Source organism: Macrococcus lamae, assembly GCF_004359545.1.
GTDB lineage: Bacteria > Bacillota > Bacilli > Staphylococcales > Staphylococcaceae > Macrococcus > Macrococcus lamae.
In genome coordinates this window covers 1-57671 of the sequence record NZ_SCWB01000008.1, presented here as the reverse complement: position 1 = coordinate 57671, position 57671 = coordinate 1, and the positions used below count along the sequence as shown (strand labels likewise).

General features: G+C 41.2%; 53 protein-coding genes, 1 pseudogene and 1 riboswitch (1 of these 55 running past the window's edge). Of the genes and pseudogenes, 51 read left to right on the top strand and 3 right to left on the bottom strand.

Translation table 11 applies throughout. The features are described from left to right. The 6 genes from ERX29_RS05740 to infB form a co-directional block, all read left to right on the top strand. A protein-coding gene (locus tag ERX29_RS05740) for a PolC-type DNA polymerase III (RefSeq protein ID WP_279433911.1) crosses the window boundary here: on the top strand, positions 1-1408 show its end. 2897 nt of this gene lie to the left of the window's left edge; 1408 of the gene's 4305 nt are visible here — the last part of the coding sequence; the start codon falls outside the window, past its left edge; the stop codon is at positions 1406-1408. Positions 1409-1522: 114 nt separating this feature from the next. Further along, on the top strand, positions 1523-1990 hold the full coding sequence (rimP, locus tag ERX29_RS05735; protein ID WP_133443742.1) for a ribosome maturation factor RimP: 468 nt from the start codon (positions 1523-1525) through the stop codon (positions 1988-1990). A 16-nt stretch (positions 1991-2006) separates the two neighbouring features. Continuing rightward, positions 2007-3068, top strand: a complete 1062-nt coding sequence (nusA, locus tag ERX29_RS05730; RefSeq protein WP_133443741.1) for a transcription termination factor NusA — start codon at positions 2007-2009, stop codon at positions 3066-3068. Positions 3069-3079: 11 nt separating this feature from the next. Continuing rightward, on the top strand, positions 3080-3367 hold the full coding sequence (gene rnpM, locus ERX29_RS05725) for an RNase P modulator RnpM (RefSeq protein WP_133443740.1): 288 nt from the start codon (positions 3080-3082) through the stop codon (positions 3365-3367). Next, positions 3364-3693: a YlxQ family RNA-binding protein gene (locus ERX29_RS05720; protein WP_133443739.1), complete on the top strand. Its 330-nt coding sequence runs from the start codon at positions 3364-3366 to the stop codon at positions 3691-3693. The genes rnpM and ERX29_RS05720 overlap by 4 nt, the downstream gene beginning before the upstream one ends. After that, positions 3686-5959 (top strand): translation initiation factor IF-2, encoded by a 2274-nt coding sequence (gene infB, locus ERX29_RS05715; RefSeq protein WP_133443738.1) that lies wholly within the window; start codon positions 3686-3688, stop codon positions 5957-5959. Before ERX29_RS05720 ends, infB begins: the two co-directional genes overlap by 8 nt. 74 nt (positions 5960-6033) lie before the next feature. Here the strand turns inward: infB and ERX29_RS10975 are convergent, their stop codons facing one another. Then, on the bottom strand, positions 6034-6186 hold the full coding sequence (locus tag ERX29_RS10975; protein ID WP_165981085.1) for a hypothetical protein: 153 nt from the start codon (positions 6184-6186) through the stop codon (positions 6034-6036). Positions 6187-6332: 146 nt separating this feature from the next. Between ERX29_RS10975 and rbfA the strand changes: the two genes are divergently transcribed. From rbfA to ERX29_RS05620, 19 genes are all read left to right on the top strand, one after another. Continuing rightward, positions 6333-6674 carry a 30S ribosome-binding factor RbfA gene (gene rbfA, locus ERX29_RS05710; protein ID WP_133443737.1) on the top strand — a complete coding sequence of 114 codons (342 nt, stop codon included), beginning with the start codon at positions 6333-6335 and terminating at the stop codon, positions 6672-6674. Positions 6675-6720: 46 nt separating this feature from the next. Beyond that, positions 6721-7614, top strand: a complete 894-nt coding sequence (truB, locus tag ERX29_RS05705) for a tRNA pseudouridine(55) synthase TruB (RefSeq protein ID WP_133443736.1) — start codon at positions 6721-6723, stop codon at positions 7612-7614. Between the two features lie 141 nt (positions 7615-7755). After that, on the top strand, positions 7756-8061 hold the full coding sequence (locus tag ERX29_RS05700) for a DUF3243 domain-containing protein (RefSeq protein ID WP_133443735.1): 306 nt from the start codon (positions 7756-7758) through the stop codon (positions 8059-8061). A 105-nt stretch (positions 8062-8166) separates the two neighbouring features. Next, positions 8167-9120 carry a riboflavin biosynthesis protein RibF gene (gene ribF / locus ERX29_RS05695; protein ID WP_133443781.1) on the top strand — a complete coding sequence of 318 codons (954 nt, stop codon included), beginning with the start codon at positions 8167-8169 and terminating at the stop codon, positions 9118-9120. A 107-nt stretch (positions 9121-9227) separates the two neighbouring features. Further along, positions 9228-9497 (top strand): 30S ribosomal protein S15, encoded by a 270-nt coding sequence (rpsO, locus tag ERX29_RS05690; protein ID WP_133443734.1) that lies wholly within the window; start codon positions 9228-9230, stop codon positions 9495-9497. Between the two features lie 113 nt (positions 9498-9610). Then, positions 9611-11719, top strand: coding sequence for a polyribonucleotide nucleotidyltransferase (pnp, locus tag ERX29_RS05685; RefSeq protein ID WP_133443733.1), 2109 nt, complete (start codon positions 9611-9613; stop codon positions 11717-11719). 109 nt (positions 11720-11828) lie between these two features. Next, positions 11829-13013: a M16 family metallopeptidase gene (locus tag ERX29_RS05680; RefSeq protein WP_133443732.1), complete on the top strand. Its 1185-nt coding sequence runs from the start codon at positions 11829-11831 to the stop codon at positions 13011-13013. Positions 13014-13173: 160 nt separating this feature from the next. Next, positions 13174-14847 carry a ribonuclease J2 gene (gene rnjB, locus ERX29_RS05675; RefSeq protein ID WP_133443731.1) on the top strand — a complete coding sequence of 558 codons (1674 nt, stop codon included), beginning with the start codon at positions 13174-13176 and terminating at the stop codon, positions 14845-14847. Positions 14848-14912: 65 nt separating this feature from the next. Further along, on the top strand, positions 14913-17144 hold the full coding sequence (locus ERX29_RS05670) for a DNA translocase FtsK (RefSeq protein ID WP_424960627.1): 2232 nt from the start codon (positions 14913-14915) through the stop codon (positions 17142-17144). Positions 17145-17158: 14 nt separating this feature from the next. Next, a complete protein-coding gene (locus ERX29_RS05665) occupies positions 17159-17872 on the top strand; it encodes a GntR family transcriptional regulator (RefSeq protein WP_243719990.1) in 714 nt (237 codons plus the stop codon). A 4-nt stretch (positions 17873-17876) separates the two neighbouring features. Continuing rightward, positions 17877-19115 carry an EF-P 5-aminopentanol modification-associated protein YfmF gene (yfmF, locus tag ERX29_RS05660; protein WP_133443728.1) on the top strand — a complete coding sequence of 413 codons (1239 nt, stop codon included), beginning with the start codon at positions 17877-17879 and terminating at the stop codon, positions 19113-19115. Beyond that, positions 19112-20380 (top strand): EF-P 5-aminopentanol modification-associated protein YfmH, encoded by a 1269-nt coding sequence (gene yfmH / locus ERX29_RS05655; RefSeq protein WP_133443727.1) that lies wholly within the window; start codon positions 19112-19114, stop codon positions 20378-20380. Before yfmF ends, yfmH begins: the two co-directional genes overlap by 4 nt. After that, positions 20373-21074 (top strand): elongation factor P 5-aminopentanone reductase, encoded by a 702-nt coding sequence (gene ymfI / locus ERX29_RS05650; RefSeq protein ID WP_133443726.1) that lies wholly within the window; start codon positions 20373-20375, stop codon positions 21072-21074. Before yfmH ends, ymfI begins: the two co-directional genes overlap by 8 nt. Positions 21075-21082: 8 nt before the next feature. After that, positions 21083-21871, top strand: a complete 789-nt coding sequence (locus ERX29_RS05645) for a YmfK family protein (protein WP_133443725.1) — start codon at positions 21083-21085, stop codon at positions 21869-21871. 12 nt (positions 21872-21883) lie between these two features. Next, positions 21884-22747, top strand: coding sequence for a RodZ domain-containing protein (locus tag ERX29_RS05640; protein WP_133443724.1), 864 nt, complete (start codon positions 21884-21886; stop codon positions 22745-22747). A 19-nt stretch (positions 22748-22766) separates the two neighbouring features. Beyond that, positions 22767-23348, top strand: a complete 582-nt coding sequence (pgsA, locus tag ERX29_RS05635; protein WP_133443722.1) for a CDP-diacylglycerol--glycerol-3-phosphate 3-phosphatidyltransferase — start codon at positions 22767-22769, stop codon at positions 23346-23348. A gap of 296 nt (positions 23349-23644) precedes the next feature. Further along, on the top strand, positions 23645-24682 hold the full coding sequence (recA, locus tag ERX29_RS05630) for a recombinase RecA (RefSeq protein WP_424960626.1): 1038 nt from the start codon (positions 23645-23647) through the stop codon (positions 24680-24682). 176 nt (positions 24683-24858) lie between these two features. After that, the gene (rny, locus tag ERX29_RS05625; RefSeq protein ID WP_133443720.1) at positions 24859-26412 is read left to right on the top strand and encodes a ribonuclease Y; all 1554 of its coding nucleotides are present in this window, start codon (positions 24859-24861) and stop codon (positions 26410-26412) included. Positions 26413-26477: 65 nt separating this feature from the next. Then, the gene (locus tag ERX29_RS05620; protein ID WP_133443719.1) at positions 26478-26801 is read left to right on the top strand and encodes a hypothetical protein; all 324 of its coding nucleotides are present in this window, start codon (positions 26478-26480) and stop codon (positions 26799-26801) included. Positions 26802-26994: 193 nt separating this feature from the next. Here the strand turns inward: ERX29_RS05620 and ERX29_RS10970 are convergent, their stop codons facing one another. Beyond that, positions 26995-27165 (bottom strand): hypothetical protein, encoded by a 171-nt coding sequence (locus ERX29_RS10970; protein ID WP_165981084.1) that lies wholly within the window; start codon positions 27163-27165, stop codon positions 26995-26997. 84 nt (positions 27166-27249) lie between these two features. Here ERX29_RS10970 and ERX29_RS05615 point away from each other — a divergent pair, with 84 nt between their 5' ends. From ERX29_RS05615 to ERX29_RS05580, 8 genes are all read left to right on the top strand, one after another. Then, positions 27250-28047, top strand: coding sequence for a TIGR00282 family metallophosphoesterase (locus tag ERX29_RS05615; protein WP_133443718.1), 798 nt, complete (start codon positions 27250-27252; stop codon positions 28045-28047). Between the two features lie 91 nt (positions 28048-28138). Continuing rightward, complete coding sequence (locus ERX29_RS05610; RefSeq protein WP_133443717.1) at positions 28139-29881, top strand: 2-oxoacid:acceptor oxidoreductase subunit alpha; 1743 nt, start codon at positions 28139-28141, stop codon at positions 29879-29881. Then, on the top strand, positions 29882-30745 hold the full coding sequence (locus tag ERX29_RS05605; protein WP_133443716.1) for a 2-oxoacid:ferredoxin oxidoreductase subunit beta: 864 nt from the start codon (positions 29882-29884) through the stop codon (positions 30743-30745). 19 nt (positions 30746-30764) lie between these two features. Beyond that, positions 30765-30868, top strand: a riboswitch (TPP riboswitch). A 41-nt stretch (positions 30869-30909) separates the two neighbouring features. Continuing rightward, positions 30910-31911, top strand: coding sequence for an ABC transporter substrate-binding protein (locus tag ERX29_RS05600; RefSeq protein WP_243719989.1), 1002 nt, complete (start codon positions 30910-30912; stop codon positions 31909-31911). Positions 31912-31913: 2 nt separating this feature from the next. Beyond that, entirely contained in the window at positions 31914-32201 is a 288-nt protein-coding gene (locus ERX29_RS05595) for a thiamine-binding protein (RefSeq protein ID WP_133443715.1), read from the top strand. Then, positions 32198-32938, top strand: coding sequence for an ABC transporter permease (locus tag ERX29_RS05590; RefSeq protein ID WP_133443714.1), 741 nt, complete (start codon positions 32198-32200; stop codon positions 32936-32938). Before ERX29_RS05595 ends, ERX29_RS05590 begins: the two co-directional genes overlap by 4 nt. Continuing rightward, complete coding sequence (locus tag ERX29_RS05585; protein ID WP_243719988.1) at positions 32931-33641, top strand: ABC transporter ATP-binding protein; 711 nt, start codon at positions 32931-32933, stop codon at positions 33639-33641. The genes ERX29_RS05590 and ERX29_RS05585 overlap by 8 nt, the downstream gene beginning before the upstream one ends. A 61-nt stretch (positions 33642-33702) precedes the next feature. Continuing rightward, positions 33703-34611, top strand: a complete 909-nt coding sequence (locus ERX29_RS05580; protein ID WP_133443713.1) for a nuclease-related domain-containing protein — start codon at positions 33703-33705, stop codon at positions 34609-34611. A gap of 104 nt (positions 34612-34715) precedes the next feature. Here ERX29_RS05580 and ERX29_RS05575 read toward each other — a convergent pair whose 3' ends face one another. Next, positions 34716-35363 (bottom strand): VTT domain-containing protein, encoded by a 648-nt coding sequence (locus ERX29_RS05575; RefSeq protein WP_133443712.1) that lies wholly within the window; start codon positions 35361-35363, stop codon positions 34716-34718. Positions 35364-35508: 145 nt separating this feature from the next. On the opposite strand from ERX29_RS05575, the gene ERX29_RS05570 reads away from it, so the two are divergent. The 18 genes and pseudogenes from ERX29_RS05570 (at position 35509) to glnA (ending at position 57413) form a co-directional block, all read left to right on the top strand. Beyond that, entirely contained in the window at positions 35509-37227 is a 1719-nt protein-coding gene (locus ERX29_RS05570) for an ABC transporter ATP-binding protein (RefSeq protein WP_133443711.1), read from the top strand. Beyond that, positions 37220-39058 (top strand): ABC transporter ATP-binding protein, encoded by a 1839-nt coding sequence (locus ERX29_RS05565; protein ID WP_133443710.1) that lies wholly within the window; start codon positions 37220-37222, stop codon positions 39056-39058. Before ERX29_RS05570 ends, ERX29_RS05565 begins: the two co-directional genes overlap by 8 nt. Positions 39059-39133: 75 nt before the next feature. Beyond that, a complete protein-coding gene (gene miaB / locus ERX29_RS05560; protein ID WP_133443709.1) occupies positions 39134-40669 on the top strand; it encodes a tRNA (N6-isopentenyl adenosine(37)-C2)-methylthiotransferase MiaB in 1536 nt (511 codons plus the stop codon). Then, positions 40669-41094, top strand: a complete 426-nt coding sequence (locus ERX29_RS05555) for a YlbF/YmcA family competence regulator (RefSeq protein WP_133443708.1) — start codon at positions 40669-40671, stop codon at positions 41092-41094. The genes miaB and ERX29_RS05555 overlap by 1 nt, the downstream gene beginning before the upstream one ends. A gap of 51 nt (positions 41095-41145) precedes the next feature. Further along, entirely contained in the window at positions 41146-41637 is a 492-nt protein-coding gene (gene thiW / locus ERX29_RS05550) for an energy coupling factor transporter S component ThiW (protein ID WP_133443707.1), read from the top strand. 13 nt (positions 41638-41650) lie between these two features. Continuing rightward, positions 41651-44149, top strand: coding sequence for a DNA mismatch repair protein MutS (mutS, locus tag ERX29_RS05545; RefSeq protein WP_133443778.1), 2499 nt, complete (start codon positions 41651-41653; stop codon positions 44147-44149). A 9-nt stretch (positions 44150-44158) separates the two neighbouring features. After that, positions 44159-46030 (top strand): DNA mismatch repair endonuclease MutL, encoded by a 1872-nt coding sequence (gene mutL / locus ERX29_RS05540; protein ID WP_133443706.1) that lies wholly within the window; start codon positions 44159-44161, stop codon positions 46028-46030. Then, complete coding sequence (locus ERX29_RS05535) at positions 46030-46575, top strand: glycerol-3-phosphate responsive antiterminator (protein WP_133443705.1); 546 nt, start codon at positions 46030-46032, stop codon at positions 46573-46575. The genes mutL and ERX29_RS05535 overlap by 1 nt, the downstream gene beginning before the upstream one ends. Before the next feature lie 149 nt (positions 46576-46724). Further along, on the top strand, positions 46725-47543 hold the full coding sequence (locus tag ERX29_RS05530; RefSeq protein ID WP_133443704.1) for an MIP/aquaporin family protein: 819 nt from the start codon (positions 46725-46727) through the stop codon (positions 47541-47543). Positions 47544-47560: 17 nt separating this feature from the next. Further along, complete coding sequence (gene glpK / locus ERX29_RS05525; protein ID WP_133443703.1) at positions 47561-49066, top strand: glycerol kinase GlpK; 1506 nt, start codon at positions 47561-47563, stop codon at positions 49064-49066. A gap of 117 nt (positions 49067-49183) precedes the next feature. Further along, complete coding sequence (locus ERX29_RS05520) at positions 49184-50857, top strand: glycerol-3-phosphate dehydrogenase/oxidase (protein WP_133443702.1); 1674 nt, start codon at positions 49184-49186, stop codon at positions 50855-50857. A gap of 92 nt (positions 50858-50949) precedes the next feature. Continuing rightward, a complete protein-coding gene (locus ERX29_RS05515; protein WP_133443701.1) occupies positions 50950-51852 on the top strand; it encodes an alpha/beta fold hydrolase in 903 nt (300 codons plus the stop codon). Continuing rightward, positions 51845-52774 (top strand): tRNA (adenosine(37)-N6)-dimethylallyltransferase MiaA, encoded by a 930-nt coding sequence (gene miaA / locus ERX29_RS05510; RefSeq protein WP_133443700.1) that lies wholly within the window; start codon positions 51845-51847, stop codon positions 52772-52774. Before ERX29_RS05515 ends, miaA begins: the two co-directional genes overlap by 8 nt. Then, on the top strand, positions 52771-52968 hold the full coding sequence (gene hfq, locus ERX29_RS05505; protein ID WP_133443699.1) for an RNA chaperone Hfq: 198 nt from the start codon (positions 52771-52773) through the stop codon (positions 52966-52968). The genes miaA and hfq overlap by 4 nt, the downstream gene beginning before the upstream one ends. Positions 52969-53053: 85 nt before the next feature. Continuing rightward, positions 53054-54337 carry a GTPase HflX gene (gene hflX, locus ERX29_RS05500; protein WP_133443698.1) on the top strand — a complete coding sequence of 428 codons (1284 nt, stop codon included), beginning with the start codon at positions 53054-53056 and terminating at the stop codon, positions 54335-54337. Continuing rightward, positions 54330-55592 carry a methionine gamma-lyase family protein gene (locus tag ERX29_RS05495; protein WP_133443697.1) on the top strand — a complete coding sequence of 421 codons (1263 nt, stop codon included), beginning with the start codon at positions 54330-54332 and terminating at the stop codon, positions 55590-55592. Before hflX ends, ERX29_RS05495 begins: the two co-directional genes overlap by 8 nt. Positions 55593-55693: 101 nt before the next feature. Beyond that, positions 55694-55928 (top strand): annotated as a pseudogene (locus tag ERX29_RS11140) (MerR family transcriptional regulator); the annotation flags it as partial. A 147-nt stretch (positions 55929-56075) separates the two neighbouring features. Further along, positions 56076-57413 carry a type I glutamate--ammonia ligase gene (gene glnA, locus ERX29_RS05485; protein WP_133443695.1) on the top strand — a complete coding sequence of 446 codons (1338 nt, stop codon included), beginning with the start codon at positions 56076-56078 and terminating at the stop codon, positions 57411-57413. The last annotated feature ends 258 nt before the right edge of the window (positions 57414-57671 follow it).

The following is a 57671-nucleotide window of genomic DNA, read 5'->3' as shown; positions in this document are numbered from 1 at the left end:
CAGCGGCGAATATCAGCCGAAAGCTCATAACTATACGAAAGAGCTGTTCGGTGAGGATAAAGTATTTCGTGCAGGAACAATCGGTACAGTTGCAGAGAAAACTGCATTCGGTTATGTCAAAGGCTATTTAAACGATAACAGTATGCATAAGCGAGGAGCTGAAGTGGACCGTCTGGTCAAGGCCTGTACAGGTGTGAAGCGGACGACAGGTCAGCACCCGGGCGGTATTATCGTTGTACCGGAACATATGGATATTTATGATTTCACTCCGATTCAATATCCAGCAGATGACCAGAATTCAGTGTGGAAGACCACCCACTTTGACTTTCATTCTATCCATGATAATCTGCTGAAACTTGATATACTTGGTCACGATGATCCGACGATGATTCGCATGCTGCAGGACTTATCAGGAATTGACCCTAAAACTATTCCAGTTGACGATAAAGAAACAATGAAAATCTTCTCAAGTCCAGCGAGTCTCGGCGTTACAGAAGAAGATATTTTGTGTAAGACCGGCACATTCGGGGTGCCTGAATTCGGAACTGGTTTCGTGCGTCAGATGTTAGAAGATACGAAGCCGAGTACGTTCTCTGAACTTGTTCAGATTTCTGGATTGTCACACGGAACAGATGTCTGGCTCGGTAATGCTCAGGAGCTGATCCGTACGGGAACTTGTGACCTGTCCGGCGTTATCGGCTGTCGTGATGACATTATGGTTTACTTGATGTATGCAGGTCTTGAACCATCGCTTGCCTTTAAAATCATGGAATCAGTCCGTAAGGGTAAAGGGCTGACAGAAGAGTTTGAAGAAGCGATGCGTGAAAATAATGTGCCTGAATGGTATCTTGAATCGTGCAAGCGAATCAAATATATGTTCCCGAAAGCACATGCCGCCGCCTATGTTTTAATGGCAGTTCGTATCGCCTATTTTAAAGTACATCATCCGCTATTTTATTATGCAAGTTACTTTACAGTACGGGCGTCTGATTTCGATCTGCTGACGATGACTAAGGATAAGCATACGATTAAAGCGACAGTCAAAGATTACTACAGTAAGTTTCATGACCTCGCCAAGAAAGAGAAAGATGTGCTGACTGTACTTGAACTATCGAATGAAATGGCACAGCGCGGTTTCCGCATGCAGCCGGTTTCACTTGAGAAAAGTACCGCGTTTGACTTTATTATTGAAGGTGATACACTTATTCCACCATTTATCGCAGTACCGGGTCTTGGTGAGAACGTTGCCCGTAGAATTGTTGCAGCGAGAGAAGAAGGACCTTTTCTGTCGAAAGAAGAACTCAACAAAAAAGCCGGTGTTTCGCAGAAAATCATTGATTATCTGACAGAACTCGGTACTTTGAATGACATGCCTGATAAAGCACAACTGAGTATCTTTGATTTGTAGGTTTGTCGGTAGCAGAATAATATGTTATAATAATGTTGCTTAAAGAAAATACTCTAACGACGGAAAGAGTGGGATATCCCGCTCTTTTCTTCTTGTATCATGAAGGAGGACTATATGAGCAAAATCACTGAACGTGTAGAGGAACTGGTCAGCCCCATTGTTGCCGACCTTGGCTTTGAACTCGTTGATGTTGAGTATGTTAAAGAAGGACCGGATTTTTATCTGCGTATTGCGATCGATAAGCCGGAGGGAATTGATATTTCCGACTGTGCTGTCGCCAGTGAAAAGATCAGTGAAGTGATGGACAAGGAAGACCCTATTAAAGAAGCATACTTCATGGATGTGTCATCACCAGGTGCTGAACGCCCTCTGAAAAAGGAAAAGGATTACGCGGCAGCTGTTGGAAATCCGATATATGTTAAACTGTATGAAGAGATTGATGGGGATAAAGAATGGCTTGGCGAACTGCTCAGTTATGACGCGGAAACCATTAAAATGTCAGTGAAGATTAAGACGAGAACTAAAGAACTTGAACTGCCAAGAAAGAAAATCGCAAAGATCAGACGTGCAGTCATTTTCTAGTGATGGAGGAACTGAAGTGAAAAATAATGAGTTATTGAATGCAATTGATTTTCTTGAGAAAGAAAAGAGCATTCCAAGAGAAGTACTGATTGAAACAATTGAAGCAGCTTTAATCACTGCCTACAAAAAGAACTACAATTCTGCGAGCAATGTCCGTGTGGAACTTAATATGGACAATGGATCTTATGCGGTTTACTCACGTAAAGACGTCGTAGAAGAAGTAGAGAATCCTAGAGACCAGGTATCTCTTGAACAGGCACTTGAATCGAATCCTGCTTATGAAGTCGGTGATATCTTCGAAGAAAACGTGACACCGAAAGATTTCGGACGTGTCAGTGCTCAAGCTGCTAAACAAGCAGTGATGCAGCGCCTGCGTGATGCAGAACGCGGAATTCTTTACAATGAATTTATCGATAAAGAAGACGACATTATGACTGGCGTCATCGACCGTGTGGACCATCGTTATGTTTATGTCACATTGGGTAAAACAGAAGCAGTCTTGTCAGATGCGGAACGTAGTCCAAACGACGTATACCGTCCGACTGAGCGCATTAAAGTTTATGTCAACAAAGTTGAACAGACTACTAAAGGACCTCAGATTTTTGTCTCAAGAAGTCATCCAGGTCTGCTAAAACGGTTATTTGAGCAGGAAGTACCTGAAATTTTTGATGGTACTGTTATTGTAAAATCCATAGCTCGTGAAGCGGGGGACCGTTCTAAGATCAGTGTTTATTCAGAAAATCCAGATATAGATGCAGTCGGCGCTTGTGTCGGTGCAAAAGGAGCACGAGTAGGTGCCGTTGTTGACGAACTTGGCGGCGAGAAGATTGACATCGTTGAATGGAGCGCAGATCCGAAAACATTTGTTAAAAATGCGTTAAGCCCATCGCAGGTCGTCGATGTGCTGGTCAATGAAGAAAATCAGTCGACTACAGTCATTGTTCCTGACTATCAGTTGTCACTTGCTATCGGCAAAAAAGGTCAGAATGCGAGACTTGCAGCTAAACTGACTGGTTGGAAGATTGATATTAAGAGTGAGACTGATGCTAAAGAAGCGGGTATCTATCCAGTAGAATAAGGGGGATTTAAATGAAGCAGAAAAAGATTCCCATGCGTAAATGTATTTTAAGCCAGGAAATGAAGCCGAAAAAAGAGATGATTCGTGTTGTGCGTTCAAAAGAAGGCGAGATGTCCGTCGACCCTTCAGGTAAAGCAAATGGTCGCGGTGCTTACGTGTCGAAAAATCTTGAGCTAGTCGAAAGCGCACGTCAAAAAAAACGGCTGGAACAGTTTTTTGACAGCAATCCAGATGAAATGTCCCCGATCTATGATGAAATTATTCGTCTGATCTACCGGGAAATGATTCCGAAGCGATGATTAAAGACAAAATACTAAATTTCATCGGCCTTGCAATGCGTGCGAGAAAACTGACGACGGGTGAAGAACTGGTCATCAACGAAATACGTAAAAATAAAGTCAGTCTGGTCATTGTATCAACAGATGCATCAGCAAATACTAAAAAAAACATCACGAATAAATGTCATTCTTATCGCGTGAAATGTGTTGAATTCGGTACGCGTTACGAACTCGGCTACGCCATCGGTAAGGACGAACGCGTCATCATCGGCGTCTCTGATGCAGGTTTTGCAAAAAAACTTGAAGCGATGATTCGTGAGAGCAATGAGGAGAGAACCTATGAGTAAAAAAAGAGTATATGAATACGCAAAAGAAGTGAATTTAAGATCAAAAGATATTATCGATGAGCTTAAAAAAATTGATGTTGAAGTGACAAGTCATATGCAGATGCTGGAACCAAAAGAAATTACAGCGCTGGATAAAGTCTTTAAAAAAGATACTGCGAAACAACAAGATAGTGCCAAGAATAATAATCAGCAGCAAGGTCAAAAGCAGCGTCCAGCAAGCACTGGTTCAAAACCAGCTCAAAACGGACAACGTCCAGCTAACAGCAACCAAAGACCAGCTCAGAATTCAAACAATAACGGACAAAAACCGGCACAAAATGGACAACGTCCAAATACTAGCGCTCAAAAACCAGGTCAGACGAACCAGCAACGTCCGAACAATAATCAAGGCCGTCCAAATAATCAAGGCCGCCCGAACCAGAACAGACAACGCCCGGGACAGAACAAAAAAGGTAAAGGCAAAAGCAATAAACCTGCTGTTCAACAGGCACCGGTCATTAAAGAGACACCGTCTAAAATTACATACCACGAAGGTATTACAGTCGGTGAACTTGCAGACAAATTAAATAAAGACGCGTCTGAAATCGTAAAAACATTATTTATGGTCGGTATTATGGCGAACATCAATCAGGCACTAAACGAAGATGCGATTGAACTGATTTGTTCTGAATACGAAGTAGAAGCAGAACTGGAAGTCATTATTGATGCGACAGATCTAGAAACATACTTCGAAGATGAAGCAGGAAAAGAGGCAGACAAACAGGAACGTCCGCCGGTTGTAACTATCATGGGTCACGTTGACCATGGTAAAACGACACTGCTTGACTCAATTCGGAACACGCGTGTTACTGCCGGAGAAGCGGGAGGAATCACCCAGCATATCGGTGCGTATCAAATTGATAATAACGGCAAAAAAATAACTTTCTTGGATACACCGGGTCACGCGGCGTTTACAACGATGCGTGCACGTGGGGCGCAAGTAACTGATATTACCATTCTTGTGGTGGCAGCAGATGACGGTGTGATGCCGCAGACGATTGAAGCGATCAATCACGCGAAGGCAGCTGAAGTACCTATTATTGTTGCTGTCAACAAAATCGACAAACCGACAGCAAATCCTGACCGTGTCATGCAGGAGCTAGGTGAATATGGTCTTTATCCGGAAGACTGGGGCGGCGATACAATCTTCGTTCAGCTGTCAGCCATTAACGGTGAAGGTATCGATGACTTGCTTGAAATGATTCTATTGATTACAGAAGTAGAAGAATTAAAAGCAAATCCAAAGCGTTCAGCGATCGGAACAGTCATTGAAGCGGAACTTGATAAATCCCGTGGTCCTGCAGCATCATTACTTGTTCAGGATGGTACACTTGAAGTCGGTGACACTATCGTTGTCGGAAATACTTATGGTCGTGTCCGTGCAATGGTCAACGATCTAGGTAAGCGGATTAAGTCTGCTGAACCTTCGACTCCAGTTGAAATTACAGGATTAAGTGATGTACCGCTTGCTGGAGACCGCTTCGTCGTCTTTAAAGATGAGAAAAAAGCGCGTCGCATCGGTGAAGCTCGCCAGCAGCAGAACATCATGGCGCAGCGTCAGGAAAGTCAAAAAGTTTCACTTGATAATCTGTTCGAACAGATGAAGCAGGGTGAAATGAAAGACTTGAATGTTATCATTAAAGGGGACGTTCAAGGCTCAGTTGAAGCATTGGCAGCGTCATTGATGAAAATCGATGTCGAAGGTGTAAACGTCCGTATTATTCATACAGCAGTCGGCGCAATCAACGAATCAGATGTCACGCTTGCATCAGCATCGAACGGTATTATTATCGGCTTTAACGTTCGTCCGGATAATAATGCAAAACGTGCAGCAGAAGCAGAGAAAGTGGACATGCGTCTCCACCGTATCATCTACAAAGTCATCGAAGAGATTGAACATGCGATGAAAGGGATGCTTGATCCGGAATTCGAAGAGAAAGTCATCGGTCAGGCAGAAGTTCGTCAGACAATCAATATTTCTAAAGTCGGTACAGTCGCAGGTTCATATGTTACTGAAGGTAAGATTACTCGTAACGCAAGCGTCCGTATCATCCGTGATGGTATTGTAGTTTATGAAGGTGCTGTTGATGCATTACGTCGATTCAAAGATGATGTAAAAGAAGTGTCTGCAGGTTACGAATGTGGTATCACAATCGAAAACTTCAACGACATTAAAGAAGGCGACATCTTTGAAGCATTCGTGATGGAAGAGATAAAACGCAGTTAATTATATACTGGTCATTTTTTCAAGTAATCTGGATAAGCCCTTCCGCTAAAATTAGTGGAAGGGCTTATTTTATCTTATTCATCTTTTTCAAGTGCATTTCTGTAGTCATCAGTGTCATGGGCATCTTGTTCCTGAAGTTTTGCATCTTCTTTCAATGCACGATTTTCTTCCTGGAGTTCTTCTACAAGGCTGATTAACTGTTCTCGCGTTAAGTCATTGATATTCACAATTATCCCTCCTTCATAACGTTATACCCATTCTCCATCTATTTTTAGACATTAGCTGTCACACACTTTGACTTCATGAGACGAAAACCCTATAATAATATACATTGCAGTAATAAAATAAGGGTAATGATTATTGAGGTGATAGAATGAATAATAGAAAAGAACGTGTCGGCGAGCAAATGAAAAAAGAGCTGAGTGAAGTGATCAGCCAAAAGATTAAAGATCCACGTGTCGGTTTTGTCACTGTTACTGAAGTTGAAGTGACAGGTGATTTATCTCTTGCTACAGTTTATGTGACTGTGCTAGGGAATGATAAAGAACGCCGTGAAACTCTTGATGGTCTTGAGAAAGCAAAGGGCTTTATGAAGACAGAAATCGGTCAGCGCATGAAGCTGCGTATTGTGCCTGAACTTAAGTTCGTCTATGATGAGTCTATTGACTATGGTAATAAGATAGAACGAATGATTGCTGACTTAAATAAAGGATAAAAAGCAGATAGTACTTACTATCTGCTTTTTTAATGGAGGTATGACAATGTTGAACGGTGTTCTTGCTATCAATAAACCACGAGGTATGACGAGCCATGACGTGGTGTTTAAACTTAGAAAAATACTAAAAACAAAAAAAGTAGGACATACGGGAACGCTGGACCCTGAAGTAGACGGAGTTCTTCCGATCTGTATTGGACCGGCGACGAGAATCAGTGATTATATTATGAATAGTGGGAAACGCTACACGGCGGAAATTACTATAGGTATTCAGACGACAACTGAAGATCAGACTGGAGAGATTATTTCTGCCGATAAGATAGTGAATGACCAATACAGTAATGAAGAAATAGACGATGCACTCGCTGCACTGACAGGACATATTGAACAGATGCCACCTATGTTTTCGGCAGTTAAAGTAAAGGGTCGGAAATTATATGAATATGCACGAGCAGGTTTAGTCATTGATCGTCCTACGCGCATGGTTCATATTAAGAACATTGAAAGAACAACTGATCTCCATTATTGTGATGATACCATGCGTTTTTCTATTGAAGTTTCATGCGGAAAAGGGACTTATATTCGTACCCTGGCTACTCAGATTGCAGAGAAGCTGAACACTGTTGGTCATATGTCAAAACTAACTCGTACTGAAAGCGGTGGTTTCATGCTGGAAGATTGTTATACGCTTGAACAGATAGCGGAAACGGAGGATGTCCAATTGTTACTGCGTCCCATCGAAGAGGGTCTGAAAGATTTACCTCAGTTATCTGTAGATGAAACAATCAAAACTCGAGTAAAAAATGGTCAGAAATTTCGTATGGATGAGCTCCCAGTAACCGAACCAACTGTTATAGTGTCTGAAAAAAAAGCATTAGCAATCTATGCACCGCATCCTGAAAAAGCTGGACAAGTTAAAGCGATAAAAGTATTTAGTTAGTAAATTATATGTAAATTTCATCAATATGTGTTTGAACTTGTAGTTTAAGGATATACATTTATTATCAATACGCATTGAAATTAAAGTATTGATAGTTTCATACTCAAAAAAGGATACTGTCCAAAAAAGGAGAAATGAATAATGGCAAATTTAAATCCAGAAGAACAAGTAAATAACATGTCCCAGGAAGATAAAGATCAGATTTTAGAGAGCTTTAATAACTTTAAAGGATATTTAAATAAGCAAGTTGGCAGAGCTGAAAAATTAGGTATGGGCGATGACGCAATTGTCAAAGCCGCTGAAAAATTAGCTGACTACTTAGCTAAAAATGAAGAACCCAAAAACCGTGAAGAAAAAGTTCTTAATGAACTTTGGAACAATGCAGAAGGCGAAGAGAAAAAAGCGATTGCCAGTGCATTAGTGAAAATGGTACAGCAGGAAGGGTAATTCCTTAAAAGATTTCATCTTGACGATGAAATCTTTTTTTGTCTTTAACGCGTTATTTTCTGATACACTGTTTGTAAAGTATATGAGAAAGAGAACGTGATAATGATGAAGACGATACATACGAATCAGAACCTGGAAGAGATGTATAATCATCCTGATGTGGCTCTTGCTATCGGTTTTTTTGATGGGCTGCACCTAGGTCATATGTCAGTCATCAATAAAATGAAGACCATTGCCGATAGCAAACATCTTGCTAAAGCAGTGATGACATTTGATCCTCATCCGTCAGTTGTATTAAATCCTGAGAAGAAAAGAACGGATTATTTGACACCGCTTGACGAGAAAAAACGTATATTAGAAGCGCAAGGGATTGATTATTTATTTGTGGTTGCTTTTACGTCACGGTTCGCTCAAATGGAAGAAGAAGACTTCATTAAAGATTATTTGACGAATAATCATGTGAAAGAAGTGATTGCGGGTTTTGATTTTACTTACGGTAAATTCGGTAAAGGCAATATGCTAAAACTTGAAGCTGATAAGCAGGGATTCAATGTAACAGTTGTTGAGAAGCAGGAGCTGAATTCTGAAAAGATAGCGACGACACAGATCAGAAACGCATTAGTTGATGGCAATATCATAGAGGCAAATACTCAGCTTGGTCGTCCTTATAAAATTTCAGGTCTTGTTGTTCAAGGTGAGAAAAGAGGACGCACCATCGGCTTTCCTACTGCTAATGTGGCACCTGATGAATCATATGTTCTGCCAAAACTTGGTGTGTACGCTGTCACTTTGAGACGGACTGGATCCGATCAAGTATTGAAAGGCGTCTGCAATATCGGTTATAAGCCGACTTTCCATGATCCAGCCGTCTCTGCTGTTTCAATAGAGGTTCATATTTTTGATTTCGCGGAATCCATATACGGTGAACGGGTTGAAGTATTCTGGCACGAATTTATCAGACCAGAGCAGAAGTTTAATGGCATCGATGCTCTTATTGCTCAGATCAGTCAGGATAAATTAACAGCCGAACAGCTGTTAGCCGATATTTCGCTTGATTAATTTGATAGAAATGCTATACTTGTCAAGTACCTTTCCTTGGCTTATCGATCACTCCGACGATTTGCTCGGGTCATGGTGTCAATTAAATTATAGGAGGTCATTTAATTATGGCAATTACACAAGAACGCAAAAATGAATTAATCGCTCAGTACCGTGTACACGAAACGGATACAGGGTCACCTGAAGTACAAATCGCTGTTTTAACTGCTGAAATCAACGCATTAAACGAGCACTTACGTACACACAAAAAAGACCACCATTCACGTCGTGGACTTTTGAAAATGGTAGGTCGTCGTAAAAACTTATTGACTTACTTACGTGAAAACGATGTTCAACGTTACCGTGAATTAATTAAATCATTAGGATTACGTCGTTAATCTTTTACAATCGAAAGAGACAATTGTGTCTTTCGATTTTTTTATGTCTAAATATACCTCAAGCATTGGATAAATGATATGATGGATGATATATATTGGAGAGGAGCAATTTAATGTCTCAGAAAAAAGTATTCACAACTGAATGGGCAGGACGCCCGTTAACAGTAGAGGTCGGTCAGCTTGCCAAGCAGGCAAATGGATCGGCACTTGTCAGATACGGCGATACAGTCGTGCTCTCTACTGCAACTGCATCAAAAGAACCTAGGGATGTCGATTTCTTCCCGTTAATGGTCAATTATGAGGAAAAATTGTATGCAGCCGGAAAAATTCCGGGTGGTTTCAATAAACGTGAAGGACGCCCGGGTGAAGACGCGACACTGACTGCTCGTTTAATAGACCGTCCAATTCGTCCGTTGTTTCCAAAAGGTTACCGCAATGATATTCAAGTCATCTCTATAGTGATGAGTGTGGATCCTGATAATACTCCTGAAATGGCTGCGATGCTTGGGTCATCAGTAGCACTGGCTGTATCAGATATTCCTTTCCATAGTCCAATTGCAGGTGTAAACGTCGGATTGGTAGACGGTGAACTAATCATCAATCCTACAGTTGCTGAGCGTGCCGAGTCTGCTTTAGACTTACAGGTAGCGGGTCATAAAGATGCGGTGAACATGGTAGAAGCGGGCGCTAAGGAAGTGCCTGAGGACAAAATGCTTGAAGCAATCATGTATGGTCATGCAGCAATTAAAGAACTAGTGGCATTCCAGGAACAGATCATCAATGATGTGGCACCTGTGAAAAAAGAATTTATAGCTGCTGCACCAAACGAGATCGTTGAAAATGAAGTGAAAAAATACGCTGAAGAATTGGGTCTGGCAGCCGCTATCCAGACGAAAGATAAACTTGAACGTGAAGAAAACATTACAGCGGTTAAACTTCAGATCATTGAGAAATATGATGGTCAGGACGCAGAAATACTTACTGTCGTTAATAAAACGTTCGATGGTTTGATTAAAGAAGAAGTTCGCCGCCAGATTACAGAAGACAAAATCCGTCCTGATGGTCGCCGTCCAGATGAAATCAGACCACTTGACAGCGAAGTAGGACTTTTGCCACGGGCACATGGTTCCGGTCTGTTTACGAGAGGACAGACTCAGGCCCTATCAGTTGCTACACTTGGAGCGCTAGGTGAGCACCAGATTATTGATGGTCTTGGTGTTGAGGAACAGAAGCGCTATATGCACCACTATAACTTCCCGAACTTCTCTGTCGGAGAAACAGGTCCAATCCGTGCTCCTGGTCGTCGTGAGATTGGTCATGGGGCACTTGGCGAACGTGCATTGCTGCAAGTCATTCCTGACGAAAAAGACTTTCCATATACCATTCGTGTTGTCTCTGAAGTTCTGGAATCCAACGGGTCAAGTTCTCAAGCATCTATCTGTGGGTCAACACTTGCATTAATGGATGCAGGGGTACCAATTAAAGCACCCGTTGCCGGTATTGCCATGGGCCTTGTGAAAAAAGACGAAAATTATACCATCTTGTCAGATATTCAAGGGATGGAAGATGCATTAGGGGACATGGACTTTAAAGTAGCGGGTACAAAAGACGGAATTACTGCGATACAAATGGATATTAAAATTGATGGTCTTTCTGAAGACATCTTACGTGAAGCATTGGAGCAGGCAAAAATCGGCCGTATGCATATTATGGATCATATGATGCAGACTATTAGTGCACCGCGTGCTGAATTAAGCGCTTATGCTCCTAAAATCGAAATTACCCATATCAATCCTGACAAGATTCGCGACGTCATTGGACCTGGCGGTAAAAAAATCAATGAAATCATTGATGCGACAGGTGTCAAACTGGATATCGAGCAGGATGGTACTGTGTTTATCGGTTCAAGCGACGCTGCGATGATTGAGGAGGCTAAACGCCTGATTGAAAACATCGTCCGTGAAGCAGTTGTCGGTGAAGTTTACATGGCAACAGTGAAACGCATTGAAAAATTCGGAGCATTCGTAGAAATCTTCCCGGGTAAAGATGCGCTCGTCCATATTTCACAGCTTGCTCAGGAAAGAATCAGCAAAGTTGAGGATGTTATCAAACTTGGTGACCAGTTCTTAGTCAAAGTAACTGAAATTGACCGCCAAGGCCGTGTCAATGCGTCACGAAAAGAACTACTTGCAGAAAGTAAGAAGGCAGACACAACAGAATAGTAAATGAAAAGCTGGGACACATAACTGTGTTCTTCGATAATCAGCATGCCTGAGTAAACCGAAGAATAACTGAATGGTCCCGGTATTTTTATAGGGAAGAGGTTAATGATTGAAGTTAAATAATGGACTTGTAGTCCTGGATAAACATAGTGCACATCAAACCGTACATATTGCAGCGTTTGTTAAAGTAGGAACGAAACATGAAGGAAGTTACCCAGCAGGAACAGCGCATTTCATCGAGCATATGCTGTTCAAAGGAACACAGCGGTTCAATGCAGAACAGCTGGCTGAGGAAATGGATGCAATCGGCGGAGAAGTTAATGCGTATACGACGAAGGAATATACATGCTATACCATTAAGACGCTTCAGCGTTATGAACATCGGGCGGTTCAACTGCTGAGTGAAATGCTTAACTTCTCAACGTTTCCAGAAGAAGAAGTAAAGCGTGAACAACAAGTGATCCTGGAAGAAATTAAAATGACTGAAGATGATCCTGAAGAACTGATTTATGAAATTTTTCAAGACAAAGTGTTCAGAGGTACTTCGTTTGCAGAACCGATACTCGGTACAAAAGAATCAGTTGTCACCATTGACAGACATGTGCTGAAGTCGTTTTATGATCAATATTATAGAGCAGACAATATTATCATTTCATACTCAGGCAACGATTCTAAAAGTTTGCTTGAAACGTTCAGTGGAATGGAACAGAGGAAAACGGTGTATGGTGAGCCGCTTAGCTTTCATTTTGAATCTTTTCAGGACGTCATGCATTATGACTACGAACAAGCACACTTAATAATCGGTTATGATGCTGTAGGATATCATCACCCGTTATATGATGCATTCAGCTTGTTCAGTTCAATGTTCGGTGAATCAGTCTCTTCTCCGCTCTTCAGAAGATTGAGGGAAGAACTCGGGTTATGCTATAACGTGTATTCCTCTCTTGATTCCTACAATGAAGGTGGCGTGTTTTCAATTTATATCGCTTGTGATCATTCAGCAGTGGATGAAGCAGTGAAGGAAATAAATGAGCTGTTAAAGTCTTTTAAAAATAACGTGACAGAAAAATTAGTTGCGAAGGCTAAAACATATTTAATTACGAATGCTTATATGAACAATGATTATGATGGTCATATTATGATGCGTAACGGTCAAAGTTTTATGTATTACGGCAGAGTCATTACACTTGAGGAATTTGAAGAACATATTGAAGCCGTTACTTTGACAGATATCCAGGCAGTCCTTAACATGCTTGCAAGCCAGCCAGCCATGCTGACGCTGACTAAACCATAATGACTTTTTGAAATCCTACACTGAAGTATAGGTACAATTAACTTACTTTTTACGTTGATTAACGACCTCCTAGCCTATTTTTTATTGTGTTATAAGATTCAAATAGCTTATAATAAAGACAATATGTTTTGTACGGGAAAGAATTTTAGGAGGAACTATTTTGAATTTAGTAAAGAAAGAAAACAACCATATTAGAATCATTCCGCTCGGTGGTGTCGGAGAAATAGCAAAGAACATGTACATTGTAGAAGTAGATGATGAGATGTTCATGCTCGATGCGGGTCTGATGTTCCCTGAAGATGAAATGCTGGGTATAGATGTCGTTATTCCTGATATCCAATATGTCATTGAGAATAAAGACCGTCTGAAAGGGATCTTTCTGTCACATGGACACGAAGATGCAATCGGTGCACTGCGATATATCATCGGCAAGATTGATGCACCGATTTATGGATCACGTCTGACGTTAGCGTTAGTTAAAGACCATATGAAAGAAGCAAAGATTGACAAGAAATTGAAATACTATACAGTCAATAATGAATCTGTCATGCGTTTTAAAGGAGTGAATATCACTTTCTTCAATACGACTCATAGTATTCCCGATGCACTAGGAGTCTGCATCCATACATCTCATGGGGCAATTGTCTATACAGGTGAGTTTAAGTTTGACCAGAGTGTAAAGGGACCTTACCGCCCTGACATGTCTAAAATGAGTGCTATTGGAGAGAATGGTGTGCTGGCACTGATTAGTGATTCTACTGAAGCAGAAAAACCGGGTTACAATACGCCGGAAAACGTCATTGAAAGCCATATTAATGATGAATTTGCAAAAGCAAACGGTCGTATTATCGTCTCATGCTACGCATCAAATTTCATCCGCATTCAGCAAGTCTTGACTGCTGCAGCTAGAAACAAACGTAAAGTGACTTTCCTCGGAAAATCGCTTGAAAGTTCATTCAATATTGCACGTAAGCTTGGTTATTTCGATATTCCAGATCAGTTGTTGATTCCTATTAAAGATGTTGGTAATTATCCAAAGAACGAAATTGTCATCATCTCAACTGGATCTCAAGGAGAGCCGATTGAAGCGTTAGGACATATGGCATTGCAGAAACACAGCATCATGAATATAGAAGAAGGCGATACTGTCTTCATTACAACGACGCCATCTTCCAGTATGGAAGTCATTCTAGGTTCTACAGTCAATCATCTCGTTAAAGCGGGAGCTCATGTCGTTCCGACTAACAAGAAAATCCATGCTTCAGGTCACGGCTGTATGGAAGAACTCAAATTAATGCTAAACTTAATGCAGCCGAAATACTTCATTCCCGTTCAAGGTGAATTTAAAATGCAGATTGCCCATGCAAAACTTGCGGCTGAAACAGGAGTTGAACCTGAGCATATCTTTTTACTGGAAAAAGGTGATGTCGTCAACTTTGATGGTGAAAAGATGGTAGCGAATGAAAAAGTAAATGCTGGCAACGTCTTAATAGATGGTATCGGTGTAGGAGATGTCGGTAATATCGTTCTCCGTGACCGCCGCCTTCTCGCTGAAGATGGCATATTTATCGCAGTCGTCACTCTTGACCCAAAAACCAGACGTATCGTTGCTGGTCCTCAAATTCAATCACGCGGTTTTGTCTATGTACGAGAAAGTGAAGAACTTCTGAAGGAAGCAGAAGATAAAGTACGTGCCATTGTTGAAGAAGGATTAATGCAAAATCGTATTGAATGGTCAGAAATCAAACAAGATATGCGCGATAAGTTAGGGAAGTTCCTTTATGATTCAACGAAAAGAAGACCGATGATTATTCCGGTTATTTCAGAAATCTAGAATTTGATAATACAAAATAAACAAGCTTAGGCTTGTTTATTTGTTTATCATGAGAGGTGTCAGTGTTGGTAATTAAAAAAACGAATAGCAGTAAAAGAAAGCAAGTCAAAAAACGTAAGTCTAAAAAGCATGAAACTCCGGTCGTTTATTTAACAGCACTTATTATTCTTGCCTTGCTGGTGCTAGGTATTCTTCGGTTCGGTCTTTTCGGACTTGCGATTGACTGTCTTATGATTTTCCTCACCGGGAGTGCCCGCTACTTTACATATATATTTATCGCCATGCTGACGATATACCACACATTGAACAAACGCTTCGTTCCATTGAACAGAAGGCTTGCTGGCTGGATAACGCTGCAGACTGGACTTTGTCTTTTGTTTGAATCAGTGCGTCATCTGACGTCGAAACAAACTAGACCAACGTTCAATCGGATATTCGAAATGGAATCGGATCATCATTTTCATTTCCAGGGCGGTGGAATTTTAGGTTATGCACTGGAGTGGTCAATGAGCCAGTTAATCAGTTCGATAGGTGCACTGATATTTGCACTGCTTGTACTCGGCGTTGCTGGAATACTGATTTCAAACCGTTCAATCAGAGCGGAGTCAAAAGTCATATTCGATCAATTGCTTCGTGTGACACGCATGATACAGTTGAAAATCAGCCGGTCTTTCTCATCAAACCAAAAGAAAAAAGTCATCGATGTTTCGGAATTTCCTGAAATACCGATGGAAGAGCCTTCTTATACGACTGAAGTTGTGCAGGAGCTGAATACTGAAGTCCAAACTGAACAAGAATCAGTAGATATTCCATTGTCACATCATGAGTCGCGCAAGAAGGAACAACCGGTAAGAGAGCAGTCGGTACAACCTGTGACAGATGATGAAAATCCGAATTATATATTGCCGCCGCTTGATTTACTCAACCTTCCGGCTGGTGGAGTGAAATCCGATATGAAAACGATTAAACAGCGCGGTCAGCTACTGGAATCAACGTTGAAGAACTTTGGTGTCAATGCTAAAGTCAGCCAGATTAGAATTGGTCCTGCTGTTACCCAGTACGAGGTGCAGCCGGCGATGGGTGTAAAAGTCAGTCGTATCGTTAATTTATCCAATGACATTGCACTCGCACTTGCCGCGAAAGATATACGAATAGAGGCACCGATACCAGGCAAGTCAGCTGTTGGTATTGAAGTGCCTAATAACTCTGTATCGATGGTTACATTGCGGGAAGTTCTTGAAGACGAGCCGGTAGAAGAAAACAAATTAAAGGTGGTACTCGGCAGAAATATATCGGGAGATGCCATTACTGCTGAACTTAATAAAATGCCTCATTTACTAGTTGCCGGTTCAACGGGTAGCGGGAAATCGGTGTGCATTAACGGAATCATTACAAGTATATTGATGAATGCTAAGCCTCATGAAGTCAAATTGATGATGATTGATCCTAAGATGGTCGAGCTGAATGTCTATAACGGTATCCCGCATCTGCTGACTCCCGTAGTGACGAATCCGCAGAAAGCTGCTCAGGCGCTGCAGAAAATTGTTGGTGAGATGGAACGTCGTTATGATCTGTTCAGTCATACAGGCACGAGAAACATAGAAGGATATAATCAATATTTAACGAGACAGAATACAGAACTTGGTGAGAAAAATGCCAAGCTGCCATACATTGTTGTCATTGTCGATGAACTCGCAGATTTGATGATGGTCGCCAGTAAAGACGTTGAAAGTGCAATCATGAGAATCGCACAGATGGCTCGAGCAGCGGGCATTCATTTGATCATAGCAACACAGCGGCCGTCTGTTGATGTCATTACCGGATTAATCAAAGCAAATATTCCCTCACGAATTGCCTTTGCAGTGAGTTCACAAATAGATTCAAGAACCATTCTTGATTCTCAAGGAGCAGAGAAACTACTTGGACGGGGAGATATGCTGTTTCTGCCTTCTGGTCAGTCTAAACCTACACGTATTCAAGGCGCATTTCTTTCAGACAAAGAAGTTGAGTCTGTCGTGAACTATGTGACCAAGCAGCAGTCAGCTAACTATGTGAAGGAACTAGAACCTGATGAAACGATTACGAAAGAATCACCTTCTGAAGACGCTCTTTATTTTGAAGCATATGAATTTGTCGTAGCTCATCAAAAAGCCAGTGCATCATTGTTACAGCGGCAGTTTAGAATAGGATATAATAGAGCTGCTCGTTTAATAGATGAACTAGAAATGAATCAAGTGATTGGACCGGCGTCCGGAAGTAAGCCGCGGCAAGTATTAATAGAACAACCGAATGAATGATGGAGGAATGAATGGTGTCCGTTGAAAGAACAATTTTAATCGTTAAAGACTGGATTATCATGAATATTGAGCAAAAAGAATTTACGCCTAATATGCCTATACCTAGTTTATATGAAATTTCCCGCACACTAGATATATCACAGGATGATGTTGAACAGGCTATCAGAGAACTGATCACTGAACAGATTTTAACAGAGAAATATCAGGAGGGTTACTGCGTCAAACCTGAACCGGCCTTTTTTTATCCTGTCAACGAACTGCGTAGTATTACAGCGATGATTGAAGAAGCCGGCTATACTGCTGGAACAATTATTATCAGCCAGGATCCTGAAATCCCTTCCCTGGACGATAAAAAACTACTTAATATAACAGATGAACAGATGATTACAGTCGTTGAACGCATTCGGACGGCTGATGGTATGCCCGTTGCTTACTGTCTGGATAAAATTAAAAAGCCGGATTTAGACTATCTTCATTTAAATGATAAAATTTCGCTGCTGCAAATATTGCAGGATAATCCTGAATTTAAAGTAGCTTATGCGACATCTGAAATAGACGCAATCAGTTATGAGCCTTATATTTCAAATGCGCTTGAATGTGCACCGGAAGAAAGTCTTTTATTGTTTAAGCAGGTTCACTATAACGAAGAGGATATGCCGGTACTATATTCAATGAACTATTTCAAATCAAACCAGATGAAATTCCAAATTAAGCGGGAAATGAAGTGATGACATGATACCCATACATATAAACGAAGAACAAAAATTTAAAACAGTTTCTATCGTAGTAAAATTTAAAGCACCAATCAATGAGAACAATGTGACTGAACGAGCGCTGCTCTCTAAACTGATGACTAAAGCTACTGCGAAATACCCCACTGAGCAGCTGATGCATGATGTGCTGGCTGAAAATTACGGTGCTAATCTCTATAGTTATGTGACAAAGCAGAAGACTGCGCATGTTGTCACAATTGGTATTGATTTTATAAATGATAAGTTTCTAAGTCATTCTGAAAATATGCAGCAGCGTGCTCTTGAACTGCTGGCAGAAGTCATCAATAATCCTCTGTGTAAAAACAAAGCGTTTCATGCTGGTAAAGTAGACATAGAAAAGCAGTTGCTTAAAGCCCGCTTTCAGTCCATTAAAGATAATAAAACACAGTACGGCTATCAGCAGCTGATGAAGGAAATGTTTAAAACGCAGGACTACCGCTTTCCAAGCTACGGTATTGAAGAAAAATTGCCGGAGGTGACACCGGAAAGTATTTACCAGACATACAAGTCAATGTGGACTGAAGATGAAAAAGAAATCTTTATTATCGGTGATATCGATGGGAAACAAGCCGTTCAAGACGTCAAAGAATATCTTCATATGCCTCAAGGTAAAGTCTCACTTGAAAAGTTAAAAATTCCTCAATTTACATCACCGCAATATTTCAATGAACAGTCTGATACGACCCAGGCAAAGATAAATATCGGTATGACGATTGACATGATATATGGAACTCAGGATTATTTCGCATTTATTGTGTTCAATCAGATCTTTGGCGGTGATGTGATGAGTCTGTTGTTCATGAATGTCAGAGAGAAGATGAGCCTCGCCTATCAGATTCATTCCCAGATTGATGCCCGGCTCGGATTATTATATGTCATTGCCGGCGTCAACAAGGATACACGTGAACTGGCAATCAGCACTATCATGGAACAGCATGAACTGATAAAAAAAGGACAGTTCGATGAGAATTTATTACATACTGCTAAAACGATGCTGATTACGCATAAAAAAGAAACATTCGATAGACCTAAAGGATGGATAGAAGCGACTTATGCTAAAGGTTTCGAAGATATTAAACTGACAACAGAAGAGTGGATTAAAGGGATAGAAAATGTGAAAGCAGAACATGTCATCGAAGTTGCGCAGCGCGTTGCTGTCCATACTATTTACTGCCTGACAAATGAGGTGCAATCATGAATAAATTAGTATATCAGCAAATAGATGAATCATTATTTGAAACTACGCTTACAAATGGATTAAAATTATTTGTTATTCCAAAAAAAGGATTTCAAAAGACTTATGTCACTTTAACAACTCGTTATGGTTCTCTGCATAATCAGTTTGTGCCATTTAACAGCAGTAAAATGACGAAAATGCCAGAAGGAATCGCACATTTTCTAGAGCATAAAATGTTTGAAAAAGAACAGGGAGATATGTTCAATTCCTTTTCAACTAACGGGGCTTCTGCCAACGCTTTCACTTCATATGACCGTACGAGTTATTTGTTTACCGCAGTAGATAATATTGAAGCGAATATCAAGCTGCTGATTAAAATGGTTCAGGAACCTTATTTCTCTAAAGAATCAGTTGAAAAGGAAATAGGTATTATTGCTGAAGAAATCCAGATGTATCAGGACCAGCCTAACTACCGACTTTACTATCAGACACTGCAGGGGATGTATCATCACCATCCTGTAAAAGAAGACATTGCAGGGAGTATTGAGTCCATCAACGAAATTACGGCTGAGAAGTTATATAGCTGTTACCACACATTCTATCGTCCTGAAAACATGGTGATGTTCATCGTCGGTAATATTGAGCCAAATACAATTGCAGAGTTCGTTCAGGCAAATCAATATGCAGTATTAGATACTCAGTATTTTGCTGAAACAGCAATGATCAATGAGCCGGAGGACATCTGTGAACAATTACTTACGCAAGCAGCGGATGTACAGCAGCCTAAGATGATGCTTGGTATTAAAACGAATCTTCACCAGCTCGACCAGTCAATGATCAAGACAGAACTTGAAGTGATGTTTATTCTGGATTTATTGTTTGGGGAGCAGACGGCTTTTTATCACGAACTGCTGGCTGAAAAGCTGATAGATGATACATTCGGGTACAGTTTTTCTCTTGAGCCGACATTTTCTCATATTTTTATCGCCGGTACATCAAAACAGCCGGATATATTAAAAAAGCGATTGATGGAACGCCTGGCATCGTATTCATTCAGCGATGCAGAATTTTCAAGACTCGTTAAGCAGACCATTGGTGAATATATTTCGAGCTTAAATTCCCCGGAATATATTGCCAACCAGTTTACCCGTTATTATTTTAACGGGGCGATGCTGTTTGATATTCTGCCGATTTTAGAACATATGACATTAGCTGACAGCCTTAATACGTTTAAGAAAATAAATATCCATCAAATGACTGACAGCAGGCTTACACCGAATGGCTAAATATTTAGTGACTGGTGGCAGCGGTGATATCGGCCGTGTCATCATCGATGAACTACTCGCAGCGGGAAATCTTGTGGTCTGCCACTACTTTCAGGCTGACCCTGCTGCACTTGAAGAGAGATGGGCAGGGCAGAATATCAGTTTTTGGCAGGCGGACATGACAGTAGAATTAAACGAACGGCCCGATTTTTTTGATGATCTTGATGGAGTAATCTATGCTGCTGGAACTACTCAGTTTGACCTGCTGCAGGACATCAAACCTTCGATGATTGACGAACAATACTATATTCATCTGAAGAATTTAATTACCATTGTCCAGTGGATTATTCCTACGCTCGTCTATAAGCAATGTGGTAATATAGTTGTAATCAGTTCAATATGGGGAGAGACAGGTGCTGCGATGGAAGCTGTCTACTCTTCTATGAAGGCAGGTCAGCTGGGCTTTGTCAAAGCAATGGCGAAAGAATTGGCACCCAGTCACATTACTGTCAATGCAGTAACACCAGGACTCGTCAGCGGTAGAATGACTGATGTGTTTAATTCTGACGATCTCAAGCTTTTGCTGGATGAAATTCCTCAAGGGGAACTGATTGATCCATCAGAAATCGCGCATACTGTACTTTATTTATTGCATAACCAATCAAAACATATTACAGGTCAAATAGTGAGAATCAACGCCGGCTGGTTGATATAAGGGGGCATATGATGCATAAAGAATGGTATCTCGAGTATGAAATCAAATTAAACCGACCTGGTCTGCTTGGTGATATTTCCAGTCTTCTTGGGACGCTCGGCATTAGTATTATTACGATCAATGGAGTGGATCAGGGTCGACGTGGACTACTGCTGAAGACTGATAATATGGAAAAAGTGGGGCGTTTTGAAAATATAGTCAAACAGCTTGAAGAAATAGAAATCACTAAGCTTCGAACACCGCAGCTGAGAGATCGGCTGGCAGTCAGACATGGCCGCTATATTAAACGTGACCTTGATGACCGTAAGACATTCCGATTTGTCAGAAAAGAACTTGGTATACTCGTCGATTTTATGGCGGAACTTTTCAAGGAAGAGAATCACTGTCTTATCGGTATAAGAGGAATGCCTCGTGTCGGTAAGACGGAATCAGTAGTAGCTGCCAGCGTCTGTGCTCATAAAAAATGGCTGTTTCTATCTTCTACAATGATCAAACAAACTGTGCGGAGCTCACTCTTTAAAGGAGAATATGATAGCAATTACATTTATATTATTGACGGCGCAGTCAGTGTGAAGCAGACAGATATGAAACATATGCAGCTGATCAAGGAAGTGATGACAATGCCGGCTGTCAAAGTTGTTGAGCATCCAGACTTATTTGTTGAGAACAGTGAGTTTACACTGGAGGACTTTGATTACATCATTGAGCTGAGAGAATCTGAAGATCAGCAGATTACTTATGAACAAGTGAGTAAGAATCATCTCTTCAACAATGATGGCTTTGGATTTTTTGAGTAAGGAGGTCGAAACATGCAGCTTATTGGACGTAAGCTAAAACATAAACGTGAGTCACTGGGTATGACGCTGGTAGACCTTGAACAGAAAATTAAGATTCAGCGAAAATATATCGAAATGATTGAACGGAATGATTTTGAATCATTACCTAATCCCGCTTATACGATTGGATTTATTGAAAAATATGCAAGTAATGTGAATCTTAACGCTAAATCGCTGATTGAAGAACATAAAGACGAACTTCCGTCAGGCCGGATATCTGCGGCAGAGGCGAAAAAAAGTTTGAAAGACGAAACGCTGACTATAGGAAAAAAAGATGATCAGCTGATTCGTCAGCTCGTTGTTTCACTACTGGGTCTGACGCTCGTTATCAGCATTATCTGGCTGCTCAGTGCAAAAGTATTTTTTAAGTCGACAGATAACGATGGCTGGCTGGCGTCAGACATCAACCAGAGCCGGGATGTCAACGTAGAGTCAAAGGAAGATAAGTCGAAAACGACTGAGAAAAAGCAGAAGAACGAAAACGAAGAAAAAACTGAGAAACCTGGGAAAGTCGCAAAGACATCGGTCAAATATAATTCATTTGACGGTGCCGCCCTGAGCTATGACGTATCGACCAATGAACGAGTGATACTAAAAGTAAGTTCCGGCATTGCAACATGGATTCAAGTTTATGATGATAATGATAAACGCTATGCTTATCAAGAAGTGAAAGACAAAACCATGGCTTTAGATTCAGGGGTGAAAACCGTCACATTAATATCAGGAAATTCAACTGATCTCGATGTATTTATCAACAATCAGAAGGTTGATGTTCCGAAGACAGCTGACGGACTTATCACGAGAACTTACCAGTTTTCTATCGATTCAACAGATTAAAGAGAAAGCAGGATGATGAATGAATATTCCGAATCAGATTACCGTCGCCCGCGTATTATTGATTCCTATTTTTTTATTATTTTTACTCGCAGATTTTAATATGGGAGATATCAGTATTCTTGGTAGTTATGATATGCGCATCGAACAGTTTATCGGTGCTTTGATTTTTATCTTTGCTTCATTGACAGACTGGGTAGATGGCTACTTAGCTCGTAAATGGCATCTTGTAACCAATATGGGGAAATTCCTAGATCCGCTGGCAGATAAACTATTAGTATCGTCAGGACTGATCGCGCTGGTAGAACTTAATGTTCTACCTTCATGGATGGCTATTGTCATTATTGCACGCGAATTTGCGGTCACAGGACTCAGACTGCTACAAGTAGAACAAGGGTATGTCTCAGCAGCAGGTAAACTTGGTAAAATTAAGACAGCAGTGACGATGGTGGCAATGACATTGATGCTGCTAAATGAGCCATTTGTCAACTGGCTTGGATTTAGCTCAGGTTACTGGCTCATGTATGTCGCTGTATTCTTTACGATTTTGTCAGGTATTGAGTACTTTTACCATGGCCGCGATGTATTTAAAAACTCAAAATAGTTATAAGAACAGCATAGGCTGTTCTTTTTTTTGAATCACAGAATTTAAAAAACTGTTGTTATTTCATTAAAAACGGCAATAGATTGATCAGTAATTCGTGATTATCTGTCAATTTTTCATGATTTTCTGTACAAAAAAATACGAACAAACGTTTGCTTTTTGCTTGCTATTTGATTAAGAAATCAGTATAGTTATATATATAAGAACGACAAAAATCAGCTAATAACATTTGTGTTATTAAGGAGGATATATATTTGGATGAACGTCAGAGAGCTTTAGATACAGTTATTAAGAATATGGAAAAATCATTTGGTAAAGGTGCTGTCATGAAACTGGGCGAGAATACATCCCGCAATGTATCTACAGTATCCAGCGGTTCGATTACTTTGGACGGTGCATTAGGTATAGGCGGTTATCCTAAAGGAAGAATCATTGAGATTTATGGTCCTGAAAGTTCAGGTAAAACAACCGTTGCACTTCATGCGATTGCAGAAGTACAGGCTCAGGGCGGTGTTGCAGCATTTATTGATGCAGAGCATGCACTGGATCCTGTCTATGCGCAAAAACTCGGTGTCAATATTGATGAGCTTTATTTATCACAGCCTGATCATGGTGAACAGGGACTTGAAATTGCTGAAGCTTTCGTGCGCAGTGGTGCTATTGATATCATCGTTGTCGATTCAGTTGCCGCGTTAACTCCAAAAGCAGAGATCGAAGGTGAGATGGGCGATTCACATATGGGTCTGCAGGCGCGTTTAATGTCTCAGGCACTGCGTAAATTGTCAGGGGCTATCTCTAAATCCAATACAATTGCTATTTTCATCAACCAGGTTCGTGAAAAAATCGGCGTTATGTTTGGTAATCCTGAAACAACGCCAGGTGGACGTGCCCTTAAGTTCTACAGCTCGGTCCGTCTTGAAGTGAGACGTGCTGAACAGTTAAAACAAGGTGTTGAAGTAGTGGGTAACCGTACGAAGATTAAAGTTGTCAAAAACAAAGTGGCACCTCCGTTTCGCGTTGCTGAAGTAGATATTATGTACGGACAAGGAATCTCGCGTGAAGGTGAAATTGTTGATTTAGGTGCAGAACATGAAATTATCCAAAAATCCGGTGCGTGGTATTCGTATAATGGTGAACGTATGGGACAAGGTAAAGAGAATGTAAAAATGTACTTGAAGGAAAATCCAGAAATCCTTAAGGAGATCGACACTAAAATCCGTCAGGAAATCGGTATTATACCGAAGGAAGGCGAAGTAGAAGAAGCTACTGCTGCAGAATCTACAGACGCGACAGAAAATAAAATGGACGATCTATTTGAAGATGAATTAGTATAGTAAGATCAAAGAACTGAAGTCTTCATGGCTTCAGTTTTTTGTCTGTTATTATTTAGTTTGACCGCCTTGACTTTACTACTTGTGAAAACGTACAATTAATATATATAATTCCAAATTATATATGGTTAACTCTCTATGAATAACTAGATAATTAAGCAAAAGGAGGTGTTTATGTTATGCTATACGCCTTATGCATTTTGCTTGGCATCATTCTAGGAGTTGCTGCCGGTTATTATCTAGCAAAGACGAATTTGACGAACCAGCAGATTCAGGCAAGACAAACTGGTGATCATATTGTTAAAGAAGCTAGAAAAGAAGCTGAAAGTCTAAAAAAGGAAAAGCTGCTTGAAGCGAAAGAAGAGTACCAGCTTCGCAGCGATCGTCTGGAAGAAGAATACCGCGATCGACGATCCGACTTATCGAGACAAGAAGCAAGGCTACTTCAAAAAGAAGAAAACTTAGATCGAAAAAGCGATCTTTTAGATAAAAAAGATGAGCTTTTAGAACAAAAAGAATCTAAAATTGAAGCAAAACAACATCAAGTTGATGCGTTAGAGCAAAGTGTTCAAGATATCATAGTGAAACATGAACAAGAACTGATACGCATCTCCGGACTGACTCAAGATGAAGCGAAACAGGAAATTATTGACCAGGTCGAAGAAGAACTCTCTCATGACATAGCAGTATTAGTGAAAGAAAAAGAACAAGAAGCAAAGGAAACAGTAGACAAGAAGGCGAAAATGCTGCTGGCAACGACTGTTCAGCGCTTAGCAGCAGATCACACATCAGAATCTACAGTATCGGTCATTAATTTACCGAACGACGAGATGAAAGGACGAATTATCGGCCGTGAAGGACGAAATATCCGAACGCTTGAAACGCTGACAGGTATCGATTTGATTATTGATGATACACCTGAAGCGGTGATTTTGTCGGGATTCGATCCGATCCGACGAGAAATCGCTAAGATTGCGCTTGAAAATCTTGTTTCAGATGGCCGTATCCATCCAGGACGCATTGAGGAAATGGTGGAAAAAGCCCGCAAATCTGTTGATGAAGTCATCAGAGAAGCAGGAGAAGCAGCGACATTTGAGCTCGGTATTCATAACTTGCATCCAGATCTCGTTAAAATACTCGGGCGGATGAAGTACCGTACAAGTTATGGTCAGAACGTATTGAAGCATTCAGTTGAAGTTGCGCACCTTGCAGGCATGATGGCTGCGGAACTTGGAGAAGATGTGAGTTTAGCGAAACGTGCTGGACTGCTGCATGATATCGGTAAAGCCATTGACCATGAAGTTGAAGGCAGCCATGTTGAAATTGGAGTCGACCTTGCGAAGAAATACAAGGAACATCCGGTTGTCATCAATGCGATTCATTCACATCATGGTGACGTGGAACCAACGTCTGTCATCTCAATTCTTGTCGCAGCAGCAGATGCACTGAGTGCAGCAAGACCGGGTGCGAGACGTGAAACGCTTGAGAACTATGTCAGACGATTGGAACGATTAGAAGAAATCGCTGAAAGCTACGATGGTGTCGAGAAATCATTCGCCATCCAGGCGGGACGTGAAATCCGTATCATCGTGACGCCAGAAGAAGTCGATGACTTAAAAGCCCACCGCATCGCACGGGACATCAAGAATCAGATCGAAGAAGAACTGCAGTATCCAGGACACATTAAAGTGACCGTCGTGAGAGAAATGCGTGCAGTTGAATATGCGAAATAACATTCCCTTCGGGGGATGTTTTTTTATGGTAAAGTAAGAGTAAGTTCATTGAAAGGAATATGAGTATGACAAATAAAACAGTAAAATGGATTTTTAGCATTGTTCTTGTACTGACCATTCTTTTTGCCGGCATTTACGGGTTCATCCAGTATAAAGTAAGTACAGTGCAGGACAGGGTCGCTGAATATATGGTCAAAGAAAAACAAGTGAAAAAAGAAGATTTTAAAGCAAAAGGATTTATGGCGAATAGAAGCGGTGATAAGAATTACATGGTGGAAGTAAAAGTGAAGAAAGATCCGAACTATTACTACTATTATCGTACGAGTGATGACAAAGTGAAGCTTGAATTTTATTTGGATAAGGACAACAAGCAGCATTTTGAAAAATAATTTCAGAGAGTTGAAAAGACGGAAAACCATGAGTTTCCGTCTTTATAGAAGTATCTGGACTAATAGAAACTGGATAATTGACGTCATTAGCGGACCGATTGAACACATCCGGTTTTTTATATAAAATCCAATAAGAGAATCCAAGAAGTGAATGGTAATAATCGCATAAGTAACGGCCAGCAGAAAACCGGTATTATGATAAAAATAAGGGGCTATACTGAGCAATGTCACAGCAGTGCTGCGAGCAAGGGTGTACAGTGAGTTGATGGTCCTGCTTCGAAGTCAGCACGGCTTCTAATGAGAAACCGAGACTGACGAATGTACTGATGGTCGTAATGATGGCAATAATATAATAACTGGTCATAGGTCACCTGAACTTTTTTTTATTATTTTACCATAAATTGCGTGTTGTACTAAAAAAATATGAGTAACGAACAAGGAGTTAACTATGAGAATTTTATTTATCGGGGATATTGTCGGTGCAATCGGCCGTGAGATGCTTGAAACTTATTTACCACAGCTGAAAACTAAATATAGACCGAATGTTACAATTGTCAACGGCGAAAACGCTGCTCACGGGCGCGGAATTACGGAGAAGATCTACAAGACATTTATGACGCAGGGCGTTGATATGGTGACGCTCGGCAATCATACGTATGGGCAGCGTGAGGTCTATGATTTTTTGGATCAGGACATTAAAATGATTCGACCAGCCAATTATCCTGACGAGGCACCAGGCGTCGGTATGAAGATCATTCGATACAATCAGGAGAAGCTCGCTGTCATCAATTTGCAAGGCAGGGCGTTTATGCAGTCGATTGACTGTCCGTTCAAGAAAGCAGATGAATTGATTGCAGAAGCTGAGAAAGAAAAGGCTAATATTTTTGTGGATTTTCATGCAGAAACAACATCTGAAAAAGGAGCCATGGGTTATTATCTTGATGGACGAGTCAGTGCTGTCGTCGGTACCCATACACATATTCAAACGGCTGATGAGCGCGTGCTGCCCGGAGGAACAGGGTTTATTACAGACGTCGGAATGACGGGCCATTATGACGGTATTCTTGGCATCAATAAAGATGAAGTCATCCACCGTTTTGTTACTGGTCTGCCTGTCAGACATGTCGTCCACGAGAAAGGGCGCGGTGTTTTGTCAGGCGTCTTTATTGAACTGAACAAAGAAGGACATACTAAGAAGATGAAGCGGATTCTGATCAACGATGATCATCCCCTTATCGGCCATTAGTATGATTTTTGAGTGAAAACCCACGCTGGACATGTTCTGGTGTGGGTTATCTGTTATATTAGATAAAGAGAATTCTTAGGAGGTTAGTGATGTGAGATCACAAATTTCGTGGAAAGTTGGCGGACAGCAGGGCGAAGGGATTGAATCGACAGGTGAAATCTTTTCCACTGCTTTAAATAGACAAGGCTACTATTTATACGGATACAGACATTTTTCAAGTCGTATTAAAGGCGGTCATACAAATAACAAAATTCGTGTCTCTACGACACCAGTCTATGCTATTAGCGATGACTTAGATATATTAGTGGCATTTGATCAGGAAACCATTGATTTAAACTATCATGAACTGAACTCAGACGGCATTATTTTAGCAGACGGTAAATTTAAGCCTGAAAAGCCTGAAGATTACACAGGTTTATTTGTCGAAATAAACTTTACTGAAATGGCAAAAGAACTCGGTACAGCTCTGATGAAAAACATGGTAGCGGTCGGGGCGACAGCACAGTTACTTGGAATGTCACTTGAGCCGTTCGAGGAGCTGGTCGAATCACTGTTCAAGAAAAAAGGCGATAAAATCGTTGAACTGAATAAGCAGGCATTGCAACTTGGTGTAGAAGAAATGGTAAAATACGGCGCTGACATTAACGAGGCGTTTAATATGGCTCCGAGCAATGAAAACGGCCATCTGTTTATGATTGGTAATGAAGCCATTTCATTAGGTGCCATTGCGGGCGGTGCACGCTTTATGGCGGCATATCCAATTACACCGGCATCTGAAATCATGGAATATATGATAGATAAATTACCGAAATTTAATGGAACGGTCATTCAGACGGAAGATGAGATCGCGGCAGCCGTTATGGCAATCGGAGTGAACTATGCAGGCGTGAGATCTTTTACAGCATCAGCAGGCCCAGGTCTTTCATTGATGATGGAAGCAATCGGACTCTCAGGAATGACTGAACAGCCGTTTGTCGTGATCAATACGATGCGCGGAGGTCCTTCTACCGGACTGCCGACGAAGCAAGAGCAGTCAGACTTAATGCAGATGATCTACGGTACCCACGGTGATATTCCGAAAATAGTCGTTGCACCGACAACAGCAGAAGATGCATTTTATACAACAGTTGAAGCATTCAACCTAGCAGAGCAGTATCAATGTCCGGTCATTATTTTAAGTGATCTGCAGCTATCGCTCGGCAAGCAGACTGTGCCAGAACTTGATTATAATCGGATTAAAATTGAACGTGGTAATCTGATCACTGAAGTGCCTGAACGTGAAAATAAAGACTATTTCAAACGTTATGAAGTGACAGAATCCGGTGTGTCACCCCGTACGATTCCTGGTGTCAAAAACGGGATTCATCATGTCACTGGTGTAGAACATGGTGAAGACGGCAAGCCGTCTGAAAGTCCTGTCAACCGTATTAAACAGATGAAAAAACGGATGGAGAAAATCGCGAACTTAAAAATTTCAGAACCTGTCGTTGAAACGGGTGGCTTTGAAGAAGCTGACGTTTTAGTCATTGGCTTTATTTCAACGTATGGTGCGATTGAAGAAGCGATGGACCGCGTGGATGCATCTGTGAACCATCTGCATATTAAACAGCTACACCCATTCCCGACGGAAGAAGTACAAGCTGCTTTTGACAAAGCAAAACAAGTCATCGTTGCTGAGAACAACTATCAGGGACAACTCGCTCAAATTATTAAAATGAACGTGAACCATCAGAATAAAATTCATAGTTTTGTAAAATATGATGGCACACCGATTCTGCCACATGAAATTGAAGACGAAATCAATTCCGTTGTGACAACAAAGGAGTTATTATAAATGGCTACATTCAAAGATTTTAGAAATGATGTTAAACCGAACTGGTGTCCAGGCTGCGGAGACTTTTCCGTGCAGGCTGCGATTCAAAAAGCCGCAGCGGGTGTCGGTCTTGAACCGGAAAACCTTGCAGTCATTACGGGTATCGGCTGTTCAGGTCGTTTGTCAGGGTACGTAAATTCTTACGGTTTTCATTCGATTCATGGCCGTGCATTACCTCTTGCACAAGGCGTGAAGATGGCGAATCAGGAACTAACTGTTATTGCGTCCGGCGGTGATGGTGACGGCTTTGCGATCGGAATGGGTCATACCGTTCATGCACTTCGCCGTAATATTGATATTACTTACATCGTTATGGACAACCAGATATACGGTCTGACGAAAGGTCAGACGTCGCCAAGCTCTGCACCGGGATTTGTCACTAAAACAACGCCGCATGGTGCCATTGAACAGAACGTTTCACCGCTGCAGCTTGCGATTACTAGCGGCGCTACATTTATCGCTCAAAGTTTTTCTTCGGACATTAAGGAACTGACAGCGATCATTGAAGCAGGCATCCAGCATAAAGGCTTCTCGTTCATCAATGTGTTCTCACCATGTGTAACCTATAATAAAGTGAACACATACGACTGGTTCAAAGAAAACATCACTAAACTCAGTACCATTGAAGACTATGATCCTTCAAATAAGGCGATGGCACTGTCAACAGTCATGGAACATGATGGCTTAGTGACTGGAATCGTTTATCAAGATACGGTGACAAAAAGCTATGCTGAACAGATTGATGGCTACAGCCCATCACTCGTGAAAGAAAATATTGAAATAAAAGAAGAAGATTTCAATGAACTTATGTTACAATTTAAATAATCACATCATGTGAAATAATCAAAAACACTAGGGGAGCACATTTGTGCTGAGACTGGAATATTCCTAAACCCTTATCGACCTGATCTAGTTCATACTAGCGGAGGGAAGTGTCCTGGCACACAACCTTTCTGTAGGTTGTGTGTTTTTTTAATGGAGGAAAACCTGTGAAAAAAGCAATTTTATTTGGGGTGTCATGTGTGCTGCTTACAGCGTGCGGAAACAATTCATCAAGTCAAAAAGCACCTAAGCAAGAAAAAAATGAATTAAAAAAAGTGACATTGATGCTCGACTGGACACCGAATACGAATCATACAGGAGTGTACGTCGCAAAAGCGAACGGTTACTTTAAAAAACATGGTTTAGATGTCACAATCAAGACACCAGGAGACGTGACAGCTGATCAGCTTGTTGCGGCGGGTAAAGCACAGTTCGGTATCAGCGCGCAGGAATCCGTGACACAGGCTCGTGATGAAGGAATTCCAGTCAAATCAATTGGAGCCATCATCCAGCATAATACGAGCGGTTTTATGAGTCTGAAATCAAAAGGGATTGAATCTCCTAAAGGCTTTGAAGGTAAGACTTACGGCGGCTTTGGTGCGCCGATCGAGGAGCCGATTATTGATGCCGTAATGGAAAAAGAAAAAGCAGATCCGAACAAAGTGAAAGTCGTCAATATGGGAAACACCGATTTCTTTACGGCTTCAAAGAAGAATATTGATTTTGCATGGGTGTTTTACGGCTGGACAGGAATTGAAGCCGAAACGCGCGGAGAGAAAGTGAACATGCAGTATTTAGTCGATTACGACAAAAATCTCGATTATTATACACCGCTGTTTATTGCTAATGAAAAATATATTAAGTCTGACAAAGAGACAGTGAGAGCATTTATGCAGTCTGTTAAAGAAGGCTATGACTATGCGATTAAAGAACCAAAGAAAAGTGCCGACATTTTAATTAAAGAAGCGCCCGAACTCAAAAGTAAGCGTGAACTCGTCGAGAAAAGTCAACTATACTTAAAGAACAAATATCAAGACGATGCCTCTAGCTGGGGAATACAGGACGCTGCTGTCTGGGAAAATTATGCTGACTTTATGAAGAAAAATAAAGTGATCAAAAATGAATTTAAAGCAGATGATGCGTTTACTAACGAATTTGTGGAGGAATAAAAATGGCTGATACATTGATGAGTATACAAATTGTCCCTAAAACACCGAACGGCGAAGATTTCATTCCATATGTTGATGAAGCGATTGCTGTAATAGAGGCATCAGGACTGCCGTTTTTAGTCTCTCCGTTAGAGACTACAATAGAAGGAGAAATGGCTGAATTACTGATACTTATTGAACAGATGAACAAGCGGATGAGGGAATTGGGCTGTCTAAGTATTATTTCACAGGTGAAGTTCTATCATGCGGAGAATGCTTCGATGAATGAACTCGTGAAGAAATATCGATGAAAGACACTATAAAATTTGGACTATTTTTATTTGTTCTTCTCTTAGTATGGGAGATGCTGGTCAGATGGTTACAGGTCGATGCTTATACACTGCCCGCGCCAAGTGCTATAGTGAAAGAATTCTTTTTAGGATTTGATGAGTACAGTCGACATCTTATACCGACAATGCTGCTTGTATTGGAAGGCCTGCTAATGTCCGTCGTTTTCGGAATTATAGTAGCTGTACTGCTTCATCTCATTCCAGTCCTTGAACCATACATTTATCCGCTGCTGATCATCAGTCAGAATATTCCGGTCATCGTTGTCGCGCCCCTTCTTGTCATTTGGTTCGGCTTTGGTCTGCTACCGAAACTAATTGTGATTACACTTGTCTGCTTCTTTCCGGTGACCGTCAGTCTGCTGGAAGGATTTAAGTCGGCTGATAAAGATTTGCTGCGCTATATGAAAATCAGTGGTGCGGATCGTATGCAGATTTTCAAGAAACTTGAATGGCCGAATGCCATGCCATATTTCTTCAATGGTTTAACAATAGCCGGCACGTATTCCGTAATGGGTGCAATAATTTCTGAGTGGCTCGGCAGTGATAAAGGGCTCGGGAAATATATGATTATCTCACAGCGGGCGTTTCAAGTGGATAAAGTATTCGTCGCCATTGTATGGATTATCATATTTGCATTAGTGATTTACAGTGTGATTCGTCTGCTGGAGAGAAGGGTGGTAAAGTGGCATCGTGAATAAGCTGCTCGACGTAATAGATGTGAGTCATCAGTTTGGAGACAACCAAGTACTGCAAAAGGTCAACCTTGAAGTTTGCGAAGGAGATTTCGTGACAATTATCGGCTCTTCCGGCAGCGGGAAGTCAACGCTGTTCAATATCATCGGAGGACTGCTGGAGCCGAGCAGTGGTGAAGTGCTGCTTAATGGCGGGTCGATTATCGGAAAAACAGGGCACGTGTCTTATATGCCACAGACACCGTCACTTATGCCGTGGCGGACAGTCATGGAGAATGTCGAGCTTGGTCAGGAAATCCGTGGAACGGTCAATCATGCACGGACGCTCGAGTTAATAGACAAGTGCGGGTTCACAGCAATTAAAGATGATATGCCTGGAACGCTTTCCGGGGGCATGCGGCAGCGGGTGTCGTTTCTTAGAGCGTTAAATACATCCGGACAGTTGATGCTGCTGGATGAACCATTTAGTGCACTTGATGAAATCACTCGTATCGATATGCAGCAGTGGCTGAAAGACATATTGAAGGTTGAGAAGCGGACTGTGCTGATGATCACTCATAGTATTGAAGAAGCGATAAAACTATCCGATAAAATTGTCGTGCTGGAAGATAAACCTGCGACTATAAAAAAAATTTATAAGACGTTGCAGGAAATGACTGCTGAATCCAGTCAGAAACTGAGAGAGGAACTGCTTGAACTGCTGAGGTAATATTCTATAAGTTTAACACTCAGTTAACATTATTATGATATGTTAACTGAGGAGGTGGAGGATGTTCCTCAAAGTTGGCTGTCTTTCAGAAAAAATCGGCTATTATGAGGCACTCACTAATCGTTATCATATGAACAGGCAACAGCAGGATGACTACATGACAAGCAGCCATGGTTATATTGGAGAGCGCGTCATGTATGACTTGCTGCAGGAGTATAAGGAATGTATTTGTCTTTGGGATATTGCGGTAAATCTTCCATACCGCGGTGCAGTTCAGTATGATTTCATCGTCATTCATGAGTACACTGTGATGCATTTTGATATTAAAAATTATAAAGGTGACTATACGTTGCAGCATGGTAATCTAGTATCGTCAAATGACAGAATTATTAAAAATCCAGAGCCGCAGCTCATACGCGCCCATCATTATCTTGAGAAACTTGTATTCGAATTTGACAGAAGGTTTACGCTGGAAAGTTATATGGTCTTTATCAATGATCAGTTTAACTTGAATGACCGAGCGCCGTCTGACCGGTGGATATTCAGATCACAATTGAAAAATGTTTTGAAATCTTTAACCGGTTATAATAATTTGAAGGGATCCAATATCAGTCTCGCAAAGCATTTAATTAAATTGCATCAGCCACTTCAGCAGTATGACTATTTTGACCGAGTGCCCCTTGTTAATATCCGGACAGGATATAAATGCCCGTTATGTAAAAAGCTGCCGGCCTTTAACACTCACAGCACACAGTTTATTGTCTGTAGTTTCTGTAGAAGAAAGATTGGTATGCGATATTTGATTGAATATAATTTAAAAGAATTATTTATCTTAAAAGGTGACGGAATCACACCAGCAGAAATAAAGACATTTATTCCTGAAAGTAAACGTTCGACTATTTCACGTGTTTTAACTGAGCATTTTACTAAAACAGGTGTGAGTAAGGGCGTGCGGTACTTTTTAAAGTAGTTTTCTTCTCTTTTTCTTCGAGAAAGTGAGTAGAAAACCAGTTTTCTACTCACTTTTTTTACTATAGAGAGCAAAAAACCACTTCTCAAATGAGAAGTGGTTTGTTATTTACGTGCGTTCAGAAGTCCGCGAATACCGCTGACCAGTGCTGGAAGGACCGACACTAAAATAATCAGAATCAGCACGATTTCGAAATTATCTTTGACAATGGGAATATTACCGAAAAAGTATCCCAGGCCGAGGCAGATGCCGACCCAGAGTACTGCACCAATAATATTGAAGATGATGAAATACCTGTAGTTCATACGGCTGGCACCAGCAACAAAAGGAATAAATGTTCTGATAAACGGCATGAATCTTGCCATAATGATTGTTTTGCCACCATATTTGTTAAAGAAATCCGTTGCTTTATCGAGATGCTCAGTTTTGATGAAACGTCCGAATGTCCGATGTTTCGTCACACCGAGACCCGCTGCTTTTCCGATATGATAGTTCACAGTATCGCCTAACACGGCAGCAACAGTACAAACGAGAAACAGCAGCCAGATATTAAGTGCTCCTTGCGGGGCAAGTGCAGCAGAAGCGAACAGCAAAGAATCACCGGGAAGAAAGGGCATAATAACAAGTCCTGTTTCAACAAAGATAATCAAAAACAATATTGCATAGGTTAACGTGCCATAATCTTTAACGATATTAATCAAGTGCTCGTCAATATGAAGAATAAAATCAATTAATGCAGAAATAACGTTCATTGTCATACTCCTATTCAGATAAATTCAATCTATCTTATTATAATGATCACTAAATTCTTAAGCAACTGATTTATCAATTCCAACACCTAAAGGATTATGTCATAATATGAATTAATATATCGGATTACGAAAGAATGGTGATGAGATGAAAGTTATTTTAAAATTTACAAGGCCCTATTTAAGCTTGATTATCTTTGCTGTGCTGTTGATGTTCGTTGAACTAGCAGTAGATTTATACGCTCCTGTATTAATGAGTCGTATTATCGACAATGGAATTTTAAAAAATGATACATCCTATGTCAGTCAGTATTTGCTTATTATGATAGGCATCAGTTTAGCGGCCTTTATAGCAGGAATCATTAATTCATTTATTGCTTCTCATGTCTGTCATATGTATTCCTACGATCTGAGAAATGCCATATTTAAGAGAATACAGAATTTTTCCGTGAAAACATTAGGGCGTTTCAGAACCTCGAGTATTATCACGCGACTGACGAGTGATGTCATAGCTACGGAAATGGTTTTGTTTATGAGTCTTAGAATCATGTTGAAAGCACCACTTATGGTGATTGGAAGTATTATAATGAGTTTTATCGTTGCTCCAAGTATTGCGGTTTATCTTGTCATTGGAACACCGTTTCTTGCCATCTTTTTATTTATCACAGCTAGAACCGGGATGAAGATATTTCTGCGCATACAACAGCGTATGGATGGTCTGAACCGATTTGTTCAGCAGAATCTGGAAGGCGTACGACTCATTAAATCGAGCCTGAACGGACCATATGAAACAGAGAAGTTCGACCAGATTGCTACGCCTCTTAGAAGAGACACAATTAAAGCTATGCGGTTAATGGAAAGCATTATGCCTGTTCTGCTGATTGTTATGAACTTATCGCTGCTTGCAGTGATCTGGTTCGGTGCAGATGCTATAAGTACGAATCAAATAGAAGTCGGTAATTTAGTGGCAATCATCAACTATGCATTAAGAATGCAAGGTGGTTTCTCAATGTTCGCATTTATCATTATCAGTTTTTCACGTGCGAAAGCAAGTGCAGACCGGATGAGCGAAATTTTGACAACTCCAGCTGATGAAAAACATATGGAAGTGGAGCCATATGAAGAGCAGTCTGCCGGTAACGTCATTTTTGACCAAGTGTCATTTAAATATCCATCGTCAGGGCAATATGTACTGAAAGATATTTCATTTACAGTCAATGCCGGAGAAAAATTTGTCATTATGGGGCAGACAGGTTCCGGTAAATCGGCACTGCTTAGTCTAATTCCTAGAATGTATCAGGCGACATCTGGTCAAGTGATTGTAGCAGAACAAAATGTTAATGACTGGAATATCAATTTGCTTCGTGAATATATCGGTTATGTTCCGCAGAAGACCGTTCTCTTTACAGGGAGTGTCAACGACAATGTCCGCTGGGGTGATAATGATGCATCGACCGCAGAGGTCGAGAGTGCAGCACAACTTGCACAAATTCATGATTCTATTATGAGTTTCGATCAGCAATATGAAACGCGTGTCGGTCAGCAAGGAGTCAATTTATCCGGCGGTCAGAAACAGCGTCTTGCCATTGCCCGTGCATTGATCAGAAAACCGGGCATACTCATACTAGATGACAGTACGTCCGCACTGGATATTCATACCGAGAACAAATTATTTGATGCTCTGAAAGATCTCGAGATGACCCGCATCATTGTCACTCAAAAAATACATACGGCTAAAACAGCTGATCAAATTTTACTGCTCGATAAAGGTGAAATTGTAGGACTAGGAACACACAGTGAACTGCTTGAACAATCACAGCTGTATCATGAAATAGTAGCAAGTCAGGAGGGGACAGTGAATGATTAAAGATGTGTTCTCACACGATAAGATTTTAGCTAAAGAAGACTTAAAGCGCAGACCGAAGATGGAAGTCAAACGAGCTGAAGACTGGAAACAGACCCTTTACAGACTCTGGCAATTGATGGAAGATCGTAAGTGGCTGCTTATATTCGTTATACTGCTCGTCATAGTGACGTCCCTCCTGAGTTTAATTGGTCCGTATATTATTGGTCAGATTATTGACCATATGATTATTCCGAAAAAGTTTGATGGATTACTGAACCGGCTGCTGCTGCTGTCCGGTGTCTATATCGCATTATCCATACTCACATATCTCGCTGCTTTTTTTATGGTCGATATTGCGCAAAAAGCAATATACAGACTCCGTATGAAGTTGTTCAGTCATATGCAGACTATTGGTATTCCTTTTTTTGATAAGCGTCAGCACGGGGAACTGATGAGCCGGATGACCAATGATATTGAAAACGTCTCTAAAGTCTTAAACTCTTCGTTTATTCAATTTACATCTAGTATAGTGACTCTTATAGGTACAATAATAGTCATGCTGATACTCAGTCCAGTCCTGACATTACTTACGATGCTTATTATCCCTGTAATGTTAATCGCAACACGCTGGATTACAAAACGTACAGGACCACTCTACAAAAAAAGGCAGAATGCGCTCGGCGAAATGAATGCCTATATCGAAGAGATTATATCAGGACAGCAAGTTGTTAAAGTGTTCTCACAGGAAGAAACAGTCATCAATGGGTTTGAAGAGAAAAACAGAAACGTGCGTGAGAACGGCTTCTGGGCGATTACGTACTCAGGTACTATTCCTAAAGTCATGAATATGCTGAATAACATTTCATTTGCTATTGTAGCGGGTATTGGGGGACTTCTTGCGTTGAATGGTTATGGTGTGACCGTAGGAACGATTGTCATCTTTGCAGAATATGCAAGACAGTTCACAAGACCATTATCAGATCTTGCCAATCAGTTCAATGAAGTATTGTCAGCTCTTGCAGGAGCTGAGCGTGTGTTTTCTATTATTGACGAGGAATCAGAGCCGGATATAGATAATAATAACCGTGACTTGCTGATTGAAGGGGGTATCCAATTCAATGATGTGATTTTCAAATATAATAAAGAACAACAGAAAAATATTATCAATCGTGTATCATTTGAAGTATTACCTGGTGAGACAGTGGCGCTTGTCGGTGCTACAGGTGCAGGCAAGACGACGATTATACAGCTGCTTAACCGCTTCTATGATATTAACGGTGGAGATATTCTAATTGACGGGGTATCGGTTTCAAATATTCCCCGTAAAACATTGCGCGGTCAAATTGCTTATGTTCTTCAGGATCCTTTTTTATTTGACGGGACTATTAAAGACAGTATTAAATACGGTAAACGAGATGCAGCAGATGAAGAAATTATTCAGGCGGCCATAGATGCCAATGCTTATGACTTTATCATGCGTTTACCGGAAGGTTTCGACACGATGATATCAGGTGAGGACTCCAGTCTGTCTCAAGGTGAGAAACAGCTGCTTTCCATTGCTCGCGCGCTTGTACTGGATCCTGCGATATTACTGCTCGACGAAGCTACTAGTTCCATTGATACAGTAACTGAAATGAAACTGCAGGAAGCCATTGACCGGTTGATGGAAGGACGGACCAGCATCGTCATCGCCCACCGTTTGAATACTGTTAAAAAAGCAGATAAAATCATTGTATTGCAGCAAGGAGAAATCATTGAACAAGGTTATCAGCATGAACTGCTTGAACAGCGCGGTATTTACTATCATATGGTAAACAGCTCGCATACGGATAATGATGAGCTACTTGACTGATTCAAAAACCTTTGATAAAACACTTGTTTCGTACTATACTATATAGATGATTAACAAGCGGAATGAGGGTTTTTAATGAATGAGGAAAGCAGATTACTGGTTACAAAAGTACCATCTGAAAAGCAGTCTGAAAAAGACTACAGTAAATATTTTGAGCATGTCTATCAGCCGCCTAGTCTGAAAGATGCTAAAAAACGTGGAAAAGAAGCGATTCAATATCACAATGATTTTACTATAGAAGAAAAATATCAAGGTCTTGGCCGCGGACGGAAATTCTTCATCCGGACATACGGGTGTCAGATGAATGAGCATGATACAGAAGTCATGGCGGGTATTTTAGAAGCACTCGAATACACAGCGACAAATGATGTCAATGAAGCTGATGTTGTACTACTTAATACGTGTGCAATTCGTGAGAACGCTGAGAACAAAGTATTTGGAGAAATCGGTCATCTTAAACATTTAAAACTTGAAAAACCGGATGTCCTGATCGGTGTCTGCGGCTGCATGAGTCAGGAAGAATCAGTAGTCAATAAAATAATGAAATCATATCAAAATGTCGACATGATTTTCGGTACACATAATATCCATCGTCTGCCGGCGATTTTAGAAGAAGCTTATCTATCTAAAGCAATAGTAGTGGAAGTATGGTCAAAAGAAGGCGACGTCATTGAGAATCTGCCGAAAGTACGTAACGGTAAGATTAAAGCCTGGGTCAATATTATGTACGGCTGTGACAAATTCTGTACATACTGCATTGTGCCGTTCACACGTGGTAAGGAACGCAGCCGTCTGCCGCAGGAAATCATCAGTGAAGTGCGCGATCTTGCGCGTCAGGGCTACCAGGAAATCACATTGCTAGGTCAGAACGTCAATGCCTACGGTAAAGATATTGAAGGATTGAACTATGGTCTTGGTGACTTGATGGCAGATATACAGAAGATCGACATTCCGCGCGTGAGATTTATGACAAGTCATCCGTGGGACTTTGATGACCGAATGATTGAAGTCATTGCCCGCGGCGGCAATATTATGCCGCACATCCATCTGCCGGTGCAGTCGGGTAATAACGAAGTGCTGAAGATCATGGGCCGTAAATATACACGGGAAAGCTATCTGCAGCTTGTTGAAGATATCCGCCGGGCACTGCCGGACGTGGCGCTGACGACAGACATTATTGTCGGTTATCCAAATGAGACGGAAGAGCAGTTTTTAGATACAATAGATTTGTATGAGCGCGTCGGTTTTGAGCATGCTTATACTTATCTGTATTCACCGCGTGAAGGGACACCTGCCGCTAAAATGCAGGACAACGTGCCGATGCGTGAGAAGAAAGACCGGCTGCAGCGTCTGAACAAAGTCGTTGAGCATCATACGGAGCACAAACTCGCTTCTTACTTAGGGCAGGAAGTGCTTGTCCTGTGCGAAGGGCCCTCGAAGAAAAACGACGCGATTTTAGCAGGCTACACTGATAAGAGCAAGCTCATCAATTTTGCGGGGCCGGTTGACGCTGTCGGCAAAATCGTCCGCGTCCGCGTGACGGAAACAAAACGCTATTCAATGAACGGTGAACTGATTGAAATAATAGAACCAGCAGAGGTGGCAAATTAATGTATACAAATGATGAAATTTTAGCAAAGGCTAAAGAACTTGGTCATATGATGGCCAATACAGAAGCAGTGGACTTCTTCAAACGTGCGGAAGCCCAGATTCATGAGAATCAGACCGTCCGTGAGAAGATGGCATCGCTCAAATCACTGCAGAAACAGGCAGTGAACTTCGAGAATTACGGCAAGGAAAAAGCGCTGACAATGGTCGAGGCAAAAATCGAGAACGTCGAGAAGGAACTGGACGCGATGCCGCTTGTCGATCAGTTCAAAGAAGCGCAGGGAGAAGTCAATTCATTGCTTCAGATGGTGTCACATGCGATCAGCCAGACCGTCACCGATGAGATTGTGGTTTCTACCGGTGGAGATTATTTAGCAGGAGAAACAGGCGCACAACGTGCGAATGCAGCACCTGGCTGCGGAAACTAAAAAATGAGCCGGTTCAGTATGAATCGGCTATTTTTTACATAGGAGAAGAAAATGGAGAGAGCACGCACTAGAAAATTGACACTTACTGCACTGCTTACAGCCGTGAACGTACTGCTCAGTCAGCTGATCTATATCCCGCTCGGTCCCATTAAAGCGCTGCCGATGCAGCATCTGATCAATGTTGTATGTGCGGTAACGGTCGGCCCGTGGTTTGCCGTCATGCAGGCATTAATGAGCTCTATCATCCGGAATATGGTCGGTACAGGTACATTTTTTGCTTTTCCGGGCAGTATGATTGGTGCACTGCTGTCCAGCCTGTTGTATCGACGTTATAAGAAAGTGGGCTTTGCAGTCATCGGTGAAGCAATCGGCACTGGACTGATCGGCAGTCTCATATGTATCCCGGTCATGTGGATGATGAACACTGATATTACTGTGCTGAAAGTGATTATGCCGGCGTTTATTATCAACAGCATAATCGGCAGTACCATTGCGGCCATACTGATCAAGGTGACTGCGAGACGTGGCATTATTAAGTTATAAAGGATTGAAGTGTATGAAACCGACGCCGATGATGGCTCAATATTTAGCGATGAAAGAAGAACATCAGGACAGTATATTATTTTTCCGCCTTGGTGACTTTTACGAAATGTTTTACGACGATGCAGTGACCGCTGCACGAGAACTCGAAATCACACTGACACGCCGTGATAAGAAAAATCCGATACCGATGTGCGGTGTCCCGCATCATTCAGCACGCGGCTATATTGAACGGCTGATTGAAAAAGGGTATAAAGTCGCTGTCTGCGAACAGATGGAGAATCCTAAAGAAGTCAAAGGAATGGTTAGACGGGAAGTCGTGCAGATCATCACACCCGGCACGGTGATGGATACTTCGCTGGATGAAGGCAGCCATAACTATTTAATGGCTGTCTCTCTCGCAGAGCATTTTAATATTGCTTATTGTGATGTATCCACGGGAGAGCTGAAAGTGACGCTGTGCGATGAAGAGACCTTCTTCAATGAACTTGCAGCAGTGAAGCCAAGTGAAATCATAACAGCTGAACCGTTCAATCATGCGCTGACTGCGAAAATAAAGGCAGTGACGACAGTCCTGTCAGTACATGACCAGCTGTCAACGGACTTACCCGAGCAGGCCGGGCAGTTAGAGGCGACGCTCCAGCCGGCGGTCCATCTCTTGTTCGATTATGTGACGATGACACAGAAAAGGAACCTCGCTCATATTGAGCCGGCGGTGTATTATCATGCGGTTGATTATATGAGGCTTGATCTATATGCTAAACGCAATCTGGAGCTGACTGAAAGTATCCGTCTGAAAACACGTAAAGGAACGTTGCTGTCTATTTTTAATGAAACAAAAACCCCGATGGGACATCGTCTTCTTAAAGAATGGATAGAACGGCCACTGATCAATCAAGCTCAAATTGAAGAGCGGCTGCAGCATGTCAAGACATTTAACGATCGCTTTATTGAACGGGATGAACTGCGGACAGCATTGAATGAAGTTTACGATATAGAACGTCTTGTAGGCCGCATCAGTTTCGGAAATGTCAATGCGAAGGATTTAGTGCAGCTTAAGTATTCGTTGGAACAGCTGCCGGTGATCAATCAACTCCTGTCTAAACTAAGTATCAATCCGATTCCTGATGATCAATTGCCGGAGATCGTTACTTTGCTCGACGGATTGAACGATGATGCGCCGCAGTCCATTAAAGAAGGAAATATTTTTAAATCAGGATTTAACGATGAGCTTGATACTTTCCGTTCTGCTTCTAAAGACGGCAAATTGTGGCTGAATGAACTACAGCAGCAGGAACGTGAGAGAACGGGTATCCGCTCGTTAAAAGTCGCCTATAACAAAGTATTCGGCTATTACATTGAAATTTCAAAAGCAAATCTCCATCAGTTTGATGCTGATGCATTTGGATATACAAGAAAACAGACCCTGTCCAACGCAGAACGGTTTATCACTGAATCATTAAAAGAAAAAGAAGCGCTCATTCTAGGTGCTGAAGAAAAAGCCATTAATCTTGAATACGATTTGTTTGTGACGCTTAGAGAGACATTAAAATCTTTTCTAACGATACTGCAGGCAGCAGCTAAACGTATCGCAGTCCTGGATGTTCTGCAGAACTTCAGCCAGGTCGCTCAAAGAAATGATTATGTTCAGCCGGAGTTTTCAGCTGACCGTTTATTAAATTTGAGTGATGCAAGACACCCAGTCGTCGAACAGGTCATGAGCCGTGAAGATTATGTGCCGAACGATTGTGAATTGTACGATGATGCATTTATTTATTTAATTACTGGTCCTAACATGTCGGGAAAAAGCACATATATGCGTCAAGTCGCTTTAATCAGTATTATGGCGCAGATGGGATCATTTGTGCCATGCAGCCGGGCAGAACTTCCAATTTTTGATCAGATTTTCACACGTATCGGCGCAGCAGACGATTTAGTTTCCGGACAGAGTACTTTTATGGTAGAAATGCTCGAAGCGAAAAACGCGTTAAACAATGCGACTAAAGACAGTCTGATTATATTTGACGAGATTGGTCGTGGCACATCAACTTATGACGGACTCAGTCTCGCACAGGCGATGATTGAGTATGTTCATAACCATATTCAGGCGAAAACATTGTTTTCGACACACTACCACGAACTTGTGCAGCTGGATCAGACTTTGAATGGTCTGACCAATATTCATGTCGCGGCAAAAGAATACAATGGTGAACTTATTTTTCTTCATAAAGTAATGCCGGGTGCTGTTGAGAACAGTTACGGAATTCATGTGGCACAACTAGCTGCTCTGCCGGAAACCGTCATCACACGTGCTCGAGACATACTGCAAATATTTGAGCAGGCAGGTAATCATGACATCATGCCTGAGAAAAAGCATGAGCACATATATGAACAGACGTCTTTCAATCTCTTCAGTTCAACTGTCGAAGAAGAGATTAAAGGACTTGATATAGCCAGAATGACACCAATTGAAGCATTGATTAAATTGCAGGAATTACAGGATCACATAAAGTAGGTGAATTAAATGGGTATAATACAGGAACTCGATATACAGCTTGCCAATAAAATAGCAGCTGGTGAAGTAGTCGAACGACCAGCTTCAGTCGTCAAGGAACTCGTGGAAAATGCTATAGATGCTGGCAGTACACAAATAACCGTTAAAGTGACTGAGGCAGGATTGAAGTACATCATCGTCACTGATAACGGTACAGGAATACTTGAAGAAGATCTGCCTCTTGCCTTAAGTCGGCATGCGACAAGCAAAATTAAAAGTAACCATGATTTGTTTCATATACGTACACTTGGGTTTAGAGGCGAGGCGCTGGCAAGTATCGCTGCTGTCAGCAAAGTCACATTAAAAACATGTGCAGATGGTCAACTCGGTCATCTGCTTAAAGTTGATGGCCATACAATGGAAAAGTCACTGACACGTGCTAAGCAGGGGACGGAAATTATAGTAAGCGATTTATTTTATAACACACCTGCGCGTCTGAAGTACGTCAAAAGTCTGCATACAGAACTCGGCAAAATCACTGATATAATGAACCGGTTTGCGATGAGTCACAGTCATATACGGTTTACATTTTATGCAGATGACAAAGTCATGCTGCAGACGACTGGAAATGGTAGACTGTCTGAAGTCATGTCTTCCATATATGGAATGAAAATTGCCCGGGATCTAGTAGAAATATCCGGAACGACTGGAGATTACATGGTAACCGGGCTAGTTGCAAAGCCTGAGCATACAAGAGCGAACCGACATTATATTTCAATCTTCATTAATGGTCGTTACATTCGTAATTTTATGCTTACTAAAGCTATTATGACCGCCTATCATACGCTTTTGCCAATCGGTCGATATCCGATTGGTGCGATTAACATCGTTATGGATCCAGCTCTTGTCGATGTCAATGTTCATCCAACAAAGCAGGAAGTTAGACTATCTAAAGAAGCGGAATTAATGTCGCTTATCGAGCAGCTCATAAAACAGGCGCTTCTCGGCCAATCACTGATTCCAAAAGTTGAAGTCAAAAAAAATAAAGTGCTGGAGAAATTTGAACAGCAGAAACTCATATATGATCAGCAGAATCTATTTAAGAATGAAGAAACGATAGATTTGCCACTGCCTGAACATCATCATCCAACTTCTGAAAATCATGATACAAAGAACAAAACAGAAATTCGTGAAGCTATGTCTAAAAGTAATTATGAACTGCCAAATCTCCCGGCTGATTATGAACCGAAATTAAATGAAGCATCCGTGTCTATAAACGAGTCTGAAGATTCGACATTATTCGATTCATCAATACATGAGCGGAAACTGCCTTATATGGAAGTTGTCGGACAAGTGCACGGTACTTATATTGTCGCTCAGAATGAGGGAGGAATGTATATGATCGATCAGCACGCGGCTCAGGAGCGGATAAAATATGAATATTTCAAAAAAAGAATTGGCAATGTGACTCATGCTGTGCAGCCGTTACTATTTCCGATCACATTGAGCTTCACTAATGACGAGGCGCTGCGAGTCAGTCGTCATGTAGACGAGTTGCATTCGGTCGGTATTACTCTTGAAAACTTCGGCGGTAATGACTACCTTGTCAGAGAAGTGCCGACGTGGTTCCCGGAAGACGCCGAAGAAACGATTAAAGATATTATCGACTACTGCTTAAATCATCAGTCGGTCAATCTGCATAAATTCAGAGAAGAAACGGCCATTATGATGAGCTGTAAGAAATCGATAAAAGCCAATCATTACTTGCGACATGAGGATATGACACGTCTGATTAAAGATTTGAGTGCTACTTCAGAGCCGTATACTTGCCCGCATGGCAGACCAATTACCATTCAATTTACAAGTTATGACCTCGAAAAACTATTTAAGAGAGTGATGTAATGATATTACCAGCGATCAGAGAAATAAGAGACATTGAGCGTTTCAACAAAATGAACTATGAGACATGTGTCATTCTTGATACGCATATCGGACATTTGACAAACATATTAGAATTGCTGAAATCTGCAAATAAGAAAGCATATATACATCTTGATTTAATTAAAGGACTATCTGCTGATGAAGCGGCTGTTGAATACATCGTCCAGAAATATAAACCTGCAGGAATCATCACAACAAAGCCAAAGCTTATTAAAAAGGCGAAGCATCTCGGCATGAAGACGGTGCTGCGAGTATTTATATTGGATACGAGTGCCTTGCAGAGAAGTTTCTCGCTAATTCAGCAGGCGGATCCCGATTATGTTGAAGTGATGCCAGGTATTGCCTCAAAAGTCATTGATGAAGTGAAAGCTAAATCAGGCAAATCCATTATTGCCGGAGGACTGATCGAAACCGTAGAAGAAGTAGAAGCAGCATTAGCACATGGAGCAGAATTAATTACGACAAGTAACAAACCGCTCTGGAAGCATTACGAACCGAATCGTTAGAAATTTATTTGACAGCGTTTGCATGAACAGTTACCATTATGGTAAGTTAATAAATTTGGACGAGATTTGAGACCATTATTTTTAATCTATAGATTATGAATAATGGTTTTCCTTGTTTATTGGCATAATAAAATAAAGGAGTAGATGTTATGAGTGAATTTTTAGCAGAACTAGTCGGTACTGCCATCCTGATTCTCTTCGGTGGTGGTGTAGTAGCAAACGTCAGCTTAAAAGGGGCATTAGGAAAAGATAGTGACTGGATTGTCGTGGCACTCGGTTGGGGGCTGGCGGTTGTGATGGGAATATATGCCGTCGGTAACATTACCGGTGCTCATTTAAATCCTGCGGTTACGATTGGACTTGCGGTAGACGGTGCGTTCGAATGGAGTAAAGTACCGATGTATATTTTGGCGCAGATGATTGGTGCGATTATCGGTGCAGTATTAGTATGGATTCATTATATGCCGCACTTTGCTGACGAAGAAGATCAAGGCGCAAAGTTAGGTGTATTTGCAACAGGGCCTGCTTATCCGAACTTTGTTGCTAACTTTATCTCCGAGATTATTGGTACGATGATTTTAGTGATGGGTCTGTTATTTATCGGTGCCAATAAATTCACTGATGGATTGAATCCGTTGATAGTCGGTGGATTAATCACAGCTATCGGCTTGAGCTTAGGTGGAACAACAGGGTATGCAATTAATCCTGCCCGCGACCTCGGGCCACGTATTGCACATGCCTTGCTGCCGATTCCTAATAAAGGCGGTTCGAACTGGAAATACGCGATAGTTCCGATTTTAGGACCGATTGCTGGCGGTATGCTGGGTGCTACTCTTTATCACTTGTTATTTAAAGGTGAAATCAACATGATAGGCTGGGTATCTTTCTTAGTGACACTGCTGACATTGCTGCTCGGAGTCGTTATGAACAAATCCGTTCTTAAAGGTGAAGAAGCTAAATTAATGTAGGAAAGAGGAGAATATTAATGGAGAAGTATATTTTATCTATTGACCAAGGAACAACGAGTACACGTGCGATGATATTTGACAAAGATGGTCAGGTCGTTGGTGTTTCTCAACGTGAATTTAAACAGCATTTTCCTAAATCAGGATGGGTGGAGCATGATGCCAATGAAATCTGGTCTACAACGCTTGCGGTTCTTGCTTCAGTACTGACAGAATCAAATATCAATGCAAGCCAGATAGCAAGTATCGGGATTACAAACCAGCGTGAAACAGCGGTCGTCTGGGATAAAACGACAGACCGGCCGATCTACAACGCCATTGTCTGGCAGTCTCGTCAGACTCAGGACATCTGTAACGAATTGAAAGGTCAAGGTCTTGAGCAGGAATTCCGCGATAAAACTGGACTATTACTTGACCCGTATTTCTCCGGCACAAAAGTGAAGTGGATTCTTGACAATATTGAAGGTGCAAGAGAAAAAGCAGAAAAAGGAGACCTGTTATTCGGTACGATTGACACCTGGCTAGTCTGGAAACTGACAGGTGGTGCGGTTCACGTCACTGATTATACGAATGCCAGCCGTACTTTAATGTACAATATTTACGACTTGAAATGGGATGAAAAGTTGCTCGAGTACTTAACAGTTCCAGCAAACATGCTGCCTGAAGTTAAGCCTTCAAGCGAAATATATGGCAACACCGTCAAACACCATTTCTTCGGTCAGGAAGTTCCAGTTGCAGGAATTGCCGGCGACCAGCAGGCAGCGCTCTTCGGTCAGTCTTGTTTCACAGAAGGACAGGCAAAAAATACGTACGGTACAGGCTGTTTTATGTTAATGCATACAGGAGAGAAAGCAGTAAAATCGGAAAGTGGTCTACTGACAACGCTTGCGTGTGGTATTGACGGCAAAGTATTCTATGCGCTTGAAGGATCTATATTTGTAGCGGGTAGTGCCATTCAATGGCTGCGCGACGGTCTCCGTATGTTCAATGATTCCGCAAAATCAGAAGAATATGCAGCTCGAGTGGAATCAACAGAAGGTGTTTATGTTGTACCAGCGTTTGTTGGACTTGGAACACCGTACTGGGATTCTGAAGCACGCGGCGCTGTATATGGTATTACACGCGGCACTGAAAAAGAGCATTTTGTCCGTGCGACTCTTGAATCTCTCGCTTATCAGACTCGTGATGTACTGGATGCGATGGAGAAGGATTCAGGTATCCAGCTTCAAAACTTGCGGGTAGATGGTGGCGCAGTTAAAAACGACTTCCTCATGCAGTTCCAGTCCGATATTCTTGATGTTCCTGTTCAACGTCCAGAAGTGAACGAAACGACAGCGCTTGGTGCTGCTTACCTTGCGGGTCTAGCAGTCGGTTTCTGGGAATCAAAAGATGAGATTGAAGAACGCTGGAAGCTGGACAAAGAATTTACACCTGAAATGTCAGCAGATGACCGTGAAAAGCTATATTCTGGCTGGCAGCAGGCTGTCAAAGCGACACAAGTGTTTAAACCGAACAGCCAGGCATAATATTAGAATGGCAGTCAGAAATATGTTATAGTTAATACAAGTTAATAATAAGCAGAGAATTGAGACTTTGAATACATTTATGTAGGAGAAGTCTCACTTTTTTTAGGAGGATATTATATGTTATTTTCAAGTTTAAATCGCGAACAGATTATCTCTAAATTGAATCGTACGGAATATGACCTTGTTGTAATCGGCGGAGGAATAACAGGAGCCGGTATCGCTATGGATGCAACTCAGCGTGGCATGAAAGTTGCGCTTGTAGAAATGCAGGATTTTGCAGCTGGGACTAGTTCAAGATCTACGAAGCTTGTCCATGGGGGCTTACGTTATTTAAAACAACTGCAAATCGGTGTAGTGGCTGAAACAGGAAAAGAACGTGCCATCGTCTACGAAAATGGACCGCATGTAACGACTCCTGAATTTATGTTGTTACCGATGCATAAGGGAGGAACATTCGGTCCCTTTACTACATCTATTGCACTGAAAGTCTATGACTTTTTAGCAGATGTAAAAAAAGAAGAAACAAGAAAAATGCTGTCTGTTGAGCAGACAAAGGAACGTGAACCACTAGTTAAACAAGATGGATTACGTGGCGGCGGATATTATGTTGAATATCGGACGGATGATGCTCGTCTGACTATTGAAGTGATGAAACGCGCAGCAGAATTTGGTGCAGATATTCTCAACTATACGAAAGCTGCTGGATTCGTCTACGACAATCATGAACAAGTGATCGGAATTAATGCTGATGACTTGATCGGCGGCCATAAATTTGAGATTTTAGCTAAAAAAGTCGTCAATGCATCAGGACCGTGGGTTGATGAAGTGCGCGGCGGCGATTACTCAAAAAACAATAAACAATTGCGACTGACTAAAGGCGTTCATTTAGTATTTGACAGCAGCGTGTTTCCATTAAAACAAGCTGTCTACTTCGATACAGAGCAGGATAAACGAATGATTTTTGCTATTCCTCGTAACGGAAAAACTTATGTTGGTACAACTGATACATTTTATAACAATAAGAAAACCTCTCCATTAGTGACACAGGAAGATAGAGATTATTTAATAGCTGCTATTAATTATATGTTCCCGACTGTTGATGTTACGGATAAAGATATTGAATCTACATGGGCAGGCATTCGTCCTTTAATTCTTGAAGAAGGTAAAGATCCATCTGAAATCTCTCGGAAAGATGAAATCTGGGAAGGTGATTCAGGTCTTCTTACAATCGCAGGTGGTAAGTTAACCGGATACCGTCATATGGCTGAAGGAATAGTAGACTTAGTAGCGAAACGACTGAAAGAGCAGTATGGTTTGAAATTTCCAGCATCACAGACAAAACATACGCCTGTTTCCGGCGGCGACGTTGGCGGTTCTAAAGGGTTTAAAGAATATAAGGCCGATATGATGAATAATAATCCGGCGCTCGGCCTGACAGTGGAAGAGCAGCTGCATATTATTAATCGATACGGCTCTAATGCACCGCAAGTATTAAGCATTGCACATGCGAGCCTCGGTGATGAAGTCAATGGTCTGCCGTTAGTATTATACAGCCAGCTGGTATATAGCATTCAAAATGAAATGGTCTATAAACCTGCAGACTTCTTTGTACGTAGAACGGGTTCGCTGTATTTCGATATTGCTACAGTGTATAGCTACAAAGAAGCAGTCATCGATGCTATGGCACAATTATTGAACTACACTGATTCACAAAAAGAACAATATACGATTGAACTGGATGAACTGATTAAAGAAGCTGTAGAGCCTGCTATCCAAGTATCTGTAGAATAATTATTTTAAACATAATAACACCTGATGCCTTTATATTTCTAAAGGTACCAGGTGTTTTTTGTAGTATAATATTTACAAAGGTGGGATGTCCGATGCAGGAATTTATAATGTCGATGCACGATAATCAAAAAATAGAAGTAGCAGTATTTGAACCCGAGCATCCAATAGGAACGATTCAACTGCTGCACGGAATGGCAGAACATATGGCACGGTATTACGCGATCGGAGAATATTTTGAACAGCTGGGCTATAAAGTCATTATGCATAACCATATGGGCCATGGTAAATCTGTAAGCAAAGAAGCACGTGGTCACTTTGAACATATCGAAGCACTTGCCAGACATGCAGAAGAAGTACTGGAATCACTAGTTGTTAAAGATAAGCCGGTTATCTTAGTAGGTCATTCCATGGGTTCAATCGTTGCCAGACAATATGTCATTCTTTTCCCTGAATTATTCGATGCATTAGTATTAAGCGGCACGAGTTATTATGAAGGGCGTCATAAAGTTTCGCTACGTGCATTAAATGCACTCATGCTGATCTTCGGTAAAAAAGCTAAACTTAATTATATTAATCAGATGTCTTTAAAGCAATTTAACAAAAAAATCAAACCGCTTCAATCAGAAAGTGACTGGTTAAGTCGCAATATCGACAATGTTAAAAGTTTTATCAATGATCCATACACTGGCTTTGATATGTCACTCAATGCGCTGGCAGAAATACTGCGAGCCATGAAGCGTACGCAGAAAATCAAAGAAATGAAGAAAATGAATGCAGATATGCCGATATTATTAGTTTCCGGAGAAGAAGATGCATTCTCGAATTACGGCAAAGGAATTAAAAAACTCGGCAAATTATATAAAAATGCTGGTATGAAAATGGTGAGAGTTCAACTGTATAAGCAGTCTCGCCATGAAGTGCTGTTTGAAACAAATCAGGACGAAGTGCTCGATCGAATATTATTATGGCTCAAAGGAATTATCAAACATGGATAAATCGATAAAAGTAGTAGTCATCGTCGGTCCGACTGCAGTGGGTAAGACGGCGCTCAGTATAAAACTCGCAAAACAGATAGACGGAGAAATCATCAGCGGAGATGCCGTCCAAGTGTATCGTGGTATGAATATTGGCTCCGCAAAAATCACAAATGAAGAGATGGACGGAATTCCTCATTACTTGATAGATATTTTAAATCCTGATGAACAGTATTCTGCTGCTCAGTTCAAAGAAATGGCTGTTCCGTTAATTGAAGACATTCATGCTCGCGGAAAAATACCGATGATTGTCGGCGGTACGGGTCTCTATATTCAGTCTGTCTTGTTCGATTATCAATACAGAGAAGAAAATGCAGCAGAACGAGATCATTGGCTAAAATTTTATGACGACTATTCGACTAAAGAATTATTTGACGAACTGAGACAAAGGGACCCGGCAGCAAGTGATACGATTCATGAAAATAATAGACAGCGTCTAATGCGGGCTATTATTTTCAATCGAATGCATAATCAATCGATTACGACTCAATCGAAAAATCAGACAATTCATCCTAAATATGATACGCTGTTAATAGGATTGAATATGCCGCGTGAACTGTTGTACGAGCGAATTAACAGGCGCGTAGACCTCATGATGGATGAAGGCTTAATTGAAGAAGTAGCTCAGCTGATGGATGCTGGATATAGCAACACAAGAAGTATGACAGCAATCGGTTATAAGGAAATAATGCCATATATTAATGGTGAAATGAATAGAGAACAAGCAATCATACAGTTGAAACAAAATTCCAGACGGTTTGCAAAAAGGCAGCTTACTTGGTTTCGCAACCAGATGTCTCTTGAATGGTACGATATGACGGCAATATCCATGGATGACATGGTGAACATATTAACAATTAAAGTAAAAGGGGAATCTTTATGACACAATCACACAATTTACAGGATGAGTTCTTAGATAAATATAAGAACGAAGGCACCGAGCTGACTGTATTTCTGCTCAATGGATTTCAGATGAAGGGGAATGTACTGGACTTTGATAAATATGTCATCCTTATTAAAGTCGGAGATAAGCAGAACTTGATTTACAAACATGCGATCAGTACCTTTGTAGAATAGGCTCTGTAGTATGACCAGGATAGGTGCAGCTGCACCTGTTTTTTTCGTTGAATTTCCGTTACACTGTAACAAAGGACGTGAAGCTATGAACGAAACGAAGAAAGAAAGAGAGCGCGTAGTCATTCTTGCGGTGCAGCTGAAGTCACAAGGTGATTTTCAGTTTCAGGAATCATTATCAGAAACGGTATCTCTCAGTAAAACGGCGGGTCTTGAAGTAGTTGGTCAATATGTACAAAATAGAGACCGTTCAGACGCTAAGACATATCTTGGCAAAGGACGAATCGAAGAGATCATTGAAGAAGTTGACCGTGAAGACATAGCATTTGATGTTATTATCGTCAACGATGAACTGACGACTAGTCAGTCAAGGCATTTATCGGATATATTTGATGCAAAGATTATAGACAGAACTCAGCTAATTCTTGATATTTTCGCTCAGCGGGCAAAATCAAGAGAAGGGCAGCTGCAAGTTGAACTGGCACAGAACGAATACTTGCTCCCACGGTTATCAGGTCATGGCGTCAGTCTGTCCCGTCTTGGGGGCGGCATTGGAACGAGAGGGCCAGGTGAAACGAAACTTGAGACCAATCGTCGTCATATCCGGTCACGCATTCATGATATTAAAGTCCAGCTGGAGGATATTAAAGCTCATCGTGAACGTTACCGGGTTCAACGGAAGAAAAGCCAGGTCTTTCAGATTGCACTGGTCGGTTATACAAATGCCGGTAAATCATCATGGTTCAATCAACTGACGCAAAGCGAGACGTTTGAAGAAGATCTCTTATTCGCGACACTGGATCCGAAATCAAAAGTCATGCAGATCAATGAAGGATTTAGAGTTATTCTTTCAGATACAGTAGGCTTTATTCAGCAGCTGCCAACACATCTGATTGAAGCATTTAGTTCAACACTCGAAGAAGCGAAGTATGCTGACGTACTGATTCATGTTGTCGACCGGAGTCATCCTAACTATGAAGGCCATATTAAAACGGTAAATCATTTGCTGGCATCTCTTGATATGACAACTATACCGACTGTGATGCTGCTAAATAAGAGCGATCTTGTGGATGGTGACGTTCAGGAAGAATCACATGATACATTAGTTGTTTCCTCCAGAAAGCATGAGGATATTGACAGAGTTAAACACTTTATTTCACGATTTATCAAATCTCAGATGACACCTTATCAGTTAGATATCGATACCAATCAGGGAAAAGCTATTAGTCAGCTGAAAGAAGACACGATGGTATCAAAGATTGATTATGATGAAGAGCGGGATATATATCATATGACAGGGTTTGAACGTACTGATAGTGGTACGGTGAATAGAATTATGAAGACAGAAAAGAGCGAAGTAAGAGATGAATGATCAACTCCAGCAATTAGTAGTCACAATAGAAGAACAAATTAGACCCGTGCACACTCGAATAGAAACACGGGCACTATTCAATCAAAAAAAAGTTCTTGATGCATTTCGCGACCAGAGGATTTCAGAAAGTGATCTTGTAGGAACATTCGGTTATGGTTATGACGATACAGGTCGTGACCAGCTGGAAGCATTATATGCACGAGTGTTTAAAGCAGAAGATGCGATCGTCCGGCCGCAAGTCATTTCTGGAACGCATGCTATTACTCTGGCGTTGACGAGTCATCTGAAACATGGCGATGAACTACTGTATATCACAGGAGAGCCTTATGATACATTACTTGAAGTTATAGGAATCAATGGCAATGGCATCGGTTCATTGATCGAGAATGGTGTCAGCTACCGCGCTATTTCATTAAAAAATGGTAAAATCGACGCAAAAGCAGTCCTTAATGCCATCAGACTGGAAACAAAAGTCATAGCAATTCAGCGGTCAAAAGGCTATGCGTCGCGACCTTCAATTATGATCAGTGAAATAGAAGACATTTGTCAGGCTATAAAAGCACAATTTCCTGAAAAGATTATATTCGTGGATAATTGTTATGGAGAGTTCGTCGAAACACGGGAACCGATTGAAGCGGGTGCGGATCTGATTGCAGGATCGCTCATCAAGAATCCGGGTGGTGGAATATGTAAGATTGGCGGCTACATCGCCGGCAATAAGGATTTGATCGAACGAATCGGTTATCGTCTGACAGCGCCAGGGATAGGTAAAGAGGCGGGAGCATCTCTCTATAGTCTTCACGAAATGTACCAAGGATTCTTTTTAAGTCCTCATGTTGTGAGTCAGAGCTTGAAAGGTGCCGTCTTTACAGCAGCGCTTCTGGAACGTCTCGGTATGCAGACAACACCAAAATTTGATGTTGAACGTACAGACTTGATTCAGGCAGTAACATTTAATGATCCGGATAAAATGATAGCTTTCTGTGAGGCTATTCAAGCTGCGTCCCCAATCAATTCACAGTTTGCTCCGATGCCGGCATATATGCCTGGTTATGAAGATGATGTGATAATGGCAGCAGGAACATTTATACAAGGTGCATCGATTGAACTGACAGCAGATGGTCCTATCCGCGCACCATATGAAGCGTACGTTCAAGGTGGATTGACTTACGAACATGTGAAATTAGCCATTATACAAGCTGTAGAAACGATGATAGAAAAGAATATATTATTACTTGAAACAGAAAGACGATAGATAATAGAAACAAATCCATGTGAGGAAACCTTACATGGATTTGTTTTCTTTAAACATTTGTGCTAAATTATCAGTAAGTTCTTGTTAAGGGAGGCAGTTATATGTCGTCAGACGCGATTAGACGAAGTATGGCCGTTTTTCCGATGAGTGTTGTGATGAAGCTCACTGAACTATCAGCGAGACAAATCAGATACTATGAAAATCAGAACTTAATTAAACCAGAACGGACAGCCGGCAACCAGCGTCTGTTTTCAATGAATGATCTTGATTCATTACTTGAAATTAAAGTGATGCTGGAAAAAGGCTTTAATATTAAAGGAATCAAACAGTTTCTAGCTGATAAGGAGACAAGTCATTCATCTGAAGATAAACGGATTCGTGAACGGCTGTACAAAGATATCATTATTAAACCAAACACAACAGACGTCCCTTTAAACCGCGGAGATTTATCAAGATTCTATAAATAAAACCTTGGAGGAACACATGGCTAAATTTACAAGAGAAGATATTATCAGATTTGCAGAAGAAGAGAACGTCCGATATTTACGCTTGCAGTTCACTGATATTTTAGGAACAATCAAAAACGTTGAGATTCCTATCAGTCAGCTGAAAAAGGCATTAGATAATGAAATGATGTTCGATGGTTCATCAATCGAAGGATTTGTCCGTATTGAAGAATCTGACATGAAATTATATCCTGATTTGGATACATGGGTTATCTTCCCGTGGACTTCCGATAAAGGAAAAGTAGCTCGTTTAATCTGTGATATTTACAAACCAGACGGAACTCCATTTGATGGTGACCCACGTGCCAACTTAAAACGCGTACTCGAAGAGATGAGAGAACTTGGCTTTAGTGATTTTAATTTAGGACCAGAACCTGAATTTTTCTTGTTTAAACTGGATGAAAAAGGTGAACCGACGTTAGAATTGAATGATAACGGTGGTTACTTTGATTTGGCACCTACAGACCTCGGTGAAAATTGCCGTCGTGATATCGTGCTCGAGCTAGAAGATATGGGCTTTGAAATCGAAGCATCGCACCATGAAGTAGCACCAGGTCAGCACGAAATAGACTTTAAATATGCAGATGCAGTTACAGCTTGTGATAACATTCAGACGTTCAAACTTGTCGTTAAGACAATTGCACGTAAGCATAACCTACATGCGACATTTATGCCGAAACCATTATACGGTGTCAGTGGATCAGGAATGCACTTCAACGTATCATTGTTCAAAGGCGAAAAGGAAAATGCATTCTTTAATCCAGATGGAGATATGCAGCTATCAGATGATGCACGTCACTTCATTGCTGGAGTGATCAAACATGCGAGAGGATTTACAGCGGTATGTAATCCACTTGTCAATTCTTATAAACGTCTCGTACCAGGTTATGAAGCACCAGTATACATCGCCTGGAGCGGACAGAACCGCTCACCATTAGTACGTATTCCGGCATCACGTGGATTATCGACTCGTGTGGAAGTACGCTCAGTTGATCCATCAGCAAATCCATATATGGCGCTTGCGACCATCTTACAGGCAGGACTTGATGGCATTAAGAATAAACTGGAAGTACCAGAACCAGTTAACGAAAATATTTATGACATGAACCGTGAAGAACGTGAAGCGGTTGGAATAGAAGATCTGCCGTCAACATTATATACAGCTATCAAAGCGATGAAAAATGATGCAATCATCAAAGAAGCATTAGGCGATCATATTTACCGTCAGTTCATCAACTCTAAAACAATAGAGTGGGATATGTACCGCATGCAGGTGTCTGAGTGGGAGAGAGATCAGTACTTGAAGCAGTATTAATTAAGGAAAAAGTCAGAACTACAATTTTCTGACTTTTTTGTTGTCTCTTCCTTTTGAAGTATTAAATATATTAGAGAAATTTGTATTAACTTCTGCTAATTTATAAATATAATTTAATTATATTATTTCACTAGTGTTGCATAAAAATATTTCAACCTACGGTTTTAAATGGAATATTCTAAAAATTTATTTTCTGTACAAAAAAAGTCCTTTATAATGGTTGGAGGTAGTAATACACATCCAAATCCAATACAAAGG

Bases quoted from the DNA above. Each gene is read 5' to 3' on its own strand.
- rimP (WP_133443742.1), top strand. From the start codon at position 1,523: ATGAGCAAAATCACTGAACGTGTAGAGGAACTGGTCAGCCCCATTGTT.
- rnpM (WP_133443740.1), top strand. From the start codon at position 3,080: ATGAAGCAGAAAAAGATTCCCATGCGTAAATGTATTTTAAGCCAGGAA.
- ERX29_RS05720 (WP_133443739.1), top strand. From the start codon at position 3,364: ATGATTAAAGACAAAATACTAAATTTCATCGGCCTTGCAATGCGTGCG.
- infB (WP_133443738.1), top strand. From the start codon at position 3,686: ATGAGTAAAAAAAGAGTATATGAATACGCAAAAGAAGTGAATTTAAGA.
- rbfA (WP_133443737.1), top strand. From the start codon at position 6,333: ATGAATAATAGAAAAGAACGTGTCGGCGAGCAAATGAAAAAAGAGCTG.
- truB (WP_133443736.1), top strand. From the start codon at position 6,721: ATGTTGAACGGTGTTCTTGCTATCAATAAACCACGAGGTATGACGAGC.
- ERX29_RS05700 (WP_133443735.1), top strand. From the start codon at position 7,756: ATGGCAAATTTAAATCCAGAAGAACAAGTAAATAACATGTCCCAGGAA.
- ribF (WP_133443781.1), top strand. From the start codon at position 8,167: ATGAAGACGATACATACGAATCAGAACCTGGAAGAGATGTATAATCAT.
- rpsO (WP_133443734.1), top strand. From the start codon at position 9,228: ATGGCAATTACACAAGAACGCAAAAATGAATTAATCGCTCAGTACCGT.
- pnp (WP_133443733.1), top strand. From the start codon at position 9,611: ATGTCTCAGAAAAAAGTATTCACAACTGAATGGGCAGGACGCCCGTTA.
- yfmF (WP_133443728.1), top strand. From the start codon at position 17,877: ATGATACCCATACATATAAACGAAGAACAAAAATTTAAAACAGTTTCT.
- yfmH (WP_133443727.1), top strand. From the start codon at position 19,112: ATGAATAAATTAGTATATCAGCAAATAGATGAATCATTATTTGAAACT.
- ymfI (WP_133443726.1), top strand. From the start codon at position 20,373: ATGGCTAAATATTTAGTGACTGGTGGCAGCGGTGATATCGGCCGTGTC.
- ERX29_RS05645 (WP_133443725.1), top strand. From the start codon at position 21,083: ATGATGCATAAAGAATGGTATCTCGAGTATGAAATCAAATTAAACCGA.
- ERX29_RS05640 (WP_133443724.1), top strand. From the start codon at position 21,884: ATGCAGCTTATTGGACGTAAGCTAAAACATAAACGTGAGTCACTGGGT.
- pgsA (WP_133443722.1), top strand. From the start codon at position 22,767: ATGAATATTCCGAATCAGATTACCGTCGCCCGCGTATTATTGATTCCT.
- recA (WP_424960626.1), top strand. From the start codon at position 23,645: ATGGAAAAATCATTTGGTAAAGGTGCTGTCATGAAACTGGGCGAGAAT.
- rny (WP_133443720.1), top strand. From the start codon at position 24,859: ATGCTATACGCCTTATGCATTTTGCTTGGCATCATTCTAGGAGTTGCT.
- ERX29_RS05620 (WP_133443719.1), top strand. From the start codon at position 26,478: ATGACAAATAAAACAGTAAAATGGATTTTTAGCATTGTTCTTGTACTG.
- ERX29_RS10970 (WP_165981084.1), bottom strand. From the start codon at position 27,165: ATGACCAGTTATTATATTATTGCCATCATTACGACCATCAGTACATTC.
- ERX29_RS05615 (WP_133443718.1), top strand. From the start codon at position 27,250: ATGAGAATTTTATTTATCGGGGATATTGTCGGTGCAATCGGCCGTGAG.
- ERX29_RS05605 (WP_133443716.1), top strand. From the start codon at position 29,882: ATGGCTACATTCAAAGATTTTAGAAATGATGTTAAACCGAACTGGTGT.
- ERX29_RS05595 (WP_133443715.1), top strand. From the start codon at position 31,914: ATGGCTGATACATTGATGAGTATACAAATTGTCCCTAAAACACCGAAC.
- ERX29_RS05590 (WP_133443714.1), top strand. From the start codon at position 32,198: ATGAAAGACACTATAAAATTTGGACTATTTTTATTTGTTCTTCTCTTA.
- ERX29_RS05580 (WP_133443713.1), top strand. From the start codon at position 33,703: ATGTTCCTCAAAGTTGGCTGTCTTTCAGAAAAAATCGGCTATTATGAG.
- ERX29_RS05575 (WP_133443712.1), bottom strand. From the start codon at position 35,363: ATGAACGTTATTTCTGCATTAATTGATTTTATTCTTCATATTGACGAG.
- ERX29_RS05570 (WP_133443711.1), top strand. From the start codon at position 35,509: ATGAAAGTTATTTTAAAATTTACAAGGCCCTATTTAAGCTTGATTATC.
- ERX29_RS05565 (WP_133443710.1), top strand. From the start codon at position 37,220: ATGATTAAAGATGTGTTCTCACACGATAAGATTTTAGCTAAAGAAGAC.
- miaB (WP_133443709.1), top strand. From the start codon at position 39,134: ATGAATGAGGAAAGCAGATTACTGGTTACAAAAGTACCATCTGAAAAG.
- ERX29_RS05555 (WP_133443708.1), top strand. From the start codon at position 40,669: ATGTATACAAATGATGAAATTTTAGCAAAGGCTAAAGAACTTGGTCAT.
- thiW (WP_133443707.1), top strand. From the start codon at position 41,146: ATGGAGAGAGCACGCACTAGAAAATTGACACTTACTGCACTGCTTACA.
- mutS (WP_133443778.1), top strand. From the start codon at position 41,651: ATGAAACCGACGCCGATGATGGCTCAATATTTAGCGATGAAAGAAGAA.
- mutL (WP_133443706.1), top strand. From the start codon at position 44,159: ATGGGTATAATACAGGAACTCGATATACAGCTTGCCAATAAAATAGCA.
- ERX29_RS05535 (WP_133443705.1), top strand. From the start codon at position 46,030: ATGATATTACCAGCGATCAGAGAAATAAGAGACATTGAGCGTTTCAAC.
- ERX29_RS05530 (WP_133443704.1), top strand. From the start codon at position 46,725: ATGAGTGAATTTTTAGCAGAACTAGTCGGTACTGCCATCCTGATTCTC.
- glpK (WP_133443703.1), top strand. From the start codon at position 47,561: ATGGAGAAGTATATTTTATCTATTGACCAAGGAACAACGAGTACACGT.
- ERX29_RS05520 (WP_133443702.1), top strand. From the start codon at position 49,184: ATGTTATTTTCAAGTTTAAATCGCGAACAGATTATCTCTAAATTGAAT.
- ERX29_RS05515 (WP_133443701.1), top strand. From the start codon at position 50,950: ATGCAGGAATTTATAATGTCGATGCACGATAATCAAAAAATAGAAGTA.
- miaA (WP_133443700.1), top strand. From the start codon at position 51,845: ATGGATAAATCGATAAAAGTAGTAGTCATCGTCGGTCCGACTGCAGTG.
- hfq (WP_133443699.1), top strand. From the start codon at position 52,771: ATGACACAATCACACAATTTACAGGATGAGTTCTTAGATAAATATAAG.
- hflX (WP_133443698.1), top strand. From the start codon at position 53,054: ATGAACGAAACGAAGAAAGAAAGAGAGCGCGTAGTCATTCTTGCGGTG.
- ERX29_RS05495 (WP_133443697.1), top strand. From the start codon at position 54,330: ATGAATGATCAACTCCAGCAATTAGTAGTCACAATAGAAGAACAAATT.
- glnA (WP_133443695.1), top strand. From the start codon at position 56,076: ATGGCTAAATTTACAAGAGAAGATATTATCAGATTTGCAGAAGAAGAG.